We start from the raw sequence: 56,272 nt of genomic DNA on the forward strand, positions 1-56,272 counted from the left end.
GAGATGGGGGTCGACGGCTTCACCATCCGCAAGGTGCTGGAGCGACTCGCCACACAGGCGCGCCGGTCCACCGACGGGCTGGGGCCCATCTCCCAGGACGAACTGACCTCCGTCTTCCAGTCGGTGTGCGGCTACGCCCCTGACGAGGGCTCGTACCAGCTCCTGCAGCGGCTTCCCGGGCTCGGCGCCATGGACAGCGTCGACGGCTCACGGCGGTTCGTCGACGTCTCCCTGGCCGATGCCGCCAGGGCCGGTGACGTCGTGGCCTGCGTGCTGGAACCCAACACCGAGAGCCCGCTGATGGAGATGACGGGCAGTGTCGCGTGCCTGGACGAGGTCGGCATCGACGTGGCCGCCGTACAGCTGGGCCGGGAGGCCAGTGCGAGTCCGGGGCGCGCCTATTCGTCGGCCGTCTCCCTCCAGCGCGGCGGAGCGTCGGACGCGGTGGTCGCCGACATCGTCCGGGTCACCGCGCGGCTGTGGCCCGGAGACGAAGCGCGCACGCCGATCGCGCTGCACGAGATCGAACTGCGCAGCTTCACCCTGTCCGCCGACGCCAAGGGCTACGACTGGCTGAGTTTCCACGACTGCGTCATCCAGGAGCTCGATCTCACGGACTACGACGGCTACGCGCTTCCTCACTTCCAGTCCTGCCTCATCGGGCAGATGACAGGAGTCGCCGGCTGGTCGGCCCTCCAGGGCGAGCGGTTCGTCGAGTGCGAAGTGGCGCAGTTCGACGCTCAGATGTCCACGGGGAAGGGGATCCTGGCCCTGAAGACGACGCCGATGAACAAAGTGGTGCTGACCATACTGAAGAAGGTGTACGCGCAGAGGGGCACCGGCCGCAAGGAGTCCGCCCTCTTCCGGGGGCTCGACGCCAAGCACCGCGAGCTCGTCCCCGAAGCGGTCCAGCGACTCACCGCGGCAGAGCTGGTCACCACCGCCCGGGCCAGCGGCAACAAGATCTACCTGCCCGTCCGGGGCATGGCCCCGCGGGTCCGGCGGATTCTCCAGGCGCCGCAGGTGAGCAAGGACAGCATCCTGGACTCCTAGGAGGCGCCCCCGCGCCGGGGTCGCGGGCTCTCTCGGGAGCACGCGGCCCCGGCGACGGCGACCGGCACGGGCCGGCGACCCGGGAGTCGCCGGCCGCCGGAGGACCTCACTCCTGTTCGGCGTTCCCCTCCCCGTACCTCTGCCTCAGCTCCACCTTCCGCACCTTGCCGCTCACCGTCATCGGGAACCCGGTGAGGATCTCCACCCTGCGCGGGACCTTGTAGTGGGCGAGCCGGTCGCGGCAGAAGTCGGTGATCTCGTCCAGTGTGGGCGGGGCGGCGGGGTCGCGCGGGATCACGCAGGCCAGGATCTCCTCGCCGTACCGCTCGTCGGGGACGCCGACGACCTGGACGTCCGCGATCTTGGGGTGCCCGTAGAGGAACTCCTCGATCTCGCGCGGGTACACGTTCTCCCCGCCCCGGATGATCATGTCCTTGATGCGGCCGACGATCTGCACGTAGCCGTCGTCCCGCATGACCGCGAGGTCCCCGGTGTGCATCCAGCGGCCGGGGTCGACCGCCTCGGCGGTCTTCTCCGGCTCGTCCCAGTAGCCGAGCATCACGCCGTAGCCGCGGGTGCACAGCTCCCCCGCCGCGCCGCGCTCGACGGTCAGCCCGGTCGCCGGGTCGACGACCTTCACCTCGACGTGCGGCATGACCCGGCCGACGGTGCCGGTGCGGCGCTCCAGGTCGTCGTCCCGACGGGTCTGGGTGGAGACGGGCGAGGTCTCGGTCATGCCGTAGCAGATCGACACCTCCGCCATGTTCATCTCGGCGACGACCCGCTTCATCACCTCGACCGGGCACGGCGAGCCCGCCATGATCCCGGTGCGGAGCGTGGAGAGGTCGTAGTCGGCGAAGTCGGGCAGGTTGAGCTCGGCGATGAACATCGTCGGCACCCCGTACAGCGAGGTGCAGCGCTCCTCCTGGACCGCCCGGAGGGTGGCGGCGGGGTCGAAGGAGGCGGCCGGGACGACCATGCAGGCGCCGTGCGAGGTGGCCGCGAGGTTCCCCATGACCATGCCGAAGCAGTGGTAGAAGGGCACCGGGATGCAGATGCGGTCCTGCTCGCTGTAGGCGATCATCTCGCCCACGAAGTAACCGTTGTTGAGGATGTTGTGGTGGGAGAGCGTGGCGCCCTTCGGGAAGCCCGTCGTCCCCGAGGTGTACTGGATGTTGACGGGTTCGTCGCAGGAGAGCGGCTCCGGGCGCAGCTCGCCGGGCGTCCTGGCGAGCAGGGCGTCCCAGGTCGGGTCGCCGAAGTAGACGGCCTCGCGCAACTCCGGGCATTCGCCCCGCACCTGCTCGACCATGGAGCGGTAGTCGCTCGTCTTGTGGGCGAGCGAGGCGAAGAGCAGGGAGACGCCGGCCTGCCGGAGCACGTACGCCAACTCGTGGGCGCGGTAGGCCGGGTTGATGTTCACCATGATCGCGCCGATGCGGGCGGTCGCGTACTGGACGAGGACCCACTCGGCGCAGTTCACGGCCCAGATGCCGACCCGGTCGCCCTTGCGGACCCCGCTGCCGAGCAGGGAGCCGGCCAGCCGGTCGACGTCCGCGCCGAACTGCGCGTACGTCCAGCGGCGCCCGGTCGGCACGTCGACCAGGGCCTCGCGGTCGGGCCAGGCGGCGACGGCCCGGTCGAGGTTGGCGCCGATGGTGTCGCCGAGGAGCGGCGTCTCCGACACCCCGTGCGCGTACGAGAGGTTCACGGCGTTCATGCGAGGTCCCCTTCCGCGTACTCCTTGCCGCCGCCCTCCGCCGTCAGCCGGCGCAGTTCGACGCGGCGGATCTTGCCGGAGACGGTCTTGGGCAGGTCGGCGAACTCGATGCGCCGGATCCGCTTGTACGGGGCGAGGACCGCGCGCGAGTGGGCGAAGAGGGCCTTCGCGGTCTCCTCGCCCGGCTCCCAGCCCGCCGCGAGGACGACGTACGCCTTGGGGACGGCGAGCCGCAGCGGGTCGGGCGCGGGGACGACGGCCGCCTCGGCGACGGCCTCGTGCTCCAGGAGGGCGCTCTCCAGCTCGAAGGGGCTGATCTTGTAGTCGGAGGCCTTGAAGACGTCGTCGGCGCGCCCGATGTACGTGATGTAGCCGTCCGCGTCCCGGGAACCGATGTCGCCGGTGCGGTAGTAGCCGCCCTCCATCGCCTCCGCGGTGCGCTCCGGGTCGCCGTGGTAGCCGGTCATCAGGCCCACCGGGCGGGCGGAGAGGTCGAGACAGATCTCGCCCTCCTCGACGTCCGGCCGGCCGCTCACCGGGTCGACGAGGGTGACCCGGAAGCCGGGGCTGGGGCGCCCCATGGAGCCCTCCTTGAGCCGCTGGCCGGGGCTGTTGGACACCTGGACGGCGGTCTCGGTCTGGCCGAAGCCGTCCCGGATGGTGACGCCCCAGGCGCGCCGCACCGACTCGATGACCTCGGGGTTGAGCGGCTCGCCGGCGGCGACGACCTCGCGCGGCGGGGTCTTCAGCCGGCCCAGGTCGGCCTGGATCAGCATCCGCCACACGGTCGGCGGGGCGCAGAAGCTGGTGACGCCGCCCCGCTCCATCTCGTCCATGAGCCGGGCCGGGTCGAAGCGGGTGTAGTTGTGGATGAAGACGGTCGCCTCGGCGTTCCACGGCGCGAAGAGGTTGGACCAGGCGTGCTTGGCCCAGCCCGGCGAGGAGATGTTGAGGTGCACGTCGCCGGGCTTGAGGCCGATCCAGTACATCGTCGAGAGGTGCCCGACGGGGTACGAGGTGTGGGTGTGCTCGACCAGCTTGGGGCGGGCGGTCGTGCCGGAGGTGAAGTACAGCATCAGGGTGTCGTCGGCGAGGGTGGCGCCGTCGGGCTCGAAGACGTCCGACTCCCGGGCGGCGAGCTCGTACCCCAGCCAGTCCACCCCGTCGCCGCCGACCGCGATCCGGGTGTAGTCCCCGGGGACGTCGTCGAACTTGGCGGTGTCCTCGGCGCGCACGACGACGTGCCGGGCGCGGCCCCGGTCGACGCGGTCGCGCAGGTCGGCGGGGCCGAGGAGCGGGGTGGCGGGGATGAGGACGGCGCGCAGCTTCATCGCGGCGAGCACGGTCTCCCACAGCTCGGCCTGGTTGCCGAGCATCAGGACGATCCGGTCGCCGGCGCGCACGCCCTGGGCCCGGAGCCAGTTCGCGACCCGGTTGGAGCGTGCGGACATCTCGGCGAAGCTCACCCGCGTCTCGGAGCCGTCCTCCTCGACGATGTGCAGCGCGGTGCGGTCGTTGTCCCGTGCGATGACGTCGAACCATTCGAGCGCCCAGTTGAAACGGTCGGGCCGGGGCCAGGCGAAGCCCTCGTAGGCCGTCTCGTAGTCCTCGCGATGCTGCAGCAGGAAGTCCCGGGCGGCCCGGAACCTCTCCGTCGCACCGGTCGCGCTCGTGGCCGTCATGTGTCCTCCTCATTGCGGGACTGTCCCGGACATCGTGTAATCGGTGACCCAGGTCTCACTACCCCCGTTCGGGGGTGAAGGAGTGGTCCCGTGTCCGAGAGGGTGGAAGCGGTGGAGCTGCGTACGGCGCTGCTGCGGCTGAAGCGCGCCAGCGGGCTGCCCGTCGTCTTCGGCGGGCTGCTCCAGGAGGGCCGCGCGATGCGGATCGCCGAGCTGAGCGGGGCCGTCACGCCCGCGCTGCGCGGCCTGGCGATCTCGGCCGGTTCCGGGCTCGGCGGGAAGTGCCTGGCGCTGTCGCGGCCGTGCGCGGTCACGGACTACCCGTCGTCGCGGCACATCACGCACGAGTACGACGTCCCGGTCTCGGCGGAGGGCCTGCGCTCGGTGATCGCCGTCCCCGTCGTCGTGCGGCGCAAGGTGCGCGGCGTGCTGTACGGGGCGCTGCGCGAGTCCCTCCCCCTCGGCGAGCGCGTCTTCGACGCGGCGATGGCGGCGGCCCGTGACGTCGAGCAGGCCCTCGCGGTGCGGGACGAGGTGCGGCAGCTGCTCGCGCCCCCGGCACCCGGGCCGTCCTGGGAGGAGGTCCGCCAGGCGTACGGGGAGCTGCGCGAGCTCGCGCCGAAGGTCATGGACCCGGAGCTGCGGGCACGCCTGCTCGCGGTGTGCGGGCGCCTGGAGACGGCCGCCGCGTCCCCCTCGCCGCTGCCGGGCGTGGCGCTCACGCCGCGCGAGACGGACGTCCTCGCGGCGGTCGCCTCCGGCGCGACGAACGCGACCGCGGCGGAGCGCCTCGGTCTGCGTCCGGAGACGGTGAAGGGCTACCTCCGCTCGGCGATGCGCAAGCTGGGCGCCCACACGCGCCTGGAGGCGGTGGTGGCGGCCCGACGGGCGGGGGCGCTGCCGTAGCGGGCCGGCGAGGGAGGCCCGGCGCCCGGCCCCGGCGCGGAAGGCCCGGCGCTCCGGCCCCGGCGCCCTCGGTCAGACGAAGTGGTCCCGCGCTTCTTGCCGGGGGCCGCGCAGCAGGCAGCTGACGGCCTCGTACGGGTTCGCTCCCAGGAAAGAGGGACCGGTGTGGTGCAGGAGGAAGAAACGTCCGGTCTCGTCGATGAGGACCATGGCCCCGTCGAACGTCTCGTATCCGACGGGAAAGAGCTTCCTCCCCACGTCCCGGGCGAGTTCGGCGACGTCCTCGCCGCTCTCCTCGTAGATCCAGTGCGGGGTGAATCCGACGGCGTCCGGCGGCGTTCCCGGAATCACCAGGCGCAGTCCGCCGAATTCCCGGACGAAGTCCCGGGCGGCCCGGAACGGTTCGACCGGATGGCCCTCCTCGGCGAAGCGGTCGGTGACGAAGCCGAGGAGCTCGGGCAGCCGCGCACCGATGTCACGCCCGCGTGACCAGCCCGCCTCGGTCAGCACGGCCTCGACTTCCCCCGTCGTCATCCTCTGCGTTCCCGGCTCTCTCCGTGGTGCGCGCCGACGCCGTCCCCGCCGCCCCACCGCTCCTCAGCTCTCCGCGTGGACGATGTCGTACGGGGTGCCGGGAGGCGTCATGAGCCGGAGGGTCCGCTCGGCCTCGGCGGTGAGCGCGGTGCGCGTCGCGCGCGTCACCCGCGCGAAGGGTTCGACGGTGAGCGTCGTACGGTCCTTCGCCTCGTCGAGGTGCCAGATCCCGGCGACGAACCCGTCGACGAGGAACGTGCGGTGCGCCTGGTTGCCGGTCCAGGTGCGGCCGTGGTGCTCGGCGGGGACGACGCGGCCGCGGTCGGCGTGCGAGAGGAGCAGGTTGTCGAACTCGGGCAGGAAGCGGGGCGGCGCGGGGGTGTCCTCGTCGGGGCGGGGCGCGTCGGGGAGGTCGAAGAGCTCGGTGCCCCGCTCGTCCCGGAAGACGAGCAGCTCGGACCGCAGCCGCTCGAAGGCCGGGCGGAGGCGGGTGAGACCGCACCAGGTCTGCATGTCCTTGACGGAGGCGGGACCGAAGGCGCCGAGGTAGCGCCGTACGGTCTCGTCGAGGTCGGCGGCTTCGTCCGCGGGCGCGTCGAACCACGTACGGGTGGTGGTGAGCGCGACCTGCCCGCCGCGTCCCCACAGACCGCGCGGGGTGACCTGCACCATCAGGAGCAGGCAGCGGGCGGCGATGGTCAGTGCCTGCGGGTCGGCCCCCGGCCACTCCCGGAGCAGTCGCTCCCGCAGCTCCTTGGGGGTGCGGGGCCGCTCCTCGACGTAGGCGGTCGCCAGGGAGACGAGCCGGTCGAGGTCGACGCCGTCGAGCCCCTTGCGGAACGCCTTCAGCTCCCGGTCGACGGCCCCGGCCTGGACGAGCCTGCGCAGGCCGACGGCGTCGCGGGCGGTGTGGGTGTGGACGGTGGACCGCAGCGAGACGATCCGGGCGACCTTCCGGGACTCCATCAGGGCGGACAGCTCCTCGGGCCGGAAGCCGTCGAGGCGGGCGGCGAGCGCGTAGTACGGGGGCTTGGTGTTCTGGGCCTGGAGACCGACGAGACGGGCGACGGCCTCCTCGACGCCGAGCGGCGCGGGGCGCAGGAGCAGCTGCCGGTCGAGGGTGGCGCGGTTCAGGGCGCGGGGGCCGAGCACGGGGTGGGTCGTCTTGAGGGCCATGGTCGGCACGCTATCGACAGTTGCGGACAGCTACCGTCCGCAAGGAGGACCCGTGAGGTCCGGACGGAAAGGTTTCACCCCATATATCCTGCTCTCGTCCGTATCCCGTTCTGCACCCGCAGACACGTTCCAGACCCGCAGAGTCGTCCCAGACCGGCAGAGTCGCCGAGGCCACCGGCCGAGGAGGAGGTGAGCGACGATGTCCGACCGCCGTCCCCGCGCGGCCTGGCGCCGCCGCGCCGAGCCCCCGTCCGGGGCCTCGTCCGCGCAGCCGCCCCCGGCGGCGCCGGGCGGGACGGGGCCGGGCGGGACCCGGTCGAACGGGGTGCGGTCGAGCGTGGTGCAGTCGGCGCTCTACCGCGACGGCCACCGGGTCTCCTCCCCCGCCACCCTCGCGGACACCTTCCGCCAGCTGCGCGAGCACCCCGACGGCATGGCCTGGATCGGGCTCCATCGCCCCACCGATGAGGAACTCCACTCCCTGGCGGCCGAGTTCGACCTGCACGAGCTGGCCGTCGAGGACGCCAGGGAAGCCCACCAGCGCCCCAAGCTGGAGCGGTACGGCGACACGCTCTTCGTCGTCCTGCGAGCCGCCCGCTACCTCGACGCCCCGGAGGAGGTCGAGTTCGGCGAGCTCCACGTCTTCGTGGGCCCGGACTTCCTCATCACGGTCCGGCACGGCGCCGCCCCGGACCTCTCGGCCGTCCGCCGCCGCATGGAGGAGAACCCGGACCTGCTGGCCCTGGGCCCCGAGGCCGTCCTGTACGCGATCCTCGACGCGGTGGTCGACGGCTACGCGCCGGTGGTGGCGGGCGTCCAGAACGACATCGACGAGATCGAGACGGAGGTCTTCGGCGGCGACCCCGCGGTCTCCCGCCGCATCTACGAACTCTCCCGCGAGATGGTCGAGTTCCAGCGCGCCACCCGCCCCCTGGTGGGCATGCTCCACGCCCTCATGGCCGGCTTCGCCAAGTACGGCACGGACGAGGAGCTCCAGCGCTACCTCCGCGACGTCGCCGACCACGTCACCCACACCAGCGAACGCGTCGACGGCTTCCGCCAGGCCCTGACGGACATCCTCACAGTCAACGCGACCCTGGTCACCCAGCAACAGAACGCCGAGATGCGCGCCCTGGCGGAAGCGGGCTTCGAGCAGAACGAGGAGATCAAGAAGATCTCGGCCTGGGCCGCCATCCTCTTCGCACCCACACTCGTCGGCACGATCTACGGCATGAACTTCGACCGGATGCCGGAGCTGCACTGGACGGGCGGATATCCGTTCGCGATCGGCTTGATGGGGGCCGTCTGCACCAGTCTGTACGTGATCTTCAAGCGCCGGGACTGGCTCTAGGGGGCGGTCGACGCCACTCACGCAGCGCCCGTGGTCCGCTCCTCGGCCCCCCGCGTCGGTGCCACGGCCGCTTCGACCGGCCGCCGCCGGGTTCACGCACGGCTCGGCCAGGGCTCGCGTTACACCATCCGATGACTTCTGGACGCGACAGGGTTATTTATCAGATCAAATTCCGATGTATCCATCTGTCCAGTCCTCCGGGTATCGACCACTGCCCACGCCGCCACCAGGCCCGACCGAAGTAGAGGAGAGTGGAGAAGATGACGACATCGCCGAGATGGCGATCCTTTCTGGCTTCAGCCACCACCATTGCCGCGCTCGCCGAGGCCCTGACGAAGCCCTGACCGAAGCCCTTCAGCGCGGCCGCAGCGCCGACGAGTGGCCGCCCGTCGCCCGTACCGCGTCCTTGATCAGGTCGGCGACCCGGGCGGGCTCGGACAGGACGACGGCGTGTGAGGCGTCCGGGAGTTCGACGACGACGGCTCCGGCCCGCGCGGCGCCGAAGCGCTGGACCTCGGGGCTGATCGCGCGGTCCGCCCCGGCCACCAGGGCCCAGGACGGTTTGGTCCGCCACGCCGCCGTGGACGCGGTCTCGGTGAAGGCGGCCGTGGCGAGGGGCCGTTGGGCCGCCGCCAGGACGCCGGCGACGTCCTCGGGCACGTCCGCCGCGAAGACGGAGGGGAAGGCGGTCTCCTCGATGGTGACCTCGACCGCGCAGTCGCCGTCGAGGAGCGGGTACGTCCACTCCTTCAGGCTGCCCGTCAGCGGGGAGGCGGGGAAGCCCCCTTGGAGCTGGCCGAGGCTCTCGCCCTCGTGGGGCACGTAGGCGGCCACGTAGACGAGCCCCACGACGTTGTCCGCGGCGCCGGCCACGGTGATCAGCGCACCGCCGTACGCGTGGCCGACGAGTACGGCCGGGCCCTCGACCTGCGCCAGGAAGGAGGCGAGATAGGCGGCGTCCGACGTCAGGCCCCGGAGCGGGTTCGAGGGAGCGATCACCGGGATCCCGCTGCTGCGCAGTTCCGCGATGACGCCTATCCAGCCCGTCGCGTCGGCGAAGGCGCCGTGCACGAGGACGACGGTGGGGTTGGTCATGCCAGTTCTCTTCTCGGTGTCGGGCCACGTGGGGGGGCGGCGTCACGACAGTCAGGCCGCGGCCCGGAGTTCGGCGAGAGGTCCGTGCGACCGTTACTCACGGTAGGGCCGGGGCGGGGGCGCCTCTTGTACGTGCGCGCATCCGCGCTGTCACGGCGGCGCACACGCGCCTCAGCGCCCTCCCTCGTCCGGGGCGCCGGCAGCCGTCGTCGCGAAGGCCGAGGTCGCCAGCGCCTGCCATTCGCTGGGGCTCATGCCGTAGGCCCCGCGGAACGTGCGGCTGAAGTGCGAGGGGCTGCTGAAGCCCCAGCGGTGCGCCACCGCCGCCATGGTGATCCTGCGGTGGGAACGGCCCAGCTCGAGCCGGCAGAACTCGAGCCGGCGCTGCCGCACCCAGTGGCTCACCGTGCTGCCGTCGTTCTGGAAGAGCTTCTGCAGGTACCGGACGGAGATGTGGTGGGCGCGTGCGATCGACTCCGGCGAGAGGTCCGGGTCCATCAGGTGCTCTTCGATGTAGCCGCGGATACGGGACAGCATCTCGTTGACGGCCCCGGACGCGTCGTCGGCCTCGTCCGTCGTGTCCGCGTCGAGGAGCTCCATGACCAGGACGGAGAGGAGATGCACGGCCGTCCGGGCACGCCGGTCCCCGATCGCGGACCGGCGGACCTCCGCCTTGGCGGCGAGCGCGGTCAGGAAGTCGGACGCCAGCGCCCCGATCCCCTCCCCGCCGCGTACGGGTACGCCGAGCACCCGGTCCAGTTCCGGCTCCGTGACGCCCAGATAGCAGCGGGGCACCCGGAAGAAGATCATCCGGCAGTCTTCGCCGAACCGCAGCAGATGCCGCCGGGCCGGGTCGCAGAAGACCAGGTCGTTCGGTTCCAACGAGGTCTCGGCCCGCTCGTGGACGACGGTGACGGGCCCACGGACGTGGACGCCGAGGTAGACGTGGGTCCGGTCGTTCGTCTCCGGCATCTCGGAGAGCACCTGGACCAGCCGCCCCGGGTGGGAGGAGGACGAGGCCGGATCGGGCGCCTGCCGGGGCACCCGTTCGGACGTACGGGACATCAGTGTGAGGGGCATGGGAATTCCTGGCCGTGGGTTCGTGCGGGCGGAGGACGGATTCACGCCCCGTTCGCCGGCTCCTCGGCCAGGAACTTCTCCACCACGGCGTTGAAGGCCGGCGGGTTCTCCAGGAAGGGGAAGTGAGAGTTCGCCACGTCGGAGGCGAAGACGTGCAGGCGCGCGCCGGGAATCCGCTCGGCGACGAAGCGCTGCGAATCGGGGTGCACGTGGCTTCCCTCGCAGCCGATCACCAGGGTCGGCACATCGATCCGGGGAAGCACGTCCCTCCAGTCCTGCGCGCAGTGGTCGAACAGCAGCGGCACGCCCGCGTAGGCGGGCGTCGACCTGATCTCCTCGGCGACGAGGGCCAGCACCTCGGCGTCGGGCTCGCCGGAGAACATGCCGCGCACGAAGTCGGCGCGGACCGTGTCGCCCTCCGGCCCCGCGAGGGCCGCCCCCAGGTACAACAGCCCCGACACGTCGAAGATGGCGCCGGAGTCCCGCTGTTCCCGCTCGGTCATCCAGGGCACGGCGGCGACCGCCGCGGGCTGGTCGACGGCGACGAAGCGCCGGATCCGTCCGGTCCCGTACTGGTCGATGAAGCTCCACCACACCGAGACGCCCATGGACCAGCCCAGTGCGTCGAAACGGTCCAGCCCGAGATGGTCGACGAGTTCGAGCACGTCGCGGGAGAGCCGGGCGATGCGGTAGCCGTGACGCGGTCTGCCGGACTTCCCGTGGCCGCGGAGGTCGACGGTGACGACACGGCGACCGGGCGCCAGCCCCTCGATCTGGTGGCGGAACATCGCCTGCGTCTGCCCCCAGCCGTGCAGCATCACCAGCGGGACGCCCTCGCCGCCGGTGTCCTGGTACGCGAGCCGTGCGCCGTCCGTCGTGATCAGTTCCTTCATGACCTCTCCCCTGGTCAGAGACGGTGCGTCGTTCCCGCCCGTCCCGGACATCATCGAACGGGGCCCGCCGCCCGCACCACCGCGAGCTGTAGGAATCGGGCCGTGGATCCTCCTCGCTTTGTCGAAGCGAGGAGGTCAGGCGGCTCGGTCGGCGCCCGGGGCGAGGAGTTCCTCGATCCTGAGGCCGAGGTGGAGCGTGAGCCGGTGGGCGCCGTCGTCGAGGTCGAGTCCGGTGATCTCCTGGATCTGGCGCAGGCGGTAGTAGAGCGAGGTGCGGTGGATTCCCAGCGTGTCCGCGGTCCTGGGGATCGATCCCGCGTGTTCGAGGAAGCAGCGCAGGGTGTCCCGCAGGCGGTCGCCGCCGTGCGCCTCGGCCAGGGTGCGGAGCGGCTTCGGGACCAGGGACGTGTTCAGGACGTGCTCGGGGAGCTGGAGCAGCACGGCCAGTTCCCCGAGGAGTTCCCAGTCACCGGCGCTCTTCAGGGCGGGCAGTCGGCGTGCCGCGCGCGCCGCCACGAGCGCCTGCTCGTACGACGTCCACGCCTCGTCCAGGCCGGGGTGCCGGCCACCGACGCCGATCACGGGGTCCGCCGACGGGCCGAGGAAGGTGCGGAGTTCGTCCAGGATGTGGGCGGACTGCGCGGTGACCTCGTCCCGGGCGGGCGGGCGGTCGCGCAGCTGCAGCAGTGTCGCCCGCTCCCTGCCGACCGCGATGAGGCCCTGGGCCGAACGCGTCTGCCGGAACCCCTCCAGCGCCCCCCACAGGGCCGCCTCGGACTGTCGCACGAGCTCGGTCGCGCAGCTCAACTGCACGACGGTGACCAGGACGTGCTCGGCCGCTCCCAGCAGCCCGAGTTCCCTGCCCCGCCGGCGTGCGGTGGTACGGGCGGCGACGTCGGTGCCGACGAGTTCGAGGACGAGGTCCCGCTCGTCGGCCTTCCGGGTGTCGGTGGCGATGTGCTCTCCGTACATCTGGGCGGCCATGGCGTCCGCCGCCCGGGCGATGGCACGCGTCTCGTGCTCCGCCAGCGTCTTCTCTGGCGCGACCACCAGGAGCAGTCCGAGGAGATGTCCGCGCTCGCGCAGGGGCACGACGTAACGGGGCAGCAGTCCGAGATCGTCGCGGCCGTCGATGAATCCGGCCCTGGACCACTGCGTCACGCCCTGGGCGAGGACGTGGCGGATGGACGCGTTGTCGGCGCGGCCCTGCAGCAGGGTGCCGATCCGTACCGGGTCCTCGTCACCGAAGTGGCGGCTCGTACAGACCATGCGGACCAGCGGGTCGTCGACGGCGACGGACCGGCCGAGCCGCTCCGCTAGCTCGTCGACGAGCGCCTGGAGCTCGGGGCTGCCAGGGCGGGCTCGCTGGAGCCTTGTGGTCATGCGCTGTTCCTCTCTCGACCAACGGTTCCCCGCGGACCCCTCCCTTCCGCGGCTCTTGATCATTCTGAGGAGGCGACGGCCTCGGCACATCGCACGAATCGTCCATTGCCCGGACTCCCGCGTGGGATACGAAGCGACTACTCTCCGTCGTCGCGGTGTCTCACCAGCCGGGTCAGCTCCCCGCGCGAGGTGACGTCCAGCTTGGTGAAGGCCCGGCGCAGGTGCGAACTCACCGTGTGCGGCGAGAGGGAGAGGTGCTCGGCCGCCTGCCGGTTGGTCAGCCCCCCGGCCACGAGCCGTACCACCCGTGTCTCCGCGGCCGTCAGCTCGGGCCATGCGTCGGAGAGGCCCGGGGACGAGGGCCGGCGACGGACGCCGGCGGCCCGCAGGCGCCGGCGGACGCGTGCGACGTCCCGCTCGGCGCCCGCTCGCCCGTAGAGCGCGAGGGCCGTTTCGAAGTACGGCACCGCTTCGGACCTGCGCGTGGCCGCCAGCTTGAGTCCGGCGTCCTCCAGCGCCGACGCCCGGGCCAGCACCCGAGGGCAGTCCTCGTACAGCCGGACGGCGCGTACGAGAGGGGCGAGGTCGTTGTCGAGGAGCCCCCGGGCGTGCGCGGCGGTGGCGGCGAGGAGCGTGAGGCCCGGGTTGAGCACGGCCCGTCGCTCGGCCAGGGCCACTGCCTGCGCGGCCCGTTCGTGCGCGCCGGCACGCAGCGCCAGGCGGACGAGGACCGGGGCGTCGGCGGGGTCGACCAGGCCGGCGTAGGCCGGCCGGTCCGCGGCGGGCGACGTCATCACCTCGTCGAGTTCGGCCATGGCACGGTCGGGCCGGCCTTCGAAGTCGGCCGTCAGCGCCAGCATCCAGGAGCCGAAGTGCCGGACGACGGGTGCCGCGTCGCTCCGCATGCGCCTCGCCTCCGCCGCGTACGCCCGCGCGGTCTGCCGGTCGTCGGTGTGGAGGGCGACGCGCAGCATCACGTACCGGAGCGTGACGTCGGCGAGGTTGCCCGGGCCGGGATCGCCGGTCGTCGCGGACGCGGCTTCGGCGTCGGCCCGGGCGTCCGCCAGCCGTCCGGCCTCCAGAAGGATGCGGGACCGGGTCATGAGCCACATGCGGGTGGCCGCCGTCCGGCCCTGCTCCCCGGTGGTCCGGATGCCGTCCTCCGCGGCGGCGAGCGCCTCCGCGGAGCGTCCGGTGGTGTTCGACAGGAGAGCGTGCCACAAGGCCTCCGGAACCCACAGCGAGGTGCTGACGCCCAGGGCGTCGGCCAGCGCGGCGGCCCGCTCCGCCTGCCGGAACGCCTCGGTCAGGTCCATGCGGTGGAAGCTCACGGCCGAGCGGACCGTCGTCAGCGTGGCCTCGGCGGAGCGGTCCCCCGCCGCCGCCGCGGTCTCCCACGCCTCCGCGGCGACCTGCTCGGCCGCCGCGTGCTCGCCCGACATCGACAGGCCGACGGCGAGCATGGCCAGCAGGCGTCCCCGCACGGTCCCGGAGATCCCGGGCAGTGCCGCGCCGGCGCGGGCCTGCCCGACCGCCTCGGAGAAGTCGAACGGTACGGCGAGGCGTGCCAGGGCGAGGCGTATGAGCGCCTCGTCCTCGGGTCCGAGGGTGCCGGTCGCCAGGGCGGAGGCTCCCAGCTCACGGGCGCGGACGGCCTGGCCCGTCTGCCAGAGCAGCGGGATCGTCTCGGCGATGATCCGCGGCCGCTCCGGAGCGTCCGCCGCGGTGAGTTCCAGGGCCTTGAGGCTGCGTTCCGCGGCGGGCCCGGGAGCGGTGGCCGCGAGTTCCGCCGCGGCGGCGCGCAGCCGGTCGGCCTCCGTCGCGTCTCCCGGTCCCGCTTTCCCGGCCTCCGTCGCACCCGTCGGCGTCGCCCTCCCGGCCGAAGGCCCGGGACGCCCGGCGGGGGAGGCCGCGCTCCCCGGCGGCAGCCCGGCGGCCTGACCGCGCAGGGCCCGGCGCAGGGGCAGGGGGAGGCCGGCTTCCACCGCCTCGCGGACCAGGTCGTGGCGGAACGCGAGGCGGTCGCCGCTCTCGGAGAGCAGATCGGCGTCCAGGGATTCCCGTACCGCCGTGATGAGCGCCGCCGAGGACCTGCCGAGCAGTTCGGCCAGCAGCGCGACGGTGACCGGGCCGCCCACGGCGGCCGCCGTCTGCACCAGCTCCCGTGCCTCGTCGGACAGCTGGTCGAGGCGGCGCACGACGGAGGGGAGCTCCCGTGGGGCGGGGGGTCCGGCCGGCAGCCGGGCCGTGCCGTTCTCGATCGTCACCGCCTCCCCCTCCCGCAGCGAGACGAGCAGCTCGACCAGCAGCTGCGGGACCCCTTCGGCGCGGCGGGCGACGCGGAGGACGTCCGGGGCGGGAGCGGCGCCGAGGAGGTCCTCGGCGATCCGCGCGGTGGCCCGGTCGTCCAGCGCTCCCAGCGCCAGCTCGTGCGCGCCCGCCTGCCTGATCCTGTCCAGGGTCGTGCGCACTCCCGACGGCACGCTGCCGCCGCGCACGGCGACCAGCCAGAGGATGGCGTGCGACGAGAGTCCGGCCGCGAGCGTGTTGAAGGTGAGAAGGGTCAGGTCGTCGCACCACTGGAGGTCGTCGAGGACGACGAGCAGGGGGCCGTTCCGTGCCGTCTCCCGCAGGCGGTCCCCCAGTTCCTGGAGCAGCCAGAAGCGCTGGCCGGGTGTCGTGGCGAGGTCCCTGAGGCGGACGGCGCCCGACAGCGGCTCCTCGCCGGAGAGCAGACCTTCGAGGAGCGGGCCGAGCGGCACGAACTGCTCGTCGGGGTCCGCCGCTCCCTCGAACACCCTCGTCCCGCGCCGTCTCGCGGCCGCCGCGGCCTGCGCGAGGATCCTGGACCTGCCGATGCCGACGGGGCCTTCGACGCGGATGATCCCGCCTTCGCCCCGGTCGAGCGCGTCGAGCCGCGCCTCGATGAACGCCAGTTCGGCGTCCCTGCCGCGGAGGGGCGTCCGCGCGCCGTCGGATTCCTCGGGCACGGTCCTCGTCGTCACTCGGTTCACGCTCATACGGCGGAACAGTATGAACCACATGAACCACCCCGGCGCCGCCCGGCCCGGGGGCCCGTCTCAGTCGAAGCGCAGGTCGGCGAGTCTCCGTTCGAGGGCGGTGACGTCGTCCTCGGGCTCTTCACCGACCGGGCGCGCCGCCGTGAGCGCGGCGAGCTCGGCGCCCGCGCGGCGGACGCGTCCGGGCAGGCCGTCGGTGTACTCGTCTCCCCCCGAGCCCCAGTCCTCGGAGGCCGCGAACACGGCGGTGGGGACGACGACGGCGCGGAGGTAGGAGAAGAGCGGGCGTACGGCGTGATCGAGGACCAGGGAGTGGCGGGCGGTGCCGCCCGTCGCCGCGATCAGGACCGGCTTCCCGGAGAGGGCGTCCGGATCGATCACGTCGAAGAAGGACTTGAAGAGACCGCTGTAGGAGGCCGCGAACACGGGAGTCACGACGATCAGGCCGTCGGCTGCCGTCACCGCGTCGATCGCGGCGCTCAGTCGCGGCGGTGGAAATCCGGTCACGAGGTGGTCGGCGATGCCGCCGGCCAGTTCGCGCAGCTCCAGGACCCCGGTCGACGCCGCGTGCCCCCGGGCGGCGAGTTCGTCGCGGGCCGCCTCGGCCAGCCGGTCCGCGAGCAGGCGGGTGGAGGAGGGGGTGCTCAGCCCCGCGGAGACGACGATCAGCTTCATGCGGCGGACACCTCCCGGGCGGCCCGGAGGGACGCGTGCGTGGGGGCCTCCGGCACGTCGGCCGGGCGCCCCTTCGCGAACTCCTTCCGCAGGACGGGCACGACCTCTTCGCCGAGGATGTCGAGCTGTTCGAGGACGGTCTTCAGGGGCAGGCCCGCGTGGTCCATCAGGAAGAGCTGGCGCTGGTAGTCGCCGACGGTCTCCCGGAACGACAGGGTGCGCTCGATGACCTGCTGGGGGGAGCCCACCGTCAGCGGGGTCTGCTCGGTGAAGTCCTCGAGCGACGGGCCGTGGCCGTACACCGGCGCGTTGTCGAAGTAGGGCCGGAACTCCCGTACGGCGTCCTGGGAGTTCTTGCGCATGAAGACCTGTCCGCCCAGGCCGACGACGGCGTCCTCCGGGCGGCCGTGACCGTGGTGCGCGAACCGGCGCCGGTAGAGCTGCACCATGCGCCTGGTGTGGTCGGCCGGCCAGAAGATGTTGTTGTGGAAGAAGCCGTCGCCGTGGAAGGCGGCCTGCTCCGCGATCTCGGGTGACCTGATGGAGCCGTGCCAGACGAAGGGCGGGACGCCGTCCAGGGGCCGGGGCGTCGAGGTGAAGGCCTGGAGCGGCGTCCGGAACGTGCCCTCCCAGTCCACGACGTCCTCGCGCCACAGCCGGCGCAGCAGCGCGTAGTTCTCCTTGGCGAGGTCGATGCCCCGGCGGATGTCCTGGCCGAACCACGGGTAGACCGGACCGGTGTTGCCGCGGCCCAGCATGAGGTCGACCCGGCCGTCGGCCAGGTGCTGGAGCATCGCGTAGTCCTCGGCGATCTTCACCGGGTCGTTCGTGGTGATCAGCGTCGTGGACGTGGACAGGATCAGCTTCTCGGTGCGGGCGGCGACGTGGCCGAGCAGGGTGGTCGGCGACGACGGCACGAACGGCGGGTTGTGGTGCTCGCCGGTCGCGAAGACGTCGAGGCCGACCTCCTCGGCCTTGAGCGCGATGGCGACCATCGCCTTGATGCGCTCGTGTTCGGTCGGCGTACGACCGTCGGTGGGGTCCGGGGTCACGTCCCCGACGGTGAAGATGCCGAACTGCATGGGGTGTCCGCTCTCTCGGGTGGACCGGTTCCCGCGCCGGGGAACCGGGGCCGGGGGGGGGCCCGGGGGCCCCCCCCGCCGCCGTGCGTCAGGCGCCGTCGCGGACGGCGACGATGCCGTTGAAGACCCCCACGTACGCGGTGCCGTCGGGGCCGATGGTGATCGGCGCCCAGTTGTTGTCGTAGGCCGGTCCGGTGCCGGTGAAGCGCGAGAAGGCGCGCTCGCCGGTGCGGAAGTCGACGGCCGTGAGGTACCAGGCGTCGATGCCCCAGGCGTGGGGGCGCTTCTCGTAGAAGTAGAGCAGTCCGTTGGCGGTGGAGAGCTTCGGGACCGTGGAGGGCGAGCGGACGTCGCTCTCCCAGACGGTGTCGCAGCCGCTGCCGTCGGCGCGGACGTCGATCCGGGTCGCGCCGCCGACGACGCTGCGGCCGAGCAGGAGCGAACTCGGGTTCTCGTAGCCGTAGTTGTTCTCGACGACCAGGCTGTCGCCCCAGCTGATCAGGGAGTTGTCGGTGGTGGAGGCGCCGGAGCCGAAGACGGGCACCTTGCAGACGAGCCGCTCGGCGGCGGGCACGTCGGCGCCCCGGCGGTAGACGAGGACGTTCATGCGGTCGTCGGCGTTGTCGGTGATGGCGACGTACTGGTCCTCGGTGCCGAAGAGGTCGGGGGTGGTGCCCGAACCCTGGTTCACCGAGCCGGGCTTGGTGCCGGTCCCCCGGTCGTACGTCTCGCGCCACTGGACGCGCGGGACGCCGTCGGCGTCGGCGCGGAAGCCGTACAGGGCGTGGTCGGTGACGATGGAGACGCCGTCCTCGGCGACGGAGAAGGAGTTCTGGATCTCCTCGCCGTCGAGCCGGATCACGCGCAGGGCGCCCGTGGCGGGATCGACGGTGCCGACGCGGCCGAGGCGGGTCACCCACCAGATGCGGCCGTCCCAGTCGGGCATGACGGAGGTGACGGGGTCGCAGACGCCGCTGGGGAAGAGGTTGGTCCAGCTGACGCAGTCGTGCGGGACGAGGGAGGTGAGGTCCCAGTCGTTCTCGACGACGAACTCCCAGACCCCGTCGGCCTTCTGGCGGTGGGCGATCCGCAGGACGTGCTGGCGGGAGTCGGCGAGGACCACCCGGTCCCGGTCGTCGAGGTAGAAGTAGGCCCCGCCGGAGGTGTCCTTGAAGATCTTCTCGAAGTCGAGGCGGGTGACGGCCTCGACGGTGGAGGAGCGCTGCGGGAGCTTGTACTCGGCGAGGGTGGCCAGGGTGCGCGGATCGAGCAGCTTCAGGAGGAAGCCGCTGAAGGTGCCGCAGACGGTGACGAGGCGGCCGCCGGCGTCGAAGGTGACGGTGGCGCACTCGCCGCCGACGGCGGCGATCTTCTCGCTGTCGACCTCCGGGTCGCGCCCGAGCGGCCCGGACCAGGGATAGGTGGCGCTGCCGGCGCCGTCGGCGTGCATGCCGCTGCGGCCGTTGGGGGCGAGATACGGGTGCTGGGCGGGGCCTTTGCCGGGCACGGGCCGCGCGGCGGCGGGGGCGCCCACGTAGTGATCGACGAGACGGTGGCCGGGAGCGAGGGGGATCTCCTCGGCCTGGGCGACGGGCGCGGAGCCCGCCAGAAGGGTCGCCGCGAGCGCGGCGACCAGCGCGAGCGCGCGTGCTCGTCTGCGGGGCGGTGGGGTGGTCAAAGCGGCTCCTCGGGTCCTGACGTGTGTCGCGCCGGCGGCCGACGCTAGGACCGAGTTCGTGAAATGTACATGGAACCGCCCTGGGTTTCACGGGCAGTTCACAGCGGTTCACGGGAGTTCACGGAGCCGTGACGATCACGGCCTGAGGCTGGAGACCACGTTGGCGGTGGCGGCCACGCCGTTGTGGATGGTGGGCGCCATGCTGGTGCCGGCGAGGAAGAAGCCGAGCAGGGCGCAGACCAGGGCGTGCGTGACCTTGAGGCCGCCGTTCCGCAGGAAGATCACGGCCAGTACCAGCAGCAGCACCACGACAGAAATGGAAACGGCCATCGCTCTCACGTCCCTCCGTCGCCGCACCGGAATTGCGGCGTTCGGCGGACAGTGTGACGGAATGCGCGGTCCGTCCGGGCGTATGGCAGGGCGGCCATACGGGTGAGATTCGGTCAGGGCCCGGTGGGGAGGCAGTCCTGCCAGTCGACCGTACGGTCGCACCAGCGGTTCAGCAGGACGCGGTCGTGGCCCACGGCGAGGAGGCCGGCGCCGGTCTCGGCGCGGTAGCCCTCGACGGCGGCGACGAGGGCCGCGGTGGTGGAGGCGTCGAGCATGGCGGTCATCTCGTCGCAGATCAGCCAGCGGGGGCGGAGGACCAGGGCGCGGGCCAGGCAGGCGCGTTGGAGCTGTCCGTCGCTGACCTCGTGGGGGCGGCGGCCGAGCAGGTCGGGGGTGAGGCCGACGGCCGGGGCGAGGGCCGCGACCCGCTCCCGGGCCTCGGCGCGGCGGCCGGTGGCGCGCAGGGGCTCGGCGATCAGGTCGGCGAGCGTGAGGCGGGGGTCGGCGGCGGTGCGGGGCTGCTGGAAGACGACGCCGACGGCGGTGCGCCGCTCGCGCGGGGCGCGGTGGCGCCAGGCCCGCACCTCGGTGCCGTCGAGGACGAGGCGGCCGGCGTCGGGGCGGTGGAGGAGGGCGGCGACCCGGGCGAGGGTGGACTTGCCGCAGCCGCTGGGGCCGAGCAGACCGACGGACTCGCCGGGAGCGACGGTGAGGGAGGCGCCGCGGAAGACGGGGGCGCGGCGCCCGTATCCGGCGGTGACGGAGTCGAGTTCAAGCACGGGGCTGCTCCGGGTGGTGACAGGCCACGCCCGCCGTGGGTTCGGGGCGGGTGGCGCAGCGGGTGGTGGCGCGCGGGCAGCGCGGGGCGAAGGCGCAGCCGTCGGGCAGGGCGGAGAGCTCCGGCGGCATGCCGGGGATCGGGGTGAACGCCCGGCCGGGCAGCGCGTCGAGGAGTCCGCGGGCGTAGGGGTGGCGGGGTCCGGTGGGACCGAAGAAGCGCTGGGCGGGGGCGACTTCGACGATCCGGCCGGCGTACATGACGGCGACGCGGTCGGCGACGCGTTCGGCCGCGGCCAGGTCGTGGGTGATGAGGAGCAGGGCGCGGCCCTCGTCGGCGTGGCGCCGCAGTTCGTCGACGGTGCGGTCGACGAGGTCGCGGTCGAGGCCGGTGGTGGGTTCGTCGGCGAGCAGCAGGCGGGCGTCGCCGATGAGGGCGAGGGCGGTGGCGGCGCGCTGGGCGAGGCCGCCGGAGAGCTGGTGCGGATGGCGGTCGAGGTGTCCGGCGGGGAAGGCGGCCCGGTCGGCGGCGTCCTCGGCGGCCTCGCGCCGGGCCCGGCGGGGGGTGGCGGTGAGGGCGCGGACGGTCTCCTCCAGGTGGGACCGCACGGTGCGGACGGGGGTGAGGTGGGCGGCGGGGCTCTGGGGCACGAGGCCGACGCGCCGGCCCCGTACGGTGCGGGCGAGGGTCTTCTCGTCGGCGGCGAGCAGATCCGTGCCGTCGAGGAACGCCGTGCCGGAGGTCTCCGCGTTCCCGGGGAGCAGGCCGAGGAGGGCGGAGGCGAGGACGGACTTGCCGCAGCCGCTCTCGCCGACGAGGGCGAGGCACTCCCCCGCCGCGAGGTCGAAGTCGGCGTCGTCGACGGCGGCGACGGTCCGGCCGCCGCGCAGCCGGAAGCGGACGGTGAGGCCGCGGACGCTGAGGACGGCGTCCTCGGCCCGCTCGGCGGAGACGGCCCGGAGGGCGCGCTCGACGCGGGGGTTCACGGCATCAGCTCCGATCGGCGGCGCGGGTTGAGGCGGTCGCGCCAGACGCCCGCGAGTCCGGCGACGGCGAGGGTCGGCACGATGAGGAGGAGGCCGGGGAAGAGGGTGGGCCACCAGTCGCCGGCGAGGAGCGAGGAGCGGGCGTTCTGCACGAGGTTGCCGAGGCTGGCCCGGTGGCTGGGGAGGCCGAGGCCGAGGAAGGACAGCGCGGACTCGTGCCACATGGCGTGCGGGATCATGAGCACGGCGGCGAGTCCGGCCTGCGGCAGGACGGCGGGCAGCAGGTGCCGGACGGCGACCCGGAGGCGCGAGGCTCCGCCGGAGATCGCCGCGTCCACGTAGGGCCGGGTGCGCAGGGAGAGGACCTCGGAGCGGACGATCCGGGCGGTGGAGAGCCAGTGGGTGACGGCGACGGAGGCGATGACGGGCCAGACGCCGGGCCGGAAGAGGGCCACCACGAAGACGCCGAGCAGCAGGTGCGGCACGGAGGAGAAGGCGTCGACGAGCCGCATCAGCCAGCGGTCGGGCCGGCCGCCGAGCGCCCCGGCCGCGGCTCCGACGGCGGTGCCGACGACGGTGGCCACGAGCGCGGCGACGAGTCCGACGAGGAGGGAGATCCGCAGGCCGTGGACGCAGCGCAGGAGGAGGTCGCGGCCGAGGTCGTCGGTGCCGAAGGGGTGCGCCCAGGACGGCGGGAGGAGCTTGCGGGAGAGGTCGACGGCCTGTTCGTCGAGCTGGACGAGCGGGGGCACGAGCAGTACGGCGAGGAGGATCGCGCCGACGGTGAGGGCGGAGGTCCACAGCCGCAGGCGGTGGGTGCGCGGGTCAGCCATCGAAGCCCACCCTCGGGTCGGCGAGTCCGTACAGCAGGTCGGAGAGGAGGTTGCCGACGAGGACGGCGGCGGTGGCGAGGACGGTGAGCGCGGCGAGCAGCGGGAAGTCGACGGAGGTGGCGGCCGTGACGGTGGCGGCGGCGATGCCGGGCCAGCTGAAGACGGTCTCCACGAGCAGGGCGCCGGTGATGAGTTCGGGGACGCGGGAGCCGACGAGGGTGAGCATGGGGAGCATCCCGGAGCGGAGGGCGTGGCCGGTGAGGACGGTGCGTTCGCGCAGGCCCCGGGCGCGGGCGCCGCGCACGGGGTCCTCGTCGAGGGCGTCGCCGACGCCCTGGCGGACGTACAGGAAGAACCAGGGCAGTTGGGAGACGCCGAGGACGAGTGCGGGCAGCACGAGGTGGCGGGCGACCTGGCCGGCGGTGACGGTGTCGCTGGCGGTGTCGGTGAGTCCGCCGGCGGGCAGGGCGCCGAGCTCCAGGGCGAAGAACCAGACGGCGAGGAGGCCGAGCCAGTAGGCGGGGGCGGCTTCCAGGGTGTACGCGGCGGAGCCGGCGGCCCGGTCGAGGAGGCCGCCGCGGCGGCATCCGGCGAGGACGCCGAGGAGGGTGCCGAGGACGACGGCGACGGCGAAGGCGGTGACGGCGAGGAGGACGGACCAGCCGAGGCGTTCGCCGATGACCTCCGCCACGGGGCGGCGCATCGTGGCGGAGTCGCCGAGGTCGCCGGTGAGGGCCGAGGTGAGCCAGTCCCACCAGCGGGCGAGGAGGGGCCGGTCGACGCCGAGGTTGGCGCGGAGCTGGTCGAGGTTCTCCTGCGAGGCGGTGAGTCCGGCGGTGCCGGCGTACGCCTTGACGGGGTCGAAGGGGGAGGCTTCGGCGACGGCGAACACCGCGAGGGTGACCGTGAGGAGGACGGGGACGGCGGCGAGGGCCCGCCGTCCCGTCATCCGGGCCATGGCCCCCCAGGGGAGGCGGCGGCTCACCTCTTCGGCTTCCAGGTCTCGACGTTCCACCAGGGGCCGGAGGCGAGGCCGTGGTCGTGGGGTTCGGTCTGGGTGCTCGGGCCTTCCCAGTCGTCGTTCACGACGTAGAGGTGGTCGATGTGGGTGAGGAAGGTGTAGCCGGGGTTCTCGGCCAGTTCGCGCTGGACGGTGTCGTACGCGGCGCGGCGCTTCGCGGGGTCGTTCGTCCGGCGGCCGTCCTCCAGGGCGCGGTCGACGGTCTCGTTGTCGTACCGGGCCATGTTGTTGAAGCCGTCGCCGGCGAGGGTGGACTTCAGGAGCGGGTACTGGTCGAAGTCGGGGTCGCCGGGCGAGCCGCCGCCGGCGAGGACGGCGTCCGTCTTCATGCGGGGCTCGATGACCTCCCAGGTGCCGGCCTGGGTGGTGATGTCGATGCCGGCCTTCCTGGCGTCGGAGGCGTAGGCGAGGGCGTGGTCCTGGCGGAGCTTGTCGCCGGAGAGGTACCAGAGGGGGAAGGCGGCGCGGACGCCGTTCTTCACGCGGATGCCGTCGGGGCCGGGCTTCCAGCCGGCCTCGTCGAGGATCTTCCGCGCGCCGGCGAGGTCGTGGCGGCGTTCGGTGCCCCGTGCGAACCAGGGGCTGTCGGTGGGGACGGGTCCGTAGGCGGGCTTTCCGGCGCCTTCGAGGATCCGGTCGACCATGGCCTGCCGGTCGACGGCGAGGTCGAGGGCGCGGCGGACGGCGGTGTCGCCCGTGACCCGGTGGTGGGTGGGGAGGGTGACGGTGCGGTAGTCGAAGGTCTTCGCCGTCCAGGTCTTCTTCGTCTTGTCGCCCTTGAAGCCGGCGGCGAGGTCGGGCGGCAGGACCGCGCCGTCGAGGTCTCCGGCGCGCAGGCGGGTGGCGCGGACGTCGTCGTCCTTGATGATCGCCATGGTGAACCTCTTCACCGCGGGCGCGCCGTTCCAGTAGCGGGGGTTGGCCCTGAAGGTGAGCTTCTCGCCCCTGGACCAGCCGGTGAGGACGTACGGGCCGGTGCCGATCGGCTTGCTGGTGAAGGCGCCGGTGTTGACGTCCTGCTTCGCGGTGACGTGTTCGGGGGCGATGGCGTGGACGGTGCGCTCGGCGAAGGGCGCGTAGGGGTATTTGAGCCGGAAGACGACGGTGTCGTCGCCGACGGCCTCGACGCTCTCGAGGGCGTCGAGTTCGGTGCGGGAGGGGTTGTTCGTCCTCGGGTCGAGGATCGTCCGGTACGTGTGGACGACGTCCTTCGCGGTGAAGGGGACGCCGTCGCTGAAGGTGACGCCCTTGCGGAGGGCGTACGTGTAGGTGAGGCCGCCGTCGCCGACGCGGGGCAGCCGCGTGGCGAGGGCCGGCCTCAGCTTCATGTCGGTGCCGAAGGCGAGGAGGCCGTCGAAGATCTTGGAGTTGCCGTCCTTGCCGTAGCCGAGGAGGGGGCTGAGGGTGTCGGGTTCGTGGGCGATGCCCACGACCACGGAGTCCTCGGGTCCGCCGGAGCCGCCGGCGGTGGAGGCGGGGTTCGTGCAGGCCGTGCCGGCGAGGGCGAGCGCCCCCGTGAGTGTCGCGGCGGTCGCTCGGCGAACGGATCGGGCGGCCAAGGTGTCCACACCCCTCTTGAAGATCAACTGCTGTTGCGAACAGCTTGCAATTAAACAGCATGTAGAGGAGTGCGGATGCGGGGGCCCCTTACCCGGAGGCCCCCGCTCCGTCAGGCGGGCGCGGGCAGGTCCATCAGGGCCGCGATCGCGTCCTGGTGCCGGCCCGTCGAACCCAGGGCGATCTGGTCGGACTTGGCCCGCTTCAGCGCCAGGTGCGCCGGGTGTTCCCAGGTCATCCCGATCCCGCCGTGCAGCTGCACGCACTCCTCGGCGGCGCGGACCGCGACCTTGGAGCAGTAGGCCTGGGCCACCGCCACGGTCAGCGGGGCGTCCGGGGCGCCGGTGGCGAGGGCGTCGGCGGCGGCGCGGGCCGCGGCCCTGGCCCCGACGACGTCCAGCCACAGCTGCGCCATGCGGTGCTTCAGGGCCTGGAAGGAACCCACGGGCCGGTTGAACTGGTGGCGCTCGCGGGTGTACCGGACGGTCTCCTCCAGACACCGTTCGGCGAGGCCGAGCTGCTCGGAGGCGAGCAGTCCCGCGCCGGCGAGGAGGCCGCGCCGGACGGCCGCGCGGGCGGCCTCGCCGTCGGCGAGCCGGGTGCCGCTCCCGGGCGCCGGGGTGACGCGGGCGAGGGGGCGGGTGAGGTCGAGCGGGACCTGCGGCTCGACGGCCGCCTCTCCGGCCGGTACGGCGTACAGGCCGTCGGCGCGCGGGACGAGGAGGACGTCGGCCGCGACGGCGTCGGCGACGCCCGCGACGGTGGAGGCGGGCAGCGGCCCGGCGCCGGTCACGGCGGACGGGGACGGTTCCGCGGCCGGCGCTCCGGGAGGGAACGGCTCCGCGTCCGGCGCGGTCGACAGGGGTGCGGCGAGCACCGCGACCGTCCGGCCGCTCGCGAGCTCCGCCAGGAGGTCGACGGCCGGGCCGCCGCCGCCCTCCCCCGCCAGGCCGAGGAGCGTCTCCGTGGCCACCACCGCGCTCGTGAGGTACGGCAGCGGCGTCACCGCGCGGCCCAGCTCCTCCAGGACCACCGCGGCCTCGCGGTGGCTCGCGCCCTGGCCGCCGAGCTTCTCGGGGACGAGGAGTCCGGCGGCGCCGATGTCGCCCGCGAGGGACTTCCAGAGGCCGGGGACGTACGGGTCGTCCGTCTCGATCCGGTCGAGCAGCGCCTGGTGGCCGGCCCGGTCGGCGAGCAGGGCGCGGACGGCGGACCGCAGGTCGTCCTCGGTCTCGGAGTACAGGAGATCGGTCTGTGCGGTCATCGGGCCAGGTCCTTCCAGGCGACGTCCTTGTCGTTGCGGGGCTCGGGCGGCAGGCCGAGGACCCGCTCGGCGACGATGTTGAGGAGCACCTCGCTGGTCCCGCCCTCGATCGAGTTGCCCTTCGAGCGCAGGTAGCGGTAGCCGGCGTCGCGGCCGGTGAAGTCGACGAGCTCGGGGCGGCGCATCTCCCACTCGCCGTACAACAGGCCCTCGTCGCCGAGGAGTTCGACCTCCAGGCCGCTGATGGCCTGGTTGAGCCGGGCGAAGCCGAGCTTCATCGCGCTGCCCTCGGGGCCGGGCTGTCCGGCGACGAGCTGCTGGCGGAGGCGTTCGCCGGTGAGCCGGGCGACCTCGGCGTCGACCCAGAGGTCGAGGAGGCGCCGGTGCAGCTCGTGGGTGCGCAGCTCGGGGCGCTCGCGCCAGGTCGTGGCGAGCTTCCCGATCATGCCGCCCTCGCGGGGGACGCGGGCGCCGCCGATGGAGACCCGCTCGTTCATCAGGGTGGTCTGGGCGACCCGCCAGCCGTCGCCGACCTCGCCGAGGCGGTGGGCGTCGGGGATGCGGACGCCGGTGAGGAAGACCTCGTTGAACTCGGCCTCGCCGGTGATCTGGCGCAGCGGCCGGACCTCGACGCCCGGGTCGGTCATGTCGCAGACGAAGTAGGTGATGCCGCGGTGCTTCGGCGCGTCCGGGTCGGTGCGGGCGATGAGGATGGCCCAGCGGGCGATGTGGGCGCTGGAGGTCCACACCTTCTGCCCGTCGACCACCCAGTCCTCGCCGTCCCGCACGGCCCGCGTGCCGAGGGCGGCGAGGTCGGAGCCGGCTCCGGGCTCGCTGAAGAGCTGGCACCAGACCTCCTCGCCGACCCAGAGGGGGCGCAGGAAGCGGGACTTGACCTCCTCGGAGCCGTACGCGAGGAGGGTGGGGGCGGCCATGCCGAGGCCGATGCCGATCCGGCGCGGGTCGTTGTCGGGGGCGCCCGCGGCGGCGAGTTCGGCGTCGACGACGGCCTGGAGGGCGCGGGGCGCGTCGAGTCCGCCGAGGCCGACGGGGTAGTGCACCCAGGCGAGTCCGGCGTCGAAGCGGGCCTTCAGGAAGTCGGTGCGGTCGGTCGTGGCGGGCGGGTGCTCGGCGAGCAACCGCCTCGTGCGGGAGCGGAGTTCCTCGGCGTCGGTCATGCGTGGGCTCCTTCCGGGAGGACGACCAGGCGGCCGGTGGTGGTGCCGTCGGCGACGCGCTGGACGGCGTCCGCAGCGCCGGCGAAGGGGACGCGCTCCCCGATGAGCGGCTTGATCAGCCCCTTCGCCGCGTAGGCGGTCAGGGTCTCGTGGCAGCGGCCGACGGAGGCCGGGTCCTTCGCCGCGTACAGGCCCCAGTGGAGGCCGAGGACCGAGTAGTTCTTCACCAGGGCGTGGTTGAGGGCGGGGGCGGGGACGGTGCCGCTCGCGAAGCCGACGATCACGATCCGGCCCTCGAAGGCGACGCACTTGGCGGACTGCTGGTAGGCCTCGCCGCCGACCGGGTCGTAGATCACGTCCGCGCCCCGGCCGCCGGTCGCGGCCTTGACGGCGGCGACGACGTCCTCGGAGCGGCGGTCGATCACCAGGTCGCAGCCGAGGGCGCGGGCGACGGCCGCCTTCTCCGGGCCGCCGACGACTCCGATGACGGTGGCGCCCGCCGCCTTGCCGAGCTGGACGGCGGCGCTGCCGACTCCGCCCGCCGCCGCGTGGACGAGGAGGGTCTCGCCCTCCCGGAGGGCGGCGCGGCGGTGCAGGCCGAACCAGCCGGTCTGGTAGCCGATGTGCAGCGCGGCGGCCTCGGCGTCGTCGAGCGCCTCCGGGGCGGGCAGGAGCCCGGCGGCGTCGGCGAGGGCGTACTCGGCGAAGCCGCCGTGCGGGAGGGCGGCGGTGGTGATGACCCGGCGTCCGTCCTCGGTCTCGGCGCAGACCTCGACGCCGGGGGTGAAGGGCAGCGGGGGCCGCACCTGGTAGTGGCCGCGGCAGAGCAGCGCGTCGGGGAAGTTGACGTTCGCCGCGCGGACCCTGAGGAGGACCTGGCCGTCGCCGGGCGCGGGCGGTTCCACCTCTTCGCGGCGCATCACCGCGCGCGGTTCGCCGTTCTCGTACACACGCCATGCCTGCATCCGGAATGCCTCCTCCGTACCGAGCGGTCGGTGGCATACTAAGCGGTCGCTTGCCCCGGGGGAACCGGTCAGCCGGACTTCTTGGGGCGCGCCCTGACGTGCATGCGCTCCCCCTGTGGCCCGAACAGGCTCAGGAACTCCACCGGACCCTCGGCCGTCGGCCCGAACCAGTGCGGGACGCGCGTGTCGAACTCGGCCGCCTCGCCGGCGGCCAGGACGACGTCGTGCTCGCCCAGGACGAGCCGGAGCCTCCCGGAGAGCACGTACAGCCACTCGTACCCCTCGTGCACCCGGGGCTCCGGTGCCTCGTGCGCCTTCTCCTGGATCACCTTGTACGCCTGGAGGCCGCCGGGCTGCCGGGTCAGGGGGTACATCGTCCGCCCGTGGCGCACGATGGGCTTCGCCTTGACCCGGGGGTCCCCCACCGGCGGGGCCCCGACCAGCTCGTCCAGGGGGACCTGGTGGGCGCGGGCGAGCGGCAGGAGCAGTTCGAGGCTGGGCTTGCGCTGCCCGGACTCCAGCCGGGACAGGGTGCTCACGGAGATCCCGGTGGCGGCGGAGAGCTCGGCGAGCGTCACCCCGCGGTCACGGCGGACACGGCGGAGCCGGGGGCCCACCTCGGTCAGCACGGCGTCGATGCGGTCGTCTTCGGTCATACGGCCAGTGTTGCAGAAACGGCAAGATTCCTTGCGGAAAGCTCACGAGCGGAACGACCCTCTCACCATGAACGCGCACACACAGGACGCCCCCGGGCGGTACGACGCGGTGGTGGTCGGCGGCGGCGGGCCGGGCTCAGCGCGGCGCTGATCATGGGCCGCTCGCGGCTGCGCACCCTGGTCGTCGACGAGCTGCCGGAGATCGACGGGGTGCCCGAACGCCGGGGCCGGGACGTGCTCCACTGCCCGTACTGCCACGGCCGGGAGGTCCGCGACCTGCCGTTCGGAGCGATCGCCCACCCGGCGATGCCCGCGCACCAGGCGCTGACGGTCTCGCGCTGGTCGAAGGACGTCACGCTCTTCCTGCACACGGCCGGCGGACTCTCCCCCGGGACGCGGCGCTGCTCGACGCGGCCGGCGTCGAGATCGTCACCGGCGAGGTCGCCGGGCTCGCCGTCCAGGACGACCGGCTGACCGGCGTCCGGCTCGCCGACGGGCGGACCGTGCCGCGCTCGGTGGGTCCTCGTCGGGGCGCGGCGGCTCGCGGCGCGGGACGACGTGCTCCGAGAGCTGGGCGCGGAGCTGCGCGAGACCCCGTTCGGGGAGTCCGTCGCGGTCGACGGGACGGGCCGGACGAGCGTCCGGGGCGTCCGGGCGGCGGGGAACGTGACGGGCCCGCAGGAGCAGGTGGTCAACGCGGTGAGCCGGGGCTACCGGGCGGGCGTGGCGATCGGCGACGAGCTGCTGCTCGCCGATCCGGAGGAGGCGGTGGGCCGTCGCCCGGCCGGATGAAACGCGGCGGCTGGGGCTGCGCCGCGGGGGCCCGCGGGCGAGGATCGGCCATGGTGACCACATTCGGCCACGTACGACACAAGGACGGGACACCTCCATGCTCGGTACGCAGTTCACCCAGGGCTCCCCCAGCTGGCTCGACCTCGGCAGCCCCGACACCGAGGCCGCCGCCGCGTTCTACGGAGCCGTCTTCGACTGGGAGTTCCGGTCGGCGGGGCCGGAGGCCGGCGGCTACGGGTTCTTCCAGCAGGACGGCCACACGGTCGGCGCCCTGGGGCCGCTCGACGAGGGCGCGCGCAGCGCCTGGACGGTGTACTTCCAGACCTCGGACGCGGCCGCCACCCAGAAGGCCGCCGAGGCGGCGGGCGGGCGGGTGCGCGTCGAGGCCTTCGACGTCATGGACGCGGGCCGCATGGCCTGCCTCACCGACCCGGCCGGCGCCGAGTTCGCCGTCTGGCAGCCGGGCAGGGTGAAGGGCCTGGAGCGGACCTCCTCCCCCCACACCCTCCTCTGGACCGAACTGCACGTCCCCGACCCGGAGTCCACGCTCGACTTCTACCGGACCCTGTTCGGCTGGCGCTGGTCGGAGATGGACGCGCCCGGCATGACCTACCGCGTCGTCTCCACCTCCGAGGGAGACCAGGAGGACGCCTCCTTCGGCGGCGTGGCGGAGGCCCAGGAAGGGATGACGCCGTCCTGGGTCCCGTACTTCGCGGTCGAGGACGCCGACGCGATCGCCCTCTCCACCCAGGGCAACGGCGGCTCGGTCCTGATGCCCGCCGCCGACATCCCCGACGTCGGCCGCATCGCCTGGCTCGCCGACCCCTTCGACGCGATCTTCGCGGTACTGAAGCCCGCGCCGAGGGGGTAGCTGCCGTCGGCCGTCCGTCCACCACGGGAGGACGGACGGAGGGAGGACGGACGGCGTACGCGCCCGGCACGGTCTCGCCGGTCCGGGGCCGCCTCCCGGCCCTACCGGCCGAAGAGTTCGAACGTCACCGCCGGGCGGTCGCCGAAGCGGGCGGAGGCGCGGGACGTCGCCATGGTCAGGAAGTCGCGGACGTACTTCTCCGGGTCCTCGTCCGTCAGGGCCTCGATGTAGGCGCGGTGGCAGAGGAGGGAGCGGATCGCGCGGTCCAGGCCCGGGGTCGCGTCGACCGCGTGGGTCGGGGTGCTGGAGGCGGCGACCGCGACCCAGCGGACGCCGTTCCAGGGCTCCAGGCCCTGCTCGGTCAGTTCGGGGAAGATCCAGCGGTTCCCGGCGTCGGCGGCCGCGTCCAGCGTGGCCCGGCCGACGGCCAGGTGGTCCGGGGTGTTCCAGGGGGCGCCCGGGCCCCCGCCCCAGGTGTCGCGGTGGTTCAGGGTGATCACGAGCTCCGGGCGGTGGCGGCGGATAGCGGCCGCGATGTCCCGGCGCAGCCCGAGCCCGTACTCGATCACGCCGTCGCGGTGGTCGAGGAACTCGACGGTGCCCACGCCGACGACGGCGGCGCTGTCCCGCTGCTCGCGCTCGCGGAGCGGGCCGCAGACGTCCGGGGCGAGGGTGTCGATGCCGGCCTCGCCCCGGGTGGCGAGGACGTACGCGACCTCCTTCCCCTCGTCCGTCCAGGCGGCGACCGCCGCCGCGCAGCCGTACTCCAGGTCGTCGGGGTGGGCGACGACGCACAGGGCGCGCCGCCAGTCGCCGGGCATCTCCAGGAGGTCCGTCGCATCCGTGTCGATCATGCCCGCAGGATACGGGTCGCGTCCGGCACCGTGGGGCGGAACGCCCCGGCGAGGATCACCGAGCGCGAGACGTGGCGCGGGCGGTCCGGGTTGAGGCCGCGCCGGTCCGCGAGGGCGACCGCGAGCCGCTGGGCGCGGACGAGGGCCGCGACCGGGTCGATCGCGTCGGCGGCGAACAGGGCGCCCGTGGACTCCACTTCGTCCCGGAGGCCGGAGGGCTCCGGCCCGATGCAGCAGACCAGGCTCGCCCGGTCGCTGATGCTGATCGGGCCGTGGCGGTACTCCATCGCCGCGTACGACTCCGTCCAGGCGCGGGCCACCTCCCGCAGCTTGAGCGCCGCCTCGTCGGCGAGGCCGACGGTCCAGCCGGTGCCGAGGAAGGTGAACTGACCGCGCCGCTCCCAGGCGGCGGGCAGCCGCTCGTACAGGACGAGTTCGGCGTCGGCGATCGCCGGGCCCAGGTCCACCCCGAGCCCGGCGCGCAGGAGTTGGAGGGCGGTGGTGGCGAACCGGGTCTGGACGACGGAGCGTTCGTCGGCGAAGCCGAGGTCGACGATCCGGTCGGCGAGCCGCCCGGCGGGGCTGTCCGGGACGCCGGTGACGACGAGCGTCGGGACGCGGCCGGCGGCGCGGGCGAGCAGGTCCACGACCTCCGTGGTGGTGCCGGAGCGGGTGAGGGCGACGATCCGGTCGTAGCCGCGGCCGAGCGGGGTCGCGTCGGAGGCGGGGAACGCGTCGGTCTCGCCCGCTCCGAGGGACTCCCGCAGGGCCGCGTAGGCGCGGGCGATGAAGTACGAGGTGCCGCAGCCGACGACGGCCACCCGCTCGCCCCGGGCCGGCAGCAGGCCGGTGTCGCGGTCGGCGATCTCGGCGGCACGGCGCCAGCAGTCGGGCTGGCCGGCGATCTCCGCGCTGACGTGGGTGCTCATGGTCCGGGTCCTCTCCTCGCAGGGGCCCTCACGGGTCCGGACCGAGTTGTATCCCCGCGCGACCGGAGCACACCATGAGCAATCCGGACTCACCGCTTGGACTTTTGTGGGTCCCCCGGCGTCCGCCCGCCGCAGGAGGCCCGGACCACCAGGCGCGGTCTCAGCTGCACCTGGTGGAGCGGGGCCGCGTCCCCCTCGGCGAGCCGCCGGAGCAGGATCTGCGCCGCCAGGCGGCCGAGCTGGTACTTGGGGGGCGAGACGGCCGTCAGCGGGGTCTCCGCGACATCGGCGAACTCGTTGTCGTAGCTGATCAGGGCGAGGTCCTCGGGCACCCGGAGCCCGGCCCTGCGGGCCGCTCCGAGCAGCAGGGCGGCCTCCCGGTCGCCGAAGCAGAGCGCGGCGGTCACCCCGGCGGAGCGCAGCGCGGCGAGCCCCCGGTCGGCGCGGTCCGGCTCCCAGCGGGCCATCACGTCCCGCTCGTACGTCGCGGCGGGCAGTCCGAGGTCGGTGAGGGCGCGGGCGAAGCCGGACTCGATGGGCGCGGTGGTGGGCGCGTCGGTGCGGGCGACGAGCCCGAGCCGCTCGTGGCCGAGGGCTCGCAGATGGCGCACGGCGTCGTAGGCACCGCCCTCGTGGTCGGTGCAGACGTGCTCGGTGGGGTCGCCGGGGCCGTGGGCGGCGAGCCGGCGTTCGACGAGGACGGCGGGGACGGGCAGGGCGAGGAGCTCCTCGGCACGCCGCCCCGGGTCGGTGGCGGTGTGCAGGCTGGGGACGAGGAGGAGCCCGTGGACCCCGGCGGAGAGGAGCCGTTCGACGGCGGCGTCCTCCTCGGCGGGGTCGTAGCGCGAGCAGGCGAGGACGAGCCGGGCGCCGACCGCCGCGAGTTCCTTCTCGATGCCCTGGAGGACGCGCGGGTAGTAGAAGGCGGTGTCGGGGACGAGGACGCCGACGATCCGGCGGTCGGCCCGGTCCCGCTCGGGTCGGTGGGCGGCGAAGGTGCCCGCGCCCTGGCGCCGTTCGACGAGGCCGAGGGCGACGAGGTCCTCGTAGGCGCGGCGGACGGTGGTGACCGAGAGGCCCGTCTCGATGGCGAGCGCCCGCTCGGTGGGGAGCTTGCTGCCGGGGGGCCAGGTGCCGTCGAGGATGCCGCGCCGCAGCTCCGCCATGAGGGCCCGGAACTTCAGCTCCCGGCCGGGGGCCGGTGTCTCGCGTGCCGCCATCCGGGCCCCCTCGTGCCGGGCCGGGCGCGCCCCGGCCGCGTCAGACGTCGTACGTCATCGCTGATCGATTGCGCGCCGAATCCTATGCTCCCGCCGCCGGGCCCGGAGTTCGGATCCCGTCCCGGTCAGATCCCGCTCCGGTCGGACCTCGTCCCGGTCAGACCTCGTCCCGGGCGAGGGCGAGGAGCCGGTCGAGGACGCGCGGCCCGCCGGCCCGCACCCCGTCGTGCTCGAACTCGTCGGTCACCCAGGTCCGCAGGCCTCGTACGGCGCGCGCGGTCTCCAGGGAGTGGGCGGTGTCGACGTACATGTCGTCGTGGTAGACGGCGGCCGCCACCGGGACCCTGTTGGCGGCCAGGCGCTCGGGGTCGTACAGCGGGGACCAGTCGGTGCGCGCGGCGAGCAGTTCGGCGGTCTCGCGGAGCGGGCGCAGGGCGGGGTCGGTGGTGAAGTGCCAGGGGTGGACGGTCTCGCCGGTGAAGAGCAGCGGCGCGCCCTCGGCGAGCGCCGTGCGGGCGTCGAACTCGGGGTGTTCGGCGCGGATCCGCTCGGCGGCCCAGTCGGTGGGGCCCCGGCCCTGGGCGTAGATGGCCTCGTGGAGCACGGCGTACAGCGGGTGTCCGGCGTACGAGAGGTGCGCCTGGACCTGCTCCAGGAAGGCGTCGGAGAGGGCGGGCCCGCCCGGGGTGGGCACGAAGGCGCCCTCCAGGAGCAGATGGAGCTGGTGGGTGCCCTCGCCGGAGCCGAGGAGGATGCCGAGGGACTGGAAGGCCTCGACGGTGAGGAGCCCGCCGCCGGGGAGGGTGACCTCCCGGTCGAGGAGGTGGGCGGCGATCGCGCGGGCCCGTTCGGCGTCCTGGGGGTGGCGGGCGAAGTGGGCCTCGTTCTTCCGCCGGACGCGGGGGTACGCGGCGCGGTAGACCTCGTCGGCGGTGGCGTCGAGGGAGGGCAGGCCGCCGGTGACGAGGACGGTGTCCAGGCCCTCGGGGGCGGTGGAGAGGTAGTGGGTGGCGCAGAAGCCGCCGAAGCTCTGGCCGAGGACGGTCCAGGGGGCGCCGCCGGTGAGGCGGCGCCGGATCAGCTCGCAGTCCTTGACGATGGAGTCGGCGCGGAAGTGGGCCAGGTAGTCCGCCTGCTCGGCCGGACCGCCGCGCAGCGGCAGGGTCTGGCGGTTGGCGGGGGTGGAGCGGCCGGTGCCGCGCTGGTCGAGGAGGAGGACGCGGAACTCCTTCACGGCGCGGCCGAGCCAGGCCTGCGGGCCGATGAAGCGGCGGGCACCGAAGCCGGGGCCGCCCTCCAGGTAGACCAGCCAGGGCAGCTTCTCGCGGCCGGATCCGGCGTGGCCGCTCGCGACGACCTCACGGCCGAAGACCTCGATGCGCTCGCCGTCGGGGCGGGTGTGGTCGAGGGGGACGGGGAAGCGGTGGTCCGTGAGGACGAGGCCCGGCTGCCGGTAGGTGGTCACGCTGCTCCTGCTCCTGTTCGGTACGCCCCCGCGCGGACAGTGGACCACACGGCGCGGGCGTTCCGGGGCAGGCCCCTTCCCCGTCGTCGGCGGGGGCCGCCCCGGACCGGGCCGTCCGGGGGTGGCCCGGCCGCGCCGGCGGGCGCTCAGGGGGCGATGGGCAGCTGCCGCTTGTGCTCGGTGAGCTCGTAGCGGCGGACGATCGTGGCGTAGGCGGCCTCCGCGACCGGCTTGCCCTCCAGGAAGTCGTCGATGTCGTCGTAGGTGACGCCGAGCGCGTCCTCGTCGGCCTTGCCCGGGTCGAGGGTCTCCAGGTCGGCCGTGGGGGTCTTCCACACGAGCTCGGCGGGGGCGCCCAGCTCGTCGGCGATCGCGCGGACGCGCCGCTTGGTCAGGCCGGTCAGCGGGACGACGTCGGCGGCCCCGTCGCCGAACTTGGTGAAGAAGCCCGAGACGGCCTCGGCGGCGTGGTCGGTGCCGACCACGAGACCGTCGTGGGCGCCGGCGACCGCGTACTGGGCGATCATCCGCTGCCGGGCCTTGATGTTGCCCTGCACGAAGTCCTGGTGGCGGGCGTCGCGGAAGGTCGTCCCGCCGGCGAGGCAGGCCTCCAGGGCCGCGTCGCTGGCCGCCTTGACGTCCACGGTGAGGACCCGGTCGGCGCGGATGAAGCGGAGGGCGGTCTGCGCGTCCCGCTCGTCGGCCTGCACGCCGTACGGCAGGCGCATCGCGTAGAAGGTGGCGTCGTGGCCGGCGGCGCGGGCCCGCTCCACGGCGAGCTGGCAGAGCCGGCCCGCGGTCGTGGAGTCGACGCCGCCGCTGATGCCGAGGACCAGGGAGCGCAGCCCGGTGGAGGTGAGCCGCTCGGTGAGGAAGGCCACCCGGCGCTCGATCTCCGCCGTCGGGTCGAAGGCGTCGGCGACCTGGAGGTCCCGGGCGATCTGCTGCTGGAGGGCGGTGGACGCCGGGTCGGTCACGGAGGTCTCCTCGTCAGGGTCGGTCGACGGTGTACCCGCTGGTACGGGGTGCACCGGAGTCGACTCTACGCGCCGCCCGCCGGGGTCGTGGACGCGTCCCGGGCGGACGGAGCCGAACCGTCCGGGGTGCACAGGACCTCGACCCGCTGGACGAGGTTGTTGGCGAAGCCGCCGCGGTTCCACGGTGCGGTGAGCGGCTGGACGTTCCCCTCGGCGTCGGTAGCCCGCACGGTCAGGTGGCGCAGTCCCGGCGTCGCGTTCCAGGTGGCGCGCCAGGCGGACCAGGCCCAGGGGTGCGCGGGGTCCCGCTCGGTCTCGGCGTCGGTCCAGGCCGCCCCGCCGTCCTCGCTGACCTCGACGCGGGCGATCGGGCCGTGCCCGGACCAGGCGCGCCCGGTGAGCGGCACGGGGCCGGGGCGCACGACGCGGGTGCGGGACATGAAGTCGGGGAAGCCCGGCGGCGCCATCAGGGCCCGGGGCGCCATGAGCGTGACGGGCTCCCCCGGTTCGTCCGCCTCCCGGCGCAGGCGGTAGGCGACGCTCTGCTGGAAGCCGGTGTACGGGGTGTCCGTGAGCGTGATGTCGTGGAGCCACTTCACGTGCGCCATGCCGTACCAGCCGGGGACGACGAGCCGGAGCGGGCTGCCGTGCTGCGGCGGCAGGGGGGCGCCGTTCATCGCGTACGCGACGAGGACGTCCCGGGCGGGGTCGGCCGCCGCGGCCAGGGGCAGGGCGCGGCGGTAGTCCTGCTCGACGCCCCGCTCGACGCCGTGGTCGGCTCCGGTGAACACCGCGTCGACCGCCTCCTCCGCGATGCCTGCCTCGGCGAGGAGGGCGGCGAGCGGGACGCCGGTCCAGTCGGCGGTCCCCACGGCCTCGACCAGCCAGGGCTGGCTGACGGGACGGGGCGTGAGCCGGGCCCGGCCGTTCCCGGCGCACTCCAGGGTCACCCGGCGGGTGACGGCGGGCCGGGCGCGGAGCGCGGCCAGGTCCAGGTCGAGCGGCCGCAGGACCCGGCCGCCGACGGCGAGCCGCCAGCCGTCCGCGTCGGTGGCGGGGATGTCGTAGTGCACGAGGACGTAGTGGAGGCCGGGCGGGGTCACGTCGTACCGCAGGGCTTCGAGGGGCAGTCCGTGGTTCCGGGCGGCGAGGGCGAGCTCCTGCGCGGTGACGCCCTCCTCGGGGCCGGCCACGCGTCCCGGTGTGCTGATGTCGCTCAGACCACTCAGGGATCCGTCCATGCCCTCATGGTGCGCCCGGCCCAGGGGCCCGGCACCTCGACGGGACGGCGCCGTCGGGGCTGTCGGGGCCTCGGCGCGGGCACCTCCGGCGGACCTGGCGGAGCCACGGCGCGGACTGCCCCGCCCACCTCTGCCGGAGCCCCGGCGCGGACCGTCCCGCCGGACCTGCCGGAGCCCCGGCGCGGGCCGTCCCGCCGCCCGCCCGGGCCTCGGTGCGGGGCCCCGCCCCCCTCAGGCCTGGCGGGGGACGCGCAGGGCGCGGTCGAGGCCGTCCTGCGGGGGTCCCGTGAGGGCGCGGACGAAGATCTCCTCGTAGGCGGGTCCGCCGATCGTCTCGCGGGCGGTGTCCGCGTACTTCTCGCGCAGGGCCCGCAGGCCGGGCAGGCCGCGCCGGGGCTGGCCGGTGGAGCGCCAGTACGCCTCTCCCGTGCCGCTCACGTCGGCGGCGCGCTCGCCGTCCCCGGCCGCCGCGAGGGCGGTGGCGAGGACGTCGAGGCCGAGGGCGACGCCGAGGCTCGCGCCGAGGCCGCGGGTGCCTTCGAGCATGGCCCGGGCGTGGCCGGCGGCGGCCGCCGGGTCGCCCTCCAGGAGGCCGGTGAGGGCGAGCTGGTACTCGAGGGCGGTGCGGATCCAGTGCTCGTCGAGCTCCTCGCACCGGGCACGCAGCCGGAGCGCCCGCTCCCGGGCCTCGGCGAGGCGGCCGAGGCCCGTGAGGGCGAAGACCCGCACGAGCCGGCAGCGGAGCCGGGCGGCGGAGTCGAGGCCGCCCCGGGCGGCGTCGAGGACGTGGTCCACGACGACGTACGCGGCCATCGGCCGCCCGGTGGTCAGGGCGATGAGCCCGGCGAGGGCGGCGGCGTCGAGGGTGAGGTCGCCGGGCCGGTCGCGGTCACCGCGAGGGTCCCCGTCGGGCGGCGAGGGCTCGACGTGCTCCGCGTGCCTGGCCTCGCGGGCGCAGCGTTCGCTCACCTCCTGCGCGGGGCCGGGCTCGCCCTGCAGGACCAGGGTGACGCCGAGGGCCCACAGGGCGCGGGCCCGGACGCTGCCCCGGGCGCCGCTGAGGAGGAGGGCCTGTTCGAGGCCGTCGCGGGCCTCGTGGAGGCGGCCTCGGCAGGACCAGGCGAAGGCGACGGAGCCGACGAGGTCGAGGGCGGCGTCGGGGTCGGTGCGCAGCAGCCGGTGCAGGGCGGTGCGCAGGTCGGTGTGGTGCGCGTCGACGGTCCGGTACCAGCGGAGTTGGCGGGCGCCGTGCCATTCGGTCCCGGCCCGGCGGGCCAGTCCCCGGAAGTGGGCGGCGTGCCGTTCGGCGACCGTGGCGGCCTCGCCGGTGCGGTCCAGCCAGGTCGCCCCGTACTCGCGGATGGTGTCGAGCATGCGGAGTCCGCCGGCGGCGTCCGGCGGGCGGACCACGGAGGCGCGGACGAGCCCGTCGAGCGCGCCGGGCAGGGTCGCGCGGTTCAGGGGGCCGCCGGCGCAGACGGCGGTCGCGGAGGCGAGGTCGAAGGGGCCGCGGAAGACGGAGAGCCGGGCCCAGAGGAGGCGTTCCAGGGGGGTGCTCAGCTCGTGGCTCCAGCCGATGGCGGCGCGCAGGGTCTGGTGGCGGCTCGGCCAGACCCGCTCGGTGTGGGCGAGCAGGTCGAAGCGGGCGCCCGGCGGGGCGTCGAGGCGGGTGTCGAGCTGGTCGCGGACGGCTTCTGCGCCCTGGAGGCGGATCTGCGCGGCGGCCAGTTCCAGGGCGAGCGGGATGCCCTCCAGGCGCACGCAGATCTCGCCGGCGGGTCCGGCGGCGGGGAGGTCCTCGCCGGCGGCCCGGCGGAGGAGCTCCAGGGCGTCGCGTCCGGCGGGCGGCAGCGGGTCGAGGGCGACGACCCGCTCCCCCGGGACGCCGAGGGGGCGGCGGCCGGTGGCGAGGACGGTGAGTCCGGGTGCGGCGGCGAGGAGTTCGGTGACGAGCCGGGCGCAGGGTTCGGCTAGGTGCTCGCAGGAGTCGAGGACGAGGAGCAGCCGGGCGTCGGCGAGGCGGCGGCAGAGTCCGGTGGTGGCCATGCCGGGGGTGTGGTCGGCGAGGTCGACGGAGTCGGCGACGAGCGGGACGAGGAGCCGGTCGCCGTCGAGCTGGGAGAGGTCGGTCCACCAGGCGCCGTCCGGGTGTCCGTCGGCGGCGCGGTGCGCGGCGCGCAGGGCGAGCCGGGTCTTCCCGACTCCCCCGACGCCGGTCACGGTGACGAGCCGGTGGTCCGCCAACGCGGCGGAGACGCGCTCCAGTTCCGTGCGGCGCCCCACGAAACCGGGGTTCTCGTCCGGCAGATGTCCTCGCACGGGAGCAGTCTCCCTCATGTGCGCCGCGAGCGTACCGGTGGAACCGGTTCGTTACGCCGCCGGTCCCGGTTCCGGAGCGGAAATTCGTTTGACCCGGCCCCGGGACGGGACTGCACTGTGCGGGGCGCCGCGGGTGGTGGCGCCGGTGTTCCGGGGAGGCAGCAGTACCGATGGAGATCCGTTCCACGACCGACCAGGACCACGAGGTCTTCGTCGACACGATGCACACCGCGTTCGGGCTCTTCCCCGACACGCCGGCCGAGGACGGCGGCGGGGTCTGGTGGTCGGCGCTGGAGATGGAGCGCGGCCTGCTCGCCCTGGCGGAGGACGGGCGGCCCGTCGGCACCGCCGCTTCGTACTCCTTCGAGCTCACCCTGCCGGGTGGGGCCCTCGTCCCGGTCGGCGGGGTGACCGCCGTCGGCGTGGTGCCCTCGCACCGGCGCCGGGGCGTGCTGAGCGCGATGATGCGGCATCAGCTCACCGAGCTGCGCGCCCGGGGGGACTTCCTCTCCGTGCTGCTCGCCTCCGAGGCCACGATCTACGGCAGGTTCGGCTACGGTCCGGCGACCTGCACGCAGCGGCTGACCGTGCCGCGCAGGCAGGCCGCGCTCGCCGTTCCCCGGGCTCTCGGGACGGTGGACGGCGCGGACACGGGATCGGTCGAGGTGCTGCGGCGCGCCGACTGCGCGGAGCTCCTCGAAGAGGTCTACGACCGGTACCGCCGCGCGCAGCCCGGCGCCCTGTCCCGGCCGCACCGCTGGTGGGCCCGGCGGGCGGGGCAGCCCCCGATCGCTCCGGCACCGCGTTACGTCGCCGTCCACCGGGACGCCGACGGGATCCCGGACGGTTACGCCAGTTACGCCATCGGCGACGACCGCACCCTGACCGTCGACGAGACGATCGCCGCCGACGACGCCGTCTTCACGGCCCTGGCCCGGTTCGTGCTCGAACACGACCTGGTCGGCACGGTCGTGTTGAAGCACGTCCCGCCCGAGCACCCGCTGCGCTGGCAGCTCGCGGACCTGCGCGCCGGCGAGGTGGGCAGCCCCGGCGACTGGCTCTGGGTGCGGCTGCTCGACGTGCCGGGCGCGCTGACCGCGCGCGGCTGGTTCGCGGACGGCGAGCTCGTCCTCGACGTGGTGGACCCGTTCCTCGGGGAGCACGGCCGCCATCTGCTGACCGTCCGGGACGGCGGGGCCGAGTGCGTCCCGACGGACCGGGAGCCCGACCTCTCCCTGGACGTGCGGGACCTGGGCGCGGTCTACCTCGGCGGCACCGCCCCGAGCACCCTGGTGCGCGCCGGGCACGTCCGGGCGCACCGCCCGGACGCGGCCGCACGCGCCGACGCCCTGTTCCGCGGCGAGCGTCCCCCGCACTGCCTGCACTGGTTCTGACGGCGCGACGGGCCCCGGGATCACCCTCCTTCGACCGTGACGACGACCGAGTGCCACCCCTGTGCCCCGTCGGGCATGGTGTCGGTGCGGCGTTCCGGCTGGGTGGTGCCGGTGCCGTCGGTGGCGCGGACGGTGAGGGTGTGGCGGCCGGGGGCGGCCGCCCAGGGGTGGACCCACTGGCGCCAGGTGTCGGCGCTGTCCTCGGCCGCGAGCCGGGCGTCCTGCCAGGGGCCGTCGTCGATCCGTACCTGGACCCGGCGGATGCCGCGGTGCTGGGCCCAGGCGACCCCGGCGACCATGACGGTGCCGGCGGCGGGGCGGGCGAGGGGACGTGGGGTGTCGATGCGGGACTGGGTCTTGACGGGGGCCTGCGCCGCCCAGCCGCGCGGGACCCAGTAGGCGTCGTACGCGTCGAAGGTGGTGAGTTCGATCGACTCGATCCACTTGCAGGCGGAGACGTAGCCGTACAGGCCGGGGACGACCATGCGGACGGGGAAGCCGTGGGTGAAGGGCAGGGGTTCGCCGTTCATCCCGAAGGCGAGGAGGGCGTCGCGGCCGTCCATGACGGCCTCGACGGGGGTGCCGATGGTCATGCCGTCGACGGAGCGGGCGACCAGCTGGTCGGCGGGGCCGCCCTCGGAGGGCGGGCGGACGCCGGCCTCGCGGAGCAAGGGGGCGAGGGGGACTCCGAGCCAGCGGGCGTTGCCGACGAGCGGACCGCCGACCTCGTTGGAGACGCAGCACAGGGTGATGTCCCGCTCGACCGTCGGCCGGGCCATGAGCTGTCGCAGGGTGAGGGTGCGTTCCTCGCGGACGCCGAGGCCGTGGACGCGCAGCCGCCAGCGGTCGGCGTCGACCTTGGGGACGATGAGCGCGGTGTCGACGCGGTAGAAGTCCCGGTTCGGGGTGACGAAGGGGGCGAGGCCGGGGACGTCGAGCCGCGCTCCGGCGGGCACGCCCGGTGCGGGCGCATCGGGCCGGGGCAGGACGAGGGCCGCGCGGGAGGCGGCGGCGTTCTCCTGTACGGGGCTGCCGGCCGCGCGGCCGAGTGCGGCGGCGCCGGTCGCGGCGAGGCCGGTGGAGGCGGCGACGACGAGGAAGCCGCGCCGGTCGGCCCTGGCGGTTCCGGGCCGGGGAGTGAGGAGCCGGCCGGTCAGGACGTACAGGAGGAGCGCGCCGGCCGCGGCTCCGACGAGGGAGGGGACGGCGTCCACGGCGGACTCGGAGTCGGGGCGGGTGACGGCGGCGAGGGCCCCGAGGACGCCGAAGGCGGCGACGGCCGCCGTGCCGAGCAGGCGGTGGCGCAGGGCGAGCAGCCCGACCGCGAGGGCGAGGAGGGCGAGGAGGATCAGGATGCCGAGCTGGAGGACGGTCTTGTCGTCCTCGCCGAAGGCGCGGATCGCCCACTCCTTGAGGACCGCCGGCGTCCGGTCGACGACGGCGCCGCCGACGGCGGGGACGGGGCCCGCCTCGGGGCGCACCCGGTGGGCGACGAGGTCCGCGACGGCCAGGGAGACGTACGCCGCGACCAGGCCGCCGAGCGCGGCGAGGAGGCGGTCGGTGCGGGTGGGTTCGTGGTGCGGCTCGCGGTGGGGCTCGGGCGCGGTCCCGAGGGCGTCGTTCATGGGGGGTGTTTCGGCACGTCGGGCCGCGCGGATGGGCCGCGTCACCCGTACGGGCCTCGGCGCGTCTCGGGGCGCTCGCCCGGTCAGGGCCTCGGCACGTGCCGGGGCGCTCCCCCGGTCGGGGGCTCCCCAGGTCGGGGGCTCCCCCGGTCAGGCGCTCCCCAGGTCAGGCGCTCCCCAGGTCGGGGGCTCAGCGCGGCGTCTCGGGGTGCTCGCCCGGTGTCGCGAGCTCCTCCACCGCCTCGGCCCCGACGACCGCCCCGGTGGACCTCTTGCCGCGGCGCAGCCGGCGTTCGAGCCAGGACGCGAAGGTGGTGAGCGCGAAGTTGAGGGCGACGAAGATCACGGCGACGACGGTGAAGCTGGCGATCGTGTTGGCGCCGTAGTTGGCGCTCATCGGGCGGACGGAGGCGAGGAGTTCGGAGAAGCCGAGCATCGCGCCGCCGAGGGCGGTGTCCTTCACGATGACGACGAGCTGGCTGACGAGGGCGGGCAGCATGGCGGTGACGGCCTGCGGCAGGAGGACGTGGGCCATGGTCTGGCCCTTGCGCATGCCGATGGCCTTGGCGGCGTCGGCCTGGCCGGTGGGCAGGGCGAGGATGCCGGCGCGGACGACCTCGGCGAGCACGGAGGCGTTGTAGAGGACGAGGCCGGTGACGACGGCGTACAGGGGGCGGGTGTCCGGGCTGATGTCGGTGAACTCGGAGTAGGCGGCGTTCGCGAAGAGCATCAGGATCAGGACGGGGATGGCCCGGAAGAACTCGACGACGGTGCCGGCCACGGCGCGGACGGCCCGGTGGTCGGAGAGCCGGAGGATGCCGAGGAGCGCGCCCAGGGGCAGGGCGATGACCATGGAGAGCGCGGCGGCGATCACGGTGTTCTTCAGGGCGGGCAGGATGTACGTCTCCCAGACGCGGGCGTCGGTGAAGAAGGGCGCCCACTTGGACCATTCGAGCTGGTTCTTGTCGGCGAGGCTCGTCACGACCCACCACACCACGGCGGCGAGCGCGATCAGGAACAGCACGCTCCACAGGACGTTGCGCCGGCGGGCGCGCGGCCCGGGGACGTCGTAGAGGACGGTGGGCTTGTCCTTCACCGCTTCACCGCCACCTTCTTGGCCACCCAGCCGAGGAAGAGGCCGGTGGGCAGGGTGAGGCAGAGGAAGCCGACGGCGAAGATCGCGGAGATGAGGAGGAGCTGGGCCTCGTTCTCGATCATCTCGCGCATCAGCAGGGCCGCCTCGGCGACGCCGATGGCGGCGGCCACGGTGGTGTTCTTGGTGAGGGCGATGAGGACGTTGGCGAGCGGGCCGACGACGGAGCGGAAGGCCTGCGGGAGCACGATCAGGCGCAGCACCTGGGGGAAGTTCAGCCCGATGGCGCGGGCGGCCTCGACCTGTCCGAGGGGGACGGTGTTGATGCCGGAGCGGAGGGCCTCGCAGACGAAGGCGCTGGTGTAGGCGGTGAGGCCGAGGAGGGCGAGGCGGAAGTTGATGGTGGTGAACCGGTCGGCGCCCATGGTGACGCCGAGGGTCTGGAAGAGGCCGAGCGAGGTGAAGACGATGATGACGGTGAGGGGGATGTTGCGGACGATGTTGACGTAGACGGTGCCGAAGCCCCGCATGAGGGGGACGGGGCTGACGCGCATCGCGGCCAGCAGCGTCCCCCAGACGAGGGAGCCGATCGCCGAGTAGACGGTGAGCTGCACCGTCACCCAGAAGGCTCCGAGCAGGTCGTACCCCTGGAGGAAGTCGAACACGACGGCCTGCTCACTGGACGATGACGCCGATCTTCGGGGCGGGCTCGTTCTGGTAGCCGGCGGGGCCGAAGTTCTTCTTGACCGCCGCCTCCCAGGAGCCGTCGGCGACCATCTTCTCCAGGGCCGTGTTGATCTTGGCCTTGAGGTCGCTGCCCTTCTGGACGCCGATGCCGTAGTTCTCGTTGCTCATCTTGAAGCCGCCGAGCTTGAACTTGCCCTTGAACTCGGGCTGCGAGGCGTAGCCGGCGAGGATCGAGTCGTCGGTGGTGACGGCGTCGATGACCCCGTTCTCCAGTCCGGTCAGGCACTCGGAGTAGCCGCCGTACTCCTGGAGCTGGGCGTTGGGGGCGATCTTGTCCTTGACGTTCTGCGCGGAGGTCGAGCCGGTGACCGAGCAGAGCTTCTTGTTGTTCAGGTCGGACGGCTTCTTGATCGAGTCGTCATCCGCCCGGATCAGGACGTCCTGGTGGGCGAGGAGGTAGGGACCCGCGAAGTCGACCTTCTCCAGCCGCTTGTCGTTGATCGAGTACGAGGCCGCGATGAAGTCCACGTCGCCGCGCTGGAGCAGCGTCTCGCGGTCCGCGCTCTTCGCCTCCTTCCACTCGATGTCGGACGGCTTGTGGCCGAGCTGCTTGGCGACGTAGGTCGCCACGTCGACGTCGAAGCCGGTGTAGGTGCCGTCGGGGGTCTTCAGGCCGATGCCGGGCTGGTCGAACTTGATGCCGACGGTGATCTTGTCGCCGTCGCCGTGGTCTCGGGATGCGCCGCCGGCCGCGGCGTTCGCGAATCCCGCCGAGGTGACGGAGAGGACGACGGCCGCGGCGGCTGCCACGACGGCCCTGCTGGTCCTGAGCGCGTTCATGAGGATCACCCCTGGGGGCTGCTGGTCGGGCGACCGACCGGGCGGCGGCCGCGGCGCGGTGCGGTGCGGTGCAGAGGATCGTGGAGGGACACGGGCTCCCGGGCGGGTCAGTGGTGCAGGATCTTGGAGAGGAAGTCCTTGGCGCGGTCGCTGCGCGGGTTGCTGAAGAACTCGTCCGGGGTCGTCTCCTCGACGATCCGGCCGTCGGCCATGAAGACCACGCGGTTGGCGGCGGAGCGGGCGAAGCCCATCTCGTGGGTGACGACCACCATCGTCATGCCGTCCTGCGCCAGTTGCCGCATGACCTCCAGGACCTCGTTGATCATTTCCGGGTCGAGCGCGGAGGTCGGCTCGTCGAAGAGCATCACCTTCGGATCCATGGCGAGGGCGCGGGCGATCGCCACGCGCTGCTGCTGGCCCCCGGAGAGCTGCGCCGGGTACTTGTCGGCCTGCGAGGCGACGCCGACCCGGTCGAGGAGGGAGCGGGCCCTCTCCTCGGCCTTCCTCCGGTCCTTCTTGCGGACCTTGATCTGACCGAGGGTCACGTTGTCGAGCACGGTCTTGTGGGCGAAGAGGTTGAAGGACTGGAAGACCATGCCCACGTCGGCCCGCAGGGCCGCCAGCGCGCGTCCTTCGGCGGGCAGCGGCCGCCCGTCGACGACGATCTCGCCCGCGTCGATGGTCTCCAGGCGGTTGATCGCCCGGCACAGCGTCGACTTCCCCGAGCCGGACGGCCCGATGACGACGACGACCTCGCCGCGGTGGATCGTGAGGTCGATGGACTGGAGGACGTGCAGGGGGCCGAAGTGCTTGTCGACCCCGCGCAGTACGACGAGCGCGTCGCCGCCGTCCGGGACGGGCATGGCACCCTCCTGGGTCACGCCCCCGCTTGCCGCTCCCTCCCCACGTTCATGCTCCGCCCTCCACCCGCCCGGCGCACTCCGGACGGCGGGCGTACGGAGGGTGAGCGGACCGACACGCCGCGGGGCGCCCGCCCGGGCGCGGCCCCGCCGGGCGCCCCGGAGCCTGCGAGGGGCGACGGCCGGGCCCACACTGGGGGTGGGGAGCCGAGTGTGCGAGGAGGGACCGCCATGAGCAGAGCCGCGCCCAAGGTCAGCACGTTGCCCCAGGAGCACCGGGAGCGCCTGATGGCCTTCGCCGAGGACGTGTACTTCGAGTCCGGTCACCGTCTGTTCGAGGAGCAGCAGCACGCCGACCGGTTCTGGATCGTGAAGACGGGCGCGGTGACCCTCGACGCGAAGGTGCCGGGCCGGGGGTCGCCCGTGATCGAGACGCTGCGCCACGGCGAGCTGGTCGGGCTCTCCTGGCTGTTCCCGCCGTACCTGTGCCAGTCGGGGGCCGAGGCGATGACGCCGGTCCGGGCGTACGAGTTCGACGCCCCGGCCGTCCGGTCGATGTGCCACTCGGACACGGAGTTCGGCGCCTCGGTCATCTACTGGGTGGGGGCGATCCTCGCCCACCGCCTCCATGTGACCCGGGTCCGTCTCCTCGACCTGTACGCCCCGCACGGGAGCGGCGTCCTGGCCTGACCGGCGGAGCGCCGTGCCGTCCGCCCGGCGCCGGGCGGACGGCGCGGCGCCGGGCGGGTCCCGGACGGTCAGGCGAGGAGGACGTCCGCCAGGTCCGCCCGGCCGCCGACGCCGAGCTTGCGGTAGATCCTGCCGAGGTGGTTCTCCACGGTCCGCACGGACAGGACGTACGTCTCGGCGATCTCCCGGCTCGTGCGGCCGCGCGCGGCCATCAGCGCGATGTCCCGCTCCCGGGCGCTGAGCGGCACCGCCGTCGCGGCGCCGGCGAGCGCCGGGGTGGCGGCCTCCTGGCACCGGCCGCGCAGCGCGAGGGCCCGGGCGGCGGCCCTCGCGGCGCTCGCCGCGCGGTCCCGGCGCCGCCACGCCCCGGCCGCCTCCCCGAACGCCTCGGCCGCGTACAGGTGCAGGCCGAGCGCGCCCATCCGCTCGGCGACGGCCTCCAGGGCCGCCGGATCGGGGCCGTCCGGCGGGGCCACCGCCGCCGCGTGGGCGGCCCGGACCTCCGCCAGCGAGCCCTGGACGAGCGCGGTGGCCGCCGCCAGTTCCGCCGCGACGGCACAGGCCTCCGCCCGGGGGCCCCGCGACCCCCAGCGCAGGACGTCGTGGAGCAGCGCCGTGGCGACGGTCGCCTCGCCACGGGCGAGCGCCGCACGGGCGGCGCCGAGCATCAGCTCCCGCGCGGGACCGTCCGCTCCCCGCAACATCCGGACCCAGCCGTGGGCGCGGAGCGTGTCGGTCTGACAGAGCGGGCTGTACGGCGGGGGGACCGGCGTCGGCGCGTCCGCGTCGGGCGCGTGGGAGGGCCCCGGCGCGGCCGCTCCGGGCGGTCGGGCGGGGTCCGGTGCCGCCGCCTCGGGCGCGTGGGGCGAGGCCGGCCCCCGGACCGGCGTCAGCGCCTCCGCCTCCGGGGCGACGAGGCCCGTCTGGGCCGCGGCGAGGACCAGGCCCGCGAGGGCGCGCTGTTCGGCGAAGGGCTGTCCGCAGAGGCGGGCGAGGGCGCGGGCCTCGCGGAAGTGGGCCAGGGCGTCGGCGACGAGGCCGCGTTCGAGGGCGACGCGGCCACGGACCCAGGCGAACCAGACGGTGAGCGCCGGGACCGCGTCCCGCATCGCCTCCTGTCCTTCGAGGGCGGTGCGTTCCGCCTCGTCGAGGCGGCCCGACTCCAGGAGGGCGGCCGCCACGAGGTACAGGCTGCGGGCCGGGTAGTAGGCGGTCCACCGGTCGGCGAGCCCGCTCTGGACGGCGTAGGCGTGCCGGCCGGTCCGTACGGCCTCGTCGACGCGCCCGGCGGCGAGCCGCACCCGCAGGTGCGCCTGCAGCAGCAGCACGTCCGCCTGGGTCCACGCACCGCCGCCGTCGCCGCCGGGCTTCGGGTCGGCGCCCTCGGCCAGGGCCAGGACGGCGGCCGCCTCGTCGTTGCGGCCGACGGCGCTCAGCAGGCCGGCCCGGCAGGCGGTGAGCACGGGCCGGGTCCCGATCCGGGCGGCGGCCCGGTCCAGCACCCCGAACGCGGCGAGGGCGTCGCCGAGGCCGTACAGGTGGTGCTGGGAGAGCGCCGCGGCGGCGGACTCGACCTCGCCCGGGGTGCGGGCCTCGTCGAAGGCCCGTTCCAGGACCGGGATGCTCTCGGTGAACTCGCCGCGCTGGCCGAGGCCCTCGCCGAGCAGCAGCCCGGCCACGACGTGGGGGCCCTGCGTCAGGGCGGCCCGGGCGAGGCGGCACATGGTGTCGACGTCGCCGTCGTCCAGGGCGTGTCCGGCCGCGCGGACGAGCAGTTCGGGGTCGGCCGTGCCGGTGGCGTCGAGCTCCCAGCGGGCGAGGGAGAGCGCGTCGCCGTGCCGCCGCGCCCCGTACTCCCGCACGCGTCCGGCCTGTTCGAGCAGGAGGGCGCGGGCGAGGAGGCGGGGCGTGCCCCGGCGGAGGAGCAGGGCGTGCCAGGGGTGGGCCAGCTGGACCCGGCTGCGCCGGTCGTCCTCGGTGACGACGACGAGGTGCTCCTCCTCCAGCGCGGCGAGGGCCTCGGGCGTCACCCGCGCCAGGGCGTCGGCGAGTCCGAGCGGGCCGCACAGGGCGAGCAGCCGCAGCAGGGTCCGCCGGTCCTCCGGGAGCCCGCGGAAGCGCCCTTCGGCGGGTGCGTCGAGCAGGGTGTCGTCCAGCGGTCCGGTGAGGCACCACACGTCGTCCACGGGCCGCAGGGTGCCCTCCCGGACGGCGGCGCGCAGGATCTCCCGGGTCCACAGGGCGTTGCCCCGCCCCGCCTCCCACAGGGCCCTCACGGCGGGGGCGGTGACGGGCGCGCCGAGCGCGCCGGCGAGGAGGCGTGCGGTGGTGGCCCGGTCGAAGGGGCCGACGCGGAGGTGTTCCACGGCGTCCTGGTGCCAGAGCGCGCGCAGCGCCTCGGGCCAGTCCGCGCCCTGGGGCAGGGTGGCGACCAGGAAGAAGCCGGGCGCCGGGGCGGTGGCCGCGTCGGTGGCGAGCGCGGAGAGCAGGGCGAGGGAGGAATCGTCCAGGTGGTGGATGTCGTCCACCAGGAGCAGGGTGCGGGGCCGTCCCGCCGGGGCGGCGAGCAGGTTCCGCAACTCCTGGAAGTGCCGTCCGAGTTCGCCCGTGAGCGCGGGGCCGGTGAGGTGGGGGGCGAAGGCCGCGAGGGGCACGTGCGAGGCCGCCTCGCTCACCGGGAGCCGCACGGTCCGGTGGTGCGCGGCGGCCTCGTCGGCGAACTCGACGGCGAGCCTGCTCTTCCCGACGCCGCCCTCTCCCGTGATGACGACGCCCCGGCAGCCCGATCTGCCCAGTCCGCCGCGCAGGCGCTCCAGTTCGACGCGGCGCCCGGTGAAGGGCAGGGGCCGCCCGGTGAGGGGCAGGGGCCGCCCGGTGGGGGGCAGGGGTCTTCCGTCACCCGTCACCGGCGTCCCCACCCCCTTCTCCGCCCTTGTGTCGCTTGTCCGTTGAGTAGGTGTCCGCCGGGGTTTGAGTAGGTGTCCACTCTGTCGCCGTTCCCCCCGGCGGCGGAGGCTATGCGACAGGCGGGCACCACGGCCGAAAGCCCGCCGGTCGTCCGAAGTGCTTCGGGGGGAGTGCGACATGAGCGCCGTGCAGGCGTCGGGGGGATCCGGGGAGCTCGTGCTCCTCGGCGAAGGGTGTACGGGGACGGGTGCGACCGGTCTGGAACCGCTCGCGGTACGGGGCGGTCTGCGGGTCCGGACGCTCGCCCCGCCCACGGGGGGCGGGGAGGACGGCTGGACCGCGCGGCTCGCCGGTTTCCTGGGGGCGCAGGACAGCCCGGACCGGATGGTCCTCGTGGCGGAGGGCCGGGCCTGCGGCGCGGTGTTCGAGCTGGCGGACCGGCATCCGGAGCGGGTCGTCGCCGTGGTGGCGATCGCCCCGGAGCCTCCGGCGTCGGACGCCCCGGCTCCCGGCCTCGCCTGCCCGGTCCTGGTGCTGCCGGACCCGGACGACGGGTCCGGGCCGGCCGTCGAGCGGTTCCTCGCGGCTCTGCGGACGGGGCCGGCCGAGGAGGAGTGCCCCGTACGGAACCGGGCGCTCTCCCCTGCGGACCTGCACGAGCCCTCGGTCATGCGCCGCTTCGCGGCGGCCGGGCCGGTCCACCGGCTCGCCTCACCCGGCTCCGTACCGACCTGGGTCGTCACGGGACACGAGGCGGCGCGGGCGGTCCTGGCGGATCCGGGACTCCGGGGGGACACCGCGACGACGGCCGGATACCGGCCGCAGCCGGCCGGCCTGGCCGCCGTCCACCCCGGGGACGCCGACACGATCACGGTCGACGCCGGGGAGCACGGCCGGCTGCGCGGGCTCGTCGAGCGGCACCTCACCGACGAGTGGGTCGACTCGCTCCTGCCCCGGCTGCGCCGGGTCGCCGACGGGCTCCTGGACGCGCTGCCCCGGGACCGGGAGGTCGACCTGGTGGCCGCGTTCGCGGTCCCGCTGCCCGTGGCCGCGCTCTGCGTGCTCCTGGGCGTGCCGGAACCGGACCGGCCGTACCTCGCCGACTGGCTCGTCCGGCGGGTCCCGACGCCGCCGCCCGCCGCGCACGAGGACGTCGACGCCTACCTGGGCGGTCTCGTCGCGGAGCGGCGCGAGCGGCCCTCCGACGACCTCCTCGGCCGGATGTGCGAGGCCGAGGGCGACACCGTCCGCGACGAGGACGTGGTTGCGGCTGCCCGTCTTCTGCTCGTGTCCGGGGCCCGGCCGACGACGACGCTCCTCGGGAACGGCGTCGCCGCGCTCCTCGCCCACCGCGAGCAGTGGCGGCTGCTCACCGGGGACCCGGACGCGGTCGCCGGGCCGGCCACCGAGGAACTGCTGCGTCACGTCACGCCGTATCCGGTGGGGTTCGCGCGGCGCGCCGTCGCACCGGTCGACGCGGCCGGCGTCCGTGTCCCGGCGGGGCACCGCGTCCTGGCCTCCCTGACGGCCGCGAACCACGACCCGGCCGTGGTGCCCCCGGCGGGAGCGGCCCGGGGTCCCGACCTGGGGCGCGCCCCGTGCCCCCACGCCTCCTTCGGCCACGGGCGGCACGCCTGCCTCGGCGCCGGTTTCGCCCGGGCGGTGGTCCGCACGGCGCTCGGGACCCTGGCCCGCCGCTTCCCCGGCCTGGACCTGGCCCCCGGCACACGGGAGCTGCACTACCGCAGGAGCCGGGTGCGGTACCTGCTGGCGCTGCCGGTCCTCCTCGGGCCCGAGCACCGCGCGTAGCGCCACACGTCCGGCACTTCCCTCACCTTCTCGCACGGGAGACGTCCGCATGGAAGCCACCACGATTCCGGAGCTGATGGCCTACTGTCAGGCCGATCCGGCCTTCTTCGAACCGCCGTGGCACATGCGGGACGAGGACAGTCTGTTCGAGGCCGGGAGACGGCCCTGCCCGCCCGGCTGGCGCCGCCGCGCCAACGGTCTGTGGACGGTCTTCGAGCCCGAGGACGGGCGGCTGCCCGAGCAGGGCTGGAAGATCCACGTGTCCGCCGCGGCCGCCGACGCGGACGCCGTGTGCGACCTCGTCTCCGCGTTCTGTCTCGCCCGGGGCGTCACCTTCAAGTTCCTCCGCAGCGGGGCCGCGCTGCGCCTCCTGAACAGCAAGTACGCCGACCGGGGCGGCAGCGGCAAGCTCCTCACCCTCTACCCGGCGGACGACGCCGTCCTCGGCGAGCTGCTGCCGGAGCTCGCGGCGCTCCTGAAGGGCTTCACCGGCCCGTACATCCTCAGCGACGTCCGGTACGAGGACTCCCCCGTGTACGTCCGGTACGGCGCCTTCGTGCCGCTCACGTACACGGCGCCCGGCGGCGAGCTCGTGTACGCCGTGCGGGCGCCGGACGGCTCGCTGGTGCCGGACCGGCGCGACCCGGTCTTCACGGTCCCGGAGTGGGTGACGGTCCCGGAGGTGCTGCGGGAGTCGGTCGAGCGGCGCACGGAGGGCGGCGGGGAGTTCCCGTACCTGATCGAGAAGCCGCTGCACTTCTCCAACGGCGGCGGGGTCTACCTGGCCCGGCCCCGGGACGCGGGCGGGTACGTCGTCCTCGTGGAGGCCCGGCCGCACGCGGGCCTCGACCGCGACGGCGCCGACGCCGTCGCCCGGCTGACCCGGCAGCGGGAGGTCCTGGAGCGGCTCGACGGCCTCGACTGCGTGCCCCGGGTCCTCGACCACCTGGTCGTCTGGGAACACCACTTCCTCGTCGAGGAGTACGTCGAGGGCGAGACGCTCCTGGAGGAGGTCTTCGCCCGCTATCCGCTCGGGAGCCCCGAGCCCTCGGCCGAGTGGCTCGCCGAGTACACCGAGTGGGCGACCGGCGTCCTGGCGAAGGTGGACCGGGCGCTGATGTCCGTCCACGCGCGCGGGGTGCGCTTCGCCGACCTGCATCCGGCGAACGTCATCCTGCGGCCCGACGGGCGGGTGGCCCTGATCGACTTCGAGATCGCCGGCGACCTGGACGACCCGAAGCCGCCGGCGCTCGGCGCGCCCGGTTTCACCGCGCCCGAGGGGATGTCCGGACGGGAGGCCGACGCGTACGCCCTGAACTGTCTGCGGCAGTGGATGTTCCTCCCGATCAACCCGCTCCAGGAGCGCGACCCCGTCAAGTACGCCACCCTCACCGACGTCATCACCGCGCACTTCCCGGTGCCCGAGGGCTTCGGTGCCCGGCTCGTCCGCAAACTCGGCGAGGGCCGCGAGCCCTTCGGCGAGGACACCGCGGCCCGGCTGTTCGCCGGGGCGCCGGAGGCCTGGCCCGCCGTGCGGGACGCCCTGGTCGCCGGCATCCGTGCGAGCGCGACCCCGGGGCGCACGGACCGGCTCTTCCCCGGCGACCCCCAGCAGTTCGGCACGGGCGGCCTCTCCGTCGCCTCCGGAGCCGCCGGGGTGCTCTGGGCGCTGCGCCGGGCGGGCGCCGAGGTGCCGGAGGAGCACGTGGAGTGGCTGACGGCGGCCGTGCGGCGGGCGAGGGAACCGCGCCCCGGCCTGATGGACGGCCTGCACGGCGTGGCGGCGACGCTCGACGCGCTCGGGCGCCGTGACGAGGCCCTGGACGTGCTCGACCGGGCCCGCGCGCTCCACTCCGGTCTGCGGGCGCCCGGACTGCACTCGGGCCTGGCGGGCGCCGGCCTGGGGCTGCTCGGCTTCGCCTCGCTCACCGGCGACGGCGGGCTCCGCGCGGAGGCCCTCGGCATCGGCGAGACGCTCGCCGCGGAGCTGGGGCGCGAGGACTCCGCGATGTTCCCCCCGCGGGGACGGGTGGGGCTCGAACACGGGCTCGCGGGAGTGGCGTACTTCTTCCTGCGGCTCCACGAGGTCACCGGCGACCCCCGCCACCTCGACCTGGCGCGGACGGCGCTGCGCCGGGAGACGGACCGGGGGCAGTTCCTCCCGGACGGGGGCTTCCGGCTCCTGTACGGCAACCGGCACCTGGTCTACCTGGGGCCCGGCAGCGGCGGTCTCGCGCTGGTCCTCGCCCGGTACCTCGCGCGCGTGCCGGACCCGACGGGCCCGGAGGCGGCGGAGTTCGCGCGGGTCGTCGCCGGGGTGCGGCACGCCTGCCGGGCGCCGTTCGTCCGCCATCCCGCGCTGTTCATGGGGCGGGCCGGCATCATCGCCACCCTCGGTCTTCTCGACGTGCCCGAGGACCGGCCGCACGTGCGCGAGCACGTCCGCCGGCTGTCCTGGCACGCCGTCTCCCACGAAGGCCTCCCGGCCTTCCCCGGCAACCAGCTCCTGCGGCTGTCCATGGACCTGGACAGCGGTTCCGCGGGTGTGCTCGTCGCCCTCGGCGTCGCGTTCGAACGGAACGCGTCGATCGTCCCCTTCCTCGATCTGCGGGCGCCCGCGGCCGGGGAGCCGTCCACGGAACACGGAGGGAGGTGAGAGAGATGGCCTGCGTTCTCCAGCTGCAGTCGCTCGGCGAGGCCGAGTCCGCGCACCCGTGCAACAGCATCGTGACCTCCTACAAGGGCACCTGCTGACGGGTCCGGTGCCGGGGCCGCCCCCACGGCGGCCCCGGCACCGACACCCCCCACGGCGGCCCCGGCGCCGACAGGCCCACGCCGGGCACCGGCGTCCCGACCCGCTTCGAGGAATCCCGTGAAGACACCGCCCCACCGCCCCGACGTCCCGCCCGAGCGGCCCACGGCCTCCGTCCGGCACGTCCTGCTCGACCACATCCGCCCCTCCTGGCCGGCACTCGCCCTCGGCGGTCTGCTGGGTCTGGTGACCACCGCCGCCGGACTGACGATCCCGCTCGTGGCCGAGCGGCTCATCGACGGTCTGACCCACGACCGGCCCCTCGACGGCGTGCTGTTCGCCATGGGGGTCCTCGTCGCCGTCACCGCGCTCGCGGGCCCGGTCGCGCAGTACGTGCTGCGCCGGGCCGCCGAGACGGTCGTCCTCACCGCGCGGCGGCGCCTCTCCTCGCACCTCCTGCGGCTGCGCGTCGGCGAGTTCGACCGGACCGAGCCCGGCGACCTGATCGCCCGGGTCACCTCCGACACGGCGCTCCTCCGGCAGGTCACCACCGACGCGCTCGTCGGCACCGCCACCGGGGCGCTCACCCTCGTCGTGACCACGGCGCTGATGTGCCTGCTCGACCCGGTGCTCACCGGCGTGACGCTCGGCGTGCTGCTCCTCGCGGGCTGGGTGGTGCGCACGGTCATGGTGCGCGTCAACGAGGCCGGGACCGCCGCCCAGGAGTCGGTGGGCCTGGTCGGGGCGGCCCTGGAGCGGGCGCTCGGCGCGCTGCGCACGGTGAAGGCCTCCGGGGCGGAGGACCGGGCCGAGGCCGCCGTCCACGAGGCGGCCGAGAGCTCCTGGCGGGCCGGGGTGCGGGCGGCGAAGTGGCTCGCCCTCGCCGGCAACACCGCCGAACTCGCGGTGCAGGCCGCCTTCTTCACCGTCCTCGCGATCGGCGGCAGCCGGGTCGCGTCCGGTGCCCTGGAGGTCGGCCGGCTCATCGCCTTCCTGATGTACGTCTTCTACCTGGTGCCCGCCGTGCAGCAACTCGTCGGCGGCGTCAGCCAGTACCACCTGGGAGCGGCCGCGGTGAACCGCATCCGCGAGACGGAGGCGCTCGGCGCCGAACCGAGGGGCCGGGGCCCCGGCCCGGACCCCGCGGTCTCCCCCGTGCCGGCCTCACTGGAGTTCCGGGACGTGCACTTCCGGTACGGTCCCGGACTGCCGCCCGTGCACCGGGGGGTGAGCTTCTCCGTGCCGCCCCGGGGCACGACGGCGTTCGTGGGCCCGTCCGGGGCGGGCAAGACCACCCTCTTCTCGCTCCTGGAGCGCTTCTACGAGGCCTCGGCCGGCAGCATCCTCCTGGACGGGCGCCGCCTGGACAGCTGGGACCTGCGGGAACTGCGCTCCCTCATCGGTTACGTGGAGCAGGACGCGCCCGTCGTCTCCGGCTCCCTGCGGGAGAACCTGCTGCTCGGGCGGCCCGGCGCGACCGGTCCCGAGCTGGACCGGGTCCTGCGCACGGCCCGCCTCGACGAGCTGGTGGCGCGCCTGCCGGAGGGGCTGGACACGCTGGTGGGGCACCGCGGCACCCGCCTCTCCGGCGGCCAGCGGCAGCGGGTGGCGATCGCCCGCGCACTGCTCCGCCGCCCCCGGCTGCTGCTCCTGGACGAGGCGACGTCGCAGCTGGACGCGGTGAACGAGGCCGCGCTGCGGGACACCGTCGCCGACGTCTCGCGGACGACGACCGTCCTGATCGTGGCGCACCGGCTGTCCACGGTCGCGATGGCGGACCGGATCGTCGTGCTCGACGGGGGTGTCGTGCGGGCCGTCGGCACGCACGCCGAACTCCTCGCCGGCGATCCCCTCTACGCCGAGCTGGCGTCGACCCAGTTCCTCGAACCCACCGTCTGAACCCGCCGCCTGAACCCACCGGCTGAACCCGCCGCCTGAACCCGCCGCCCGTCCCGCCGTCCGCACCCCGTGCCCGAACCCCGCCCGATCCACGGTCCGATGGAGGTCCGCCCGATGGAATGCCCGTACGCCGGACCCGGCCGGCCGCCCGT

At 74.4% G+C, this 56,272-nt stretch carries 47 protein-coding genes (2 of these 47 only partly in view); 12 read left to right on the forward strand and 35 right to left on the reverse strand.

Annotated features, from left to right (window positions below; translation table 11 throughout):
* Positions 1 to 1,053, forward strand: partial view of an NACHT domain-containing protein gene (locus tag ACFYUZ_RS16860; protein WP_389309716.1) — the final stretch only. It extends 1,230 nt beyond the left edge of the window; the window shows 1,053 of its 2,283 coding nt (coding positions 1,231-2,283); its start codon lies off the left edge, out of view; the stop codon is at positions 1,051 to 1,053.
* Between the two features lie 106 nt (positions 1,054 to 1,159).
* Here ACFYUZ_RS16860 and ACFYUZ_RS16865 read toward each other — a convergent pair whose 3' ends face one another.
* The gene (locus tag ACFYUZ_RS16865; protein ID WP_389309718.1) at positions 1,160 to 2,773 is read right to left on the reverse strand and encodes an AMP-binding protein; all 1,614 of its coding nucleotides are present in this window, start codon (positions 2,771 to 2,773) and stop codon (positions 1,160 to 1,162) included.
* Positions 2,770 to 4,455 (reverse strand): AMP-binding protein, encoded by a 1,686-nt coding sequence (locus ACFYUZ_RS16870; RefSeq protein ID WP_389309720.1) that lies wholly within the window; start codon positions 4,453 to 4,455, stop codon positions 2,770 to 2,772. The genes ACFYUZ_RS16865 and ACFYUZ_RS16870 overlap by 4 nt, the downstream gene beginning before the upstream one ends.
* Positions 4,456 to 4,545: 90 nt before the next feature.
* Between ACFYUZ_RS16870 and ACFYUZ_RS16875 the strand changes: the two genes are divergently transcribed.
* Positions 4,546 to 5,361, forward strand: coding sequence for a response regulator transcription factor (locus ACFYUZ_RS16875; RefSeq protein ID WP_389309723.1), 816 nt, complete (start codon positions 4,546 to 4,548; stop codon positions 5,359 to 5,361).
* 72 nt (positions 5,362 to 5,433) lie between these two features.
* Here ACFYUZ_RS16875 and ACFYUZ_RS16880 read toward each other — a convergent pair whose 3' ends face one another.
* Together ACFYUZ_RS16880 and ACFYUZ_RS16885 are read right to left on the reverse strand one after the other, a co-directional pair.
* Positions 5,434 to 5,895: an SUKH-3 domain-containing protein gene (locus ACFYUZ_RS16880; protein ID WP_389309725.1), complete on the reverse strand. Its 462-nt coding sequence runs from the start codon at positions 5,893 to 5,895 to the stop codon at positions 5,434 to 5,436.
* Positions 5,896 to 5,958: 63 nt separating this feature from the next.
* Entirely contained in the window at positions 5,959 to 7,071 is a 1,113-nt protein-coding gene (locus tag ACFYUZ_RS16885) for a winged helix DNA-binding domain-containing protein (RefSeq protein WP_389309728.1), read from the reverse strand.
* A gap of 199 nt (positions 7,072 to 7,270) precedes the next feature.
* On the opposite strand from ACFYUZ_RS16885, the gene ACFYUZ_RS16890 reads away from it, so the two are divergent.
* Positions 7,271 to 8,422: a magnesium and cobalt transport protein CorA gene (locus ACFYUZ_RS16890; RefSeq protein WP_389309731.1), complete on the forward strand. Its 1,152-nt coding sequence runs from the start codon at positions 7,271 to 7,273 to the stop codon at positions 8,420 to 8,422.
* A gap of 354 nt (positions 8,423 to 8,776) precedes the next feature.
* Here ACFYUZ_RS16890 and ACFYUZ_RS16895 read toward each other — a convergent pair whose 3' ends face one another.
* The 18 genes from ACFYUZ_RS16895 to ACFYUZ_RS16980 all read right to left on the reverse strand — a co-directional run bounded on the left by ACFYUZ_RS16895 (position 8,777) and on the right by ACFYUZ_RS16980 (position 28,896).
* Entirely contained in the window at positions 8,777 to 9,517 is a 741-nt protein-coding gene (locus ACFYUZ_RS16895) for an alpha/beta fold hydrolase (protein ID WP_389309734.1), read from the reverse strand.
* Between the two features lie 171 nt (positions 9,518 to 9,688).
* A complete protein-coding gene (locus ACFYUZ_RS16900) occupies positions 9,689 to 10,597 on the reverse strand; it encodes a helix-turn-helix domain-containing protein (RefSeq protein ID WP_389309736.1) in 909 nt (302 codons plus the stop codon).
* A 41-nt stretch (positions 10,598 to 10,638) separates the two neighbouring features.
* Positions 10,639 to 11,490 carry an alpha/beta fold hydrolase gene (locus tag ACFYUZ_RS16905; RefSeq protein WP_389309739.1) on the reverse strand — a complete coding sequence of 284 codons (852 nt, stop codon included), beginning with the start codon at positions 11,488 to 11,490 and terminating at the stop codon, positions 10,639 to 10,641.
* A 135-nt stretch (positions 11,491 to 11,625) separates the two neighbouring features.
* On the reverse strand, positions 11,626 to 12,873 hold the full coding sequence (locus tag ACFYUZ_RS16910) for a PucR family transcriptional regulator (RefSeq protein ID WP_389309742.1): 1,248 nt from the start codon (positions 12,871 to 12,873) through the stop codon (positions 11,626 to 11,628).
* A gap of 137 nt (positions 12,874 to 13,010) precedes the next feature.
* Positions 13,011 to 15,893 (reverse strand): helix-turn-helix transcriptional regulator, encoded by a 2,883-nt coding sequence (locus tag ACFYUZ_RS16915; protein ID WP_389309745.1) that lies wholly within the window; start codon positions 15,891 to 15,893, stop codon positions 13,011 to 13,013.
* A 60-nt stretch (positions 15,894 to 15,953) separates the two neighbouring features.
* Complete coding sequence (locus ACFYUZ_RS16920) at positions 15,954 to 16,568, reverse strand: FMN reductase (RefSeq protein ID WP_389309748.1); 615 nt, start codon at positions 16,566 to 16,568, stop codon at positions 15,954 to 15,956.
* The gene (locus ACFYUZ_RS16925) at positions 16,565 to 17,650 is read right to left on the reverse strand and encodes an LLM class flavin-dependent oxidoreductase (protein ID WP_389309751.1); all 1,086 of its coding nucleotides are present in this window, start codon (positions 17,648 to 17,650) and stop codon (positions 16,565 to 16,567) included. Before ACFYUZ_RS16925 ends, ACFYUZ_RS16920 begins: the two co-directional genes overlap by 4 nt.
* Positions 17,651 to 17,738: 88 nt before the next feature.
* Positions 17,739 to 19,328, reverse strand: coding sequence for a hypothetical protein (locus ACFYUZ_RS16930; RefSeq protein WP_389309754.1), 1,590 nt, complete (start codon positions 19,326 to 19,328; stop codon positions 17,739 to 17,741).
* Between the two features lie 135 nt (positions 19,329 to 19,463).
* Positions 19,464 to 19,658, reverse strand: coding sequence for a hypothetical protein (locus tag ACFYUZ_RS16935; RefSeq protein WP_030690730.1), 195 nt, complete (start codon positions 19,656 to 19,658; stop codon positions 19,464 to 19,466).
* A 113-nt stretch (positions 19,659 to 19,771) separates the two neighbouring features.
* Positions 19,772 to 20,437 (reverse strand): ABC transporter ATP-binding protein, encoded by a 666-nt coding sequence (locus ACFYUZ_RS16940; protein WP_389309757.1) that lies wholly within the window; start codon positions 20,435 to 20,437, stop codon positions 19,772 to 19,774.
* The gene (locus ACFYUZ_RS16945; RefSeq protein ID WP_389309758.1) at positions 20,430 to 21,422 is read right to left on the reverse strand and encodes an ABC transporter ATP-binding protein; all 993 of its coding nucleotides are present in this window, start codon (positions 21,420 to 21,422) and stop codon (positions 20,430 to 20,432) included. Before ACFYUZ_RS16945 ends, ACFYUZ_RS16940 begins: the two co-directional genes overlap by 8 nt.
* Positions 21,419 to 22,255 carry an ABC transporter permease gene (locus ACFYUZ_RS16950; RefSeq protein ID WP_389309761.1) on the reverse strand — a complete coding sequence of 279 codons (837 nt, stop codon included), beginning with the start codon at positions 22,253 to 22,255 and terminating at the stop codon, positions 21,419 to 21,421. The genes ACFYUZ_RS16945 and ACFYUZ_RS16950 overlap by 4 nt, the downstream gene beginning before the upstream one ends.
* Positions 22,248 to 23,240 (reverse strand): ABC transporter permease, encoded by a 993-nt coding sequence (locus ACFYUZ_RS16955; RefSeq protein WP_389309763.1) that lies wholly within the window; start codon positions 23,238 to 23,240, stop codon positions 22,248 to 22,250. Before ACFYUZ_RS16955 ends, ACFYUZ_RS16950 begins: the two co-directional genes overlap by 8 nt.
* Positions 23,237 to 24,835 carry an ABC transporter substrate-binding protein gene (locus tag ACFYUZ_RS16960; RefSeq protein WP_389309765.1) on the reverse strand — a complete coding sequence of 533 codons (1,599 nt, stop codon included), beginning with the start codon at positions 24,833 to 24,835 and terminating at the stop codon, positions 23,237 to 23,239. Before ACFYUZ_RS16960 ends, ACFYUZ_RS16955 begins: the two co-directional genes overlap by 4 nt.
* Positions 24,836 to 24,945: 110 nt before the next feature.
* Positions 24,946 to 26,097: an acyl-CoA dehydrogenase family protein gene (locus tag ACFYUZ_RS16965; RefSeq protein WP_389309768.1), complete on the reverse strand. Its 1,152-nt coding sequence runs from the start codon at positions 26,095 to 26,097 to the stop codon at positions 24,946 to 24,948.
* Positions 26,094 to 27,275, reverse strand: coding sequence for an acyl-CoA dehydrogenase family protein (locus tag ACFYUZ_RS16970; RefSeq protein ID WP_389309771.1), 1,182 nt, complete (start codon positions 27,273 to 27,275; stop codon positions 26,094 to 26,096). The genes ACFYUZ_RS16965 and ACFYUZ_RS16970 overlap by 4 nt, the downstream gene beginning before the upstream one ends.
* Positions 27,272 to 28,240: an NADPH:quinone oxidoreductase family protein gene (locus ACFYUZ_RS16975; protein WP_389309773.1), complete on the reverse strand. Its 969-nt coding sequence runs from the start codon at positions 28,238 to 28,240 to the stop codon at positions 27,272 to 27,274. The genes ACFYUZ_RS16970 and ACFYUZ_RS16975 overlap by 4 nt, the downstream gene beginning before the upstream one ends.
* Before the next feature lie 68 nt (positions 28,241 to 28,308).
* On the reverse strand, positions 28,309 to 28,896 hold the full coding sequence (locus ACFYUZ_RS16980; protein WP_093872553.1) for a helix-turn-helix domain-containing protein: 588 nt from the start codon (positions 28,894 to 28,896) through the stop codon (positions 28,309 to 28,311).
* A gap of 153 nt (positions 28,897 to 29,049) precedes the next feature.
* On the opposite strand from ACFYUZ_RS16980, the gene ACFYUZ_RS16985 reads away from it, so the two are divergent.
* The 3 genes from ACFYUZ_RS16985 (at position 29,050) to ACFYUZ_RS16995 (ending at position 30,559) form a co-directional block, all read left to right on the forward strand.
* Entirely contained in the window at positions 29,050 to 29,370 is a 321-nt protein-coding gene (locus ACFYUZ_RS16985; protein WP_389309776.1) for a hypothetical protein, read from the forward strand.
* Positions 29,371 to 29,454: 84 nt separating this feature from the next.
* Positions 29,455 to 29,688 (forward strand): hypothetical protein, encoded by a 234-nt coding sequence (locus tag ACFYUZ_RS16990; RefSeq protein WP_389309779.1) that lies wholly within the window; start codon positions 29,455 to 29,457, stop codon positions 29,686 to 29,688.
* A 97-nt stretch (positions 29,689 to 29,785) separates the two neighbouring features.
* Positions 29,786 to 30,559 carry a VOC family protein gene (locus ACFYUZ_RS16995; RefSeq protein ID WP_389309782.1) on the forward strand — a complete coding sequence of 258 codons (774 nt, stop codon included), beginning with the start codon at positions 29,786 to 29,788 and terminating at the stop codon, positions 30,557 to 30,559.
* A 101-nt stretch (positions 30,560 to 30,660) separates the two neighbouring features.
* On the opposite strand, the gene ACFYUZ_RS17000 is transcribed toward ACFYUZ_RS16995, so the two are convergent.
* The 7 genes from ACFYUZ_RS17000 to ACFYUZ_RS17030 form a co-directional block, all read right to left on the reverse strand.
* A complete protein-coding gene (locus tag ACFYUZ_RS17000) occupies positions 30,661 to 31,413 on the reverse strand; it encodes a PIG-L deacetylase family protein (protein ID WP_389309785.1) in 753 nt (250 codons plus the stop codon).
* A complete protein-coding gene (locus ACFYUZ_RS17005; protein WP_389309788.1) occupies positions 31,410 to 32,342 on the reverse strand; it encodes an SIS domain-containing protein in 933 nt (310 codons plus the stop codon). Before ACFYUZ_RS17005 ends, ACFYUZ_RS17000 begins: the two co-directional genes overlap by 4 nt.
* Positions 32,343 to 32,431: 89 nt before the next feature.
* Positions 32,432 to 33,562 carry a substrate-binding domain-containing protein gene (locus ACFYUZ_RS17010; protein ID WP_389309790.1) on the reverse strand — a complete coding sequence of 377 codons (1,131 nt, stop codon included), beginning with the start codon at positions 33,560 to 33,562 and terminating at the stop codon, positions 32,432 to 32,434.
* Positions 33,563 to 33,719: 157 nt separating this feature from the next.
* On the reverse strand, positions 33,720 to 35,027 hold the full coding sequence (locus ACFYUZ_RS17015; protein WP_389309792.1) for an alpha/beta fold hydrolase: 1,308 nt from the start codon (positions 35,025 to 35,027) through the stop codon (positions 33,720 to 33,722).
* A 146-nt stretch (positions 35,028 to 35,173) separates the two neighbouring features.
* Entirely contained in the window at positions 35,174 to 36,004 is an 831-nt protein-coding gene (gene nadE, locus ACFYUZ_RS17020) for an ammonia-dependent NAD(+) synthetase (RefSeq protein ID WP_389309795.1), read from the reverse strand.
* Positions 36,005 to 36,069: 65 nt separating this feature from the next.
* Positions 36,070 to 37,245, reverse strand: coding sequence for a sulfite oxidase (locus tag ACFYUZ_RS17025; protein WP_389309798.1), 1,176 nt, complete (start codon positions 37,243 to 37,245; stop codon positions 36,070 to 36,072).
* Positions 37,246 to 37,476: 231 nt separating this feature from the next.
* Positions 37,477 to 39,582, reverse strand: coding sequence for an ATP-binding protein (locus ACFYUZ_RS17030; RefSeq protein WP_389309801.1), 2,106 nt, complete (start codon positions 39,580 to 39,582; stop codon positions 37,477 to 37,479).
* A gap of 152 nt (positions 39,583 to 39,734) precedes the next feature.
* Between ACFYUZ_RS17030 and ACFYUZ_RS17035 the strand changes: the two genes are divergently transcribed.
* The gene (locus tag ACFYUZ_RS17035) at positions 39,735 to 40,958 is read left to right on the forward strand and encodes a GNAT family N-acetyltransferase (protein WP_389309803.1); all 1,224 of its coding nucleotides are present in this window, start codon (positions 39,735 to 39,737) and stop codon (positions 40,956 to 40,958) included.
* Between the two features lie 20 nt (positions 40,959 to 40,978).
* On the opposite strand, the gene ACFYUZ_RS17040 is transcribed toward ACFYUZ_RS17035, so the two are convergent.
* From ACFYUZ_RS17040 to ACFYUZ_RS17060, 5 genes are all read right to left on the reverse strand, one after another.
* Complete coding sequence (locus tag ACFYUZ_RS17040; RefSeq protein WP_389309806.1) at positions 40,979 to 42,583, reverse strand: molybdopterin-dependent oxidoreductase; 1,605 nt, start codon at positions 42,581 to 42,583, stop codon at positions 40,979 to 40,981.
* A 190-nt stretch (positions 42,584 to 42,773) separates the two neighbouring features.
* Entirely contained in the window at positions 42,774 to 43,679 is a 906-nt protein-coding gene (locus tag ACFYUZ_RS17045; protein WP_389309809.1) for an amino acid ABC transporter permease, read from the reverse strand.
* The gene (locus ACFYUZ_RS17050) at positions 43,676 to 44,341 is read right to left on the reverse strand and encodes an amino acid ABC transporter permease (protein ID WP_389309812.1); all 666 of its coding nucleotides are present in this window, start codon (positions 44,339 to 44,341) and stop codon (positions 43,676 to 43,678) included. Before ACFYUZ_RS17050 ends, ACFYUZ_RS17045 begins: the two co-directional genes overlap by 4 nt.
* 10 nt (positions 44,342 to 44,351) lie before the next feature.
* Positions 44,352 to 45,203, reverse strand: a complete 852-nt coding sequence (locus ACFYUZ_RS17055) for a glutamate ABC transporter substrate-binding protein (RefSeq protein ID WP_389309815.1) — start codon at positions 45,201 to 45,203, stop codon at positions 44,352 to 44,354.
* Between the two features lie 107 nt (positions 45,204 to 45,310).
* Positions 45,311 to 46,066 (reverse strand): amino acid ABC transporter ATP-binding protein, encoded by a 756-nt coding sequence (locus ACFYUZ_RS17060; RefSeq protein WP_389309818.1) that lies wholly within the window; start codon positions 46,064 to 46,066, stop codon positions 45,311 to 45,313.
* A 228-nt stretch (positions 46,067 to 46,294) separates the two neighbouring features.
* Between ACFYUZ_RS17060 and ACFYUZ_RS17065 the strand changes: the two genes are divergently transcribed.
* On the forward strand, positions 46,295 to 46,753 hold the full coding sequence (locus ACFYUZ_RS17065) for a Crp/Fnr family transcriptional regulator (RefSeq protein WP_030690750.1): 459 nt from the start codon (positions 46,295 to 46,297) through the stop codon (positions 46,751 to 46,753).
* 68 nt (positions 46,754 to 46,821) lie between these two features.
* Here the strand turns inward: ACFYUZ_RS17065 and ACFYUZ_RS17070 are convergent, their stop codons facing one another.
* Positions 46,822 to 49,659: a LuxR C-terminal-related transcriptional regulator gene (locus tag ACFYUZ_RS17070; RefSeq protein WP_389309821.1), complete on the reverse strand. Its 2,838-nt coding sequence runs from the start codon at positions 49,657 to 49,659 to the stop codon at positions 46,822 to 46,824.
* Between the two features lie 178 nt (positions 49,660 to 49,837).
* Between ACFYUZ_RS17070 and ACFYUZ_RS17075 the strand changes: the two genes are divergently transcribed.
* The 4 genes from ACFYUZ_RS17075 to ACFYUZ_RS17090 all read left to right on the forward strand — a co-directional run.
* Entirely contained in the window at positions 49,838 to 51,469 is a 1,632-nt protein-coding gene (locus ACFYUZ_RS17075) for a cytochrome P450 (RefSeq protein WP_389309824.1), read from the forward strand.
* A gap of 49 nt (positions 51,470 to 51,518) precedes the next feature.
* Positions 51,519 to 54,125 (forward strand): class III lanthionine synthetase LanKC, encoded by a 2,607-nt coding sequence (lanKC, locus tag ACFYUZ_RS17080; protein ID WP_389309827.1) that lies wholly within the window; start codon positions 51,519 to 51,521, stop codon positions 54,123 to 54,125.
* A 216-nt stretch (positions 54,126 to 54,341) separates the two neighbouring features.
* A complete protein-coding gene (locus tag ACFYUZ_RS17085) occupies positions 54,342 to 56,120 on the forward strand; it encodes an ABC transporter ATP-binding protein (protein WP_389309829.1) in 1,779 nt (592 codons plus the stop codon).
* Between the two features lie 114 nt (positions 56,121 to 56,234).
* Positions 56,235 to 56,272 carry the start of a cytochrome P450 gene (locus tag ACFYUZ_RS17090; protein ID WP_389309831.1) on the forward strand. The gene runs 1,174 nt beyond the window's last position, so only the first 38 of its 1,212 coding nucleotides appear in the window; the start codon lies at positions 56,235 to 56,237; its stop codon lies off the right edge, out of view.

The organism is Streptomyces sp. NPDC004266, assembly GCF_042874095.1.
Taxonomy (GTDB): Bacteria; Actinomycetota; Actinomycetes; order Streptomycetales; family Streptomycetaceae; genus Streptomyces.

Excerpts from the sequence above, each read along its gene's own strand:
- ACFYUZ_RS16950 (WP_389309761.1), bottom strand. The coding sequence starts at position 22,255 with ATGGCTGACCCGCGCACCCACCGCCTGCGGCTGTGGACCTCCGCCCTC.
- ACFYUZ_RS16885 (WP_389309728.1), bottom strand. The coding sequence starts at position 7,071 with ATGGCCCTCAAGACGACCCACCCCGTGCTCGGCCCCCGCGCCCTGAAC.
- ACFYUZ_RS16980 (WP_093872553.1), bottom strand. The coding sequence starts at position 28,896 with ATGACCGAAGACGACCGCATCGACGCCGTGCTGACCGAGGTGGGCCCC.
- ACFYUZ_RS16905 (WP_389309739.1), bottom strand. The coding sequence starts at position 11,490 with ATGAAGGAACTGATCACGACGGACGGCGCACGGCTCGCGTACCAGGAC.
- ACFYUZ_RS16935 (WP_030690730.1), bottom strand. The coding sequence starts at position 19,658 with ATGGCCGTTTCCATTTCTGTCGTGGTGCTGCTGCTGGTACTGGCCGTG.
- ACFYUZ_RS16895 (WP_389309734.1), bottom strand. The coding sequence starts at position 9,517 with ATGACCAACCCCACCGTCGTCCTCGTGCACGGCGCCTTCGCCGACGCG.
- ACFYUZ_RS16995 (WP_389309782.1), top strand. The coding sequence starts at position 29,786 with ATGCTCGGTACGCAGTTCACCCAGGGCTCCCCCAGCTGGCTCGACCTC.
- ACFYUZ_RS17055 (WP_389309815.1), bottom strand. The coding sequence starts at position 45,203 with ATGAACGCGCTCAGGACCAGCAGGGCCGTCGTGGCAGCCGCCGCGGCC.
- ACFYUZ_RS16915 (WP_389309745.1), bottom strand. The coding sequence starts at position 15,893 with ATGAGCGTGAACCGAGTGACGACGAGGACCGTGCCCGAGGAATCCGAC.
- ACFYUZ_RS16870 (WP_389309720.1), bottom strand. The coding sequence starts at position 4,455 with ATGACGGCCACGAGCGCGACCGGTGCGACGGAGAGGTTCCGGGCCGCC.
- ACFYUZ_RS16975 (WP_389309773.1), bottom strand. The coding sequence starts at position 28,240 with ATGCAGGCATGGCGTGTGTACGAGAACGGCGAACCGCGCGCGGTGATG.
- ACFYUZ_RS16920 (WP_389309748.1), bottom strand. The coding sequence starts at position 16,568 with ATGAAGCTGATCGTCGTCTCCGCGGGGCTGAGCACCCCCTCCTCCACC.
- ACFYUZ_RS17060 (WP_389309818.1), bottom strand. The coding sequence starts at position 46,066 with ATGCCCGTCCCGGACGGCGGCGACGCGCTCGTCGTACTGCGCGGGGTC.
- ACFYUZ_RS16965 (WP_389309768.1), bottom strand. The coding sequence starts at position 26,097 with ATGACCGCACAGACCGATCTCCTGTACTCCGAGACCGAGGACGACCTG.
- lanKC (WP_389309827.1), top strand. The coding sequence starts at position 51,519 with ATGGAAGCCACCACGATTCCGGAGCTGATGGCCTACTGTCAGGCCGAT.
- ACFYUZ_RS16880 (WP_389309725.1), bottom strand. The coding sequence starts at position 5,895 with ATGACGACGGGGGAAGTCGAGGCCGTGCTGACCGAGGCGGGCTGGTCA.
- ACFYUZ_RS17025 (WP_389309798.1), bottom strand. The coding sequence starts at position 37,245 with ATGGACGGATCCCTGAGTGGTCTGAGCGACATCAGCACACCGGGACGC.
- ACFYUZ_RS17075 (WP_389309824.1), top strand. The coding sequence starts at position 49,838 with ATGAGCGCCGTGCAGGCGTCGGGGGGATCCGGGGAGCTCGTGCTCCTC.
- ACFYUZ_RS17040 (WP_389309806.1), bottom strand. The coding sequence starts at position 42,583 with ATGAACGACGCCCTCGGGACCGCGCCCGAGCCCCACCGCGAGCCGCAC.
- ACFYUZ_RS16900 (WP_389309736.1), bottom strand. The coding sequence starts at position 10,597 with ATGCCCCTCACACTGATGTCCCGTACGTCCGAACGGGTGCCCCGGCAG.
- ACFYUZ_RS16890 (WP_389309731.1), top strand. The coding sequence starts at position 7,271 with ATGTCCGACCGCCGTCCCCGCGCGGCCTGGCGCCGCCGCGCCGAGCCC.
- ACFYUZ_RS16925 (WP_389309751.1), bottom strand. The coding sequence starts at position 17,650 with ATGCAGTTCGGCATCTTCACCGTCGGGGACGTGACCCCGGACCCCACC.
- ACFYUZ_RS17065 (WP_030690750.1), top strand. The coding sequence starts at position 46,295 with ATGAGCAGAGCCGCGCCCAAGGTCAGCACGTTGCCCCAGGAGCACCGG.
- ACFYUZ_RS17005 (WP_389309788.1), bottom strand. The coding sequence starts at position 32,342 with ATGAGCACCCACGTCAGCGCGGAGATCGCCGGCCAGCCCGACTGCTGG.
- ACFYUZ_RS17035 (WP_389309803.1), top strand. The coding sequence starts at position 39,735 with ATGGAGATCCGTTCCACGACCGACCAGGACCACGAGGTCTTCGTCGAC.
- ACFYUZ_RS17030 (WP_389309801.1), bottom strand. The coding sequence starts at position 39,582 with ATGAGGGAGACTGCTCCCGTGCGAGGACATCTGCCGGACGAGAACCCC.
- ACFYUZ_RS17010 (WP_389309790.1), bottom strand. The coding sequence starts at position 33,562 with ATGGCGGCACGCGAGACACCGGCCCCCGGCCGGGAGCTGAAGTTCCGG.
- ACFYUZ_RS16910 (WP_389309742.1), bottom strand. The coding sequence starts at position 12,873 with ATGACCACAAGGCTCCAGCGAGCCCGCCCTGGCAGCCCCGAGCTCCAG.
- ACFYUZ_RS16985 (WP_389309776.1), top strand. The coding sequence starts at position 29,050 with ATGGGCCGCTCGCGGCTGCGCACCCTGGTCGTCGACGAGCTGCCGGAG.
- ACFYUZ_RS17000 (WP_389309785.1), bottom strand. The coding sequence starts at position 31,413 with ATGATCGACACGGATGCGACGGACCTCCTGGAGATGCCCGGCGACTGG.
- ACFYUZ_RS16865 (WP_389309718.1), bottom strand. The coding sequence starts at position 2,773 with ATGAACGCCGTGAACCTCTCGTACGCGCACGGGGTGTCGGAGACGCCG.
- ACFYUZ_RS16970 (WP_389309771.1), bottom strand. The coding sequence starts at position 27,275 with ATGACCGACGCCGAGGAACTCCGCTCCCGCACGAGGCGGTTGCTCGCC.